Below are 57671 nucleotides of genomic sequence, written 5' to 3' on the forward strand. Positions count from 1 at the left end.
CCATTCCGAACTCAGAAGTGAAACGTAGCTGCGCCGATGATAGTGTGGGGCCTCCCCATGTGAAAGTAGGTCATCTCCAGGGCCTAACATGAATAGCCCTCTTCAAGCGAAGAGGGCTTTTTCATTTGTCTAAAAAAAATAACCATCATCCGATGGTCTAGTTTGAAGAGTGTGGGTTAAAGCATGCTGAATCTAAGATAAAAATTATTAATTTTCCAGCCTTAAAATTATCGTTATGATCATATCCATCAGAATGCTGGAGCACTATTGATGAATCGATCAATCTCTTTAAGTTTTTTATTGGGCATCTATATTTTACTGAGCAACATGACATTGGCAGGGCAGCCTTTGCAGCATGGGCAATATTATCAGTCAGACATGGACATTGATCTGAGCCATTATTATCTTAGCGAAAAACTCGATGGTTTTCGTGGATATTGGGATGGTAAAACCCTGAAAAGTAAAACTGGCTATGCCTATCAAGCGCCTGATTGGTTCACTGAAGCATTGGGCACAGAACCCTTAGATGGCGAATTATGGATGGGGCGTGGCCGTTTTGATGAACTGGCCAGTGTTTTAAATGGCACATCTAATCCTGAAGGCTGGCGTGACATTCAATATATGATTTTTGATCTGCCTGCAATGCAGGCGCCATTTCATGAGCGCGTGGCTAAAATGCGTGAATACATTCCTTCGCTCAATGCGCCACATGTCAAAATGATTCCTCAAGAGATCATTCCCACAAAAGATGCATTAATGCAGCGCTTAAACGAAGTGGTGGCTCATGGTGGGGAGGGTTTGATGCTGCATCATCAAGATGCTTTTTATGGTGCCGGGCGCGTTAATCATCTGTTGAAGGTCAAACCCTACGATGAAGGAAAAGGTGTGGTGGTGGGTTATAAGCCAGGCAAAGGTAAATATGCCGGGCTGGTTGGATCACTGCGCGTTCAATTGAGTGATGGATCAGAAATTTATGTGGGTTCAGGATTGACGGATGAACTTAGAGCGCATCCGCCAGCGATTGGCACAACGATCGCATTTGTTCACAATGGTTGGACAAAGCATGGCAAACCAAGATTTGCCCGTTTTAAGCGAGTTCGTAACAGTGCGATGGAGTAACTATTTTAAGAAAATGCCATCGATGTACACCAAACGTTCATGTTCATGGACAAAGCGGCTGAGTTCATGAATTTTATCGGCACGCCCATGATTCGCAGGGTCTTTATAACGTGCCACAAACTCCACAAACGCTTCATTCAAAGCATCATCGTGATAACTCTTGATCACTTTAAGTCCTAGCCATTGAATCACTTCAGAACCTTCAAAATCCGTTGGGCAAGTACTAGAATGCCAAGTCAATGTTAAATAATCCCATAAATTGAAGACATAAGCGCTATAGCGGCTGCGCATTAGGGTTTCGGCATCCGTAGGGTAATCACTGCCATCATGGAAAGGGAGGCAGCATTTGGCATAGGTCAGTTTAGATTGACAGGGGCAAGGTGTTGCATGCATGGTGTGTCCTAGAGTTATGAAAGGATTAGCCAATCGATGAGATGTGCATACACCTCTTTGGCGATGGGATTATTCTCATCACGGTCAAAATCATGATATTGATTTTCAACCGGATGAAAGGTGGCATCAAGAATGTGCGCCGCTAAATGTTCTGAGGCACTAAAGGGCACATCTTTATCTATGGTGCTTGCAGTGATGAAGGTGCGGGGCAAATGGGCGAGATCATCGGTTGATAGAGAATATTGCGCCCTTAATTGCGGTTGTTTTAAGAAGGCATTGAGCCATGTGCCAGTTTGACGATAATGAATATAGAGCGGATAACGGGATTGAACACAAGCGCTGACCAACACTGTTTCTGATAATTCTGGCAAAGAACGTTTTGGTACAGGAAAAGATTGATAATAGGCATTGGGCTCAGATAATTCGGGCAAGCGTAAATCGCTGAAACCATAAAAACTGATGATGCCTTTTTGGTGCATCGATGGGCATTTATGGGACAATAACAGCGCTAAATATGCACCGGCTGAGCGCCCAAAGAGATAATAATCGGGCGATGAAAGCTTCAAATCATCTTGATAATGCTCCAAAAACCAGTCAAGCGCTTGGGCAAGCGTTGCATGAATGAGGGTTAAATCTGCCTCTGGCGCTAAGGGATAATCCAGTAATAATAGATGATGGCCAGCATTATTCAGTTGCTCACGATAGGTTTGTGGCAAATCTTCTTTATCCCCTAAAATCAATCCGCCGCCATGAAGATAGATGATTGTACTGCCGCGCGTTAAATCTTTAGCCGGTAAAAATTGCGCGGTCAATGGCACACCATACAAGGTATCATAAACAAATCTCATGCAAGCGTCCTATACTCAAAGATTCACATTGTAGTAATGCTGCTGCAAGATGACAAATTATTTACCAGAAGTCAGTCAATGAATAAAAAAAGCACCGGAATTTTTGCCACTTCATGTTATAAGTATCGTTTATGATGTTGATAAATATATCTTATAAGGAGTGCATATGCCGAGTTATATTGCAGAATTTATTGGAACCGCGATTATGATTCTTTTTGGCGGTGGCGTTGTGGCCAATGTGGTGCTCAATCGTTCAAAAGCTGCCGGTGGCGGTTGGATTGTCATCACGATGGGCTGGGGCTTTGCGGTGATGCTTGCCATTTATGCTGTTGGACAATACAGCGGTGGGCATTTTAACCCTGCGGTGACCCTTGGACTTGCGATTGCCAATAAATTTCCATGGGTGCATGTGATCGGTTATGTCATTGCGCAAATTTTGGGTGCGATGCTGGGTGCATTCCTTGTGTGGTTACATTTTAAACCACATTTTGCTGTGACGGATAATGCCGCTGCTAAGCGAGACATTTTTTGTACGTCACCTGCGATTGAAAGCTATCGTGATAACGTCATGAGCGAGGTGATCGGTACTGCGATTTTGATGTTTGCGATTTTATTCATTGGCATCAATGAGTTTACCGGTGGCTTATTACCAGTAGTGGTGGGCTTTTTAATCATGGCCATTGGTTTAAGTTTAGGTGGAACAACAGGTTATGCCATCAATCCTGCCCGTGATTTTGGCCCACGTTTAATGCATGCAATTTTACCGATTGCCGGCAAAACAGATTCAAACTGGCGGTATGCCTTTATCCCCGTGCTCGGTCCTTTGGTGGGCACGGTGATTGGCGCTGCTTTATATGGTGTGTTGTACCGCGAAGGGGCGGACAATACCATGAGCTTTTTAGGCAGCCTTGTGTGGTTGGCATTAGGCGGCATTGCGCTTGTCTATTTATTGCGTTTTGCTCAGCGCAAGCAAGCCGAAAAAACTCAAAAATTTTAGGAACAACAGGAGTTAGTATGCAAAAATTTGTGATGGCAATTGATCAAGGCACCACCAGTACGCGTGCCATTGTCTTTGATAAATCGGGAAACATTAAGGGTGTGGCACAAAAAGAGTTCCACCAAATTTTCCCTCAGCCAGGTTGGGTTGAGCATGACCCGACAGAAATTTGGGCCTCTGTGTTGTCCGTTGTCACAGAAGTGATGGCAGAAAACAGCATCACCCCTGAACAGATCGCCACCATCGGGATCACCAATCAGCGTGAAACCACTGTGGTTTGGGACAAAGCCACAGGATTACCCATTTACAATGCATTGGTTTGGCAATCACGCCAAACGGATAAAATCTGTCAATCTTTAAAAGCAGCAGGGCATGAACCACTGTTTAAAGAGAAAACAGGCTTATTGTTAGATCCTTATTTCTCTGGCACAAAAGTGTCTTGGATTTTAGATCGAGTGGAAGGGGCAAGAAGCCGCGCTGAAAAAGGCGAATTATTATTTGGTACCATCGACACGTGGCTCATTTGGAAGTTAACGGGCGGTCAAGCCCATGTGACGGATTATTCTAATGCCAGTCGCACGCTCATGTACAACATTTATGATTTACAGTGGGATGATGAGTTATTAGAAATTTTAAACATCCCGCGCAACATGTTGCCAAAAGTGTGTTCATCCTCAGAGGTGTATGGCACAACTGCACCGCAACATTTCTTTGGGCATCAAGTGACGATTTCAGGTGCAGCAGGCGATCAACAAGCGGCACTGTTTGGTCAAGCGTGTTTTTCTGAAGGCATGGCAAAAAGCACTTATGGCACCGGTTGCTTTATGTTGATGAATACCGGTGAAAAACAGGTAAAATCCGACAGCGGCTTATTGACGACGTTGGCTTGGGGCATCGATGGTAAAGTGCAATATGCACTGGAAGGCTCCATCTTTGTGGCAGGTTCAGCCATTCAATGGCTGCGTGATGGATTGCGCATGTTTCAGCATGCTCATTTGTCAGAAGATTATGCCAGCCGCATTGCCTCCGCTGAAGGCGTTTATGTGGTGCCAGCATTTGTGGGGCTTGGCACGCCGTATTGGGATTCAGAGGCGCGCGGCGCGGTCTTTGGCTTAACGCGTGGCACACAAAAAGAGCATTTCATTCGCGCAACATTAGAAGCAATTGCTTATCAAGCGTGTGATGTTTTACATGCGATGGAAAAAGATTCAGGCTTATCATTGGCCAAATTGCGTGTCGATGGCGGTGCATCCATGAATAATTTCCTCATGCAATTTCAAAGTGACATTTTAGGCGTGGAAGTCGATCGCCCACAAATCAGCGAAACCACAGCATTGGGTGCCGCGTATTTGGCAGGATTGGCTGTGGGTTATTGGGAATCACAGGCAGAAATTGAGCAAAACTGGTCCCTTGATCAAAAATACACCCCAACAATGTCCGACAATGACCGCAAGAAGTTGTATCATGGTTGGCAGTGCGCAATTCATGCAACACAAGCATTTAAACCAGATTTATAAGGAGCAATTCATGTCATTTTCAGGTAAAAATCGCCCAGAAACCATTCAAAAACTGCGCAGCGATTCATTTGACGTTTTAGTCATCGGCGGCGGAATCACTGGTGCGGGAATTGCTTTAGATGCTACAAAACGCGGTATGAAAGTTGCGTTGGTGGAGATGCAAGATTTTGCCGCCGGCACAAGCAGCCGTTCAACTAAATTGATTCATGGCGGTTTGCGTTATTTAAAACAGCTCCAAATTGGTGTTGTGATGCATTCAGGCCGTGAACGTGCGGTGGTCTATGAAAATGGACCGCATGTGACAACGCCAGAATGGATGCTCTTGCCCATGCATAAAGGCGGCACTTTTGGTCCGTTGTCCACGTCAATTGGTTTACGTGTGTATGACTTATTGGCTGGCGTTAAAAAGGATGAGCAAAAGTCCATGTTAAATCGCGCACAAACCATCCAAAAAGCCCCGCTTGTGAAGCAAGAGGGTTTAGTGGGCGCAGGTTACTATGTGGAATATCGTACAGATGATGCGCGTTTGACCATCGAAGTGATGAAAAAAGCGGTGGAATTGGGGGCAACAGTCATTAACTATGCCAAAGGTGTGGAATTTACCTACAATCAAAAAGATCAAGTCAACGGCATGATGATCGAAGATTTGATGAGCGGTGAAACATTTCCCATCCGCGCAAAAAAAGTGGTCAATGCGACGGGTCCTTGGGTGGATGAAAACCGTAAAAAGGATAAATCAAAGCCCAACAATAAGCATTTACGCTTAACCAAAGGGATTCACTTGGTGGTGGATCAAGCCCATTTTCCATTAAAACAAGCGGTTTACTTTGACACAGAAAAAGATAAACGCATGATTTTTGCAGTGCCAAGAAATGGTAAAACCTACATTGGCACCACAGATACAGTCTATGAAGCCGATAAAGTGCATCCTGTGGCCACGGCAGAGGATCGTGATTACATCATCAATGCCGTCAATTATATGTTCCCGACGGTGCAACTGACGAAGGATAAAGTGGAATCGTCTTGGGCGGGCATTCGTCCGTTGATTTGGGAAGAGGGCAAGAATCCGTCTGAAATTTCACGTAAAGATGAAATTTGGGAATCAGACACAGGTTTGCTCACCATTGCTGGGGGTAAATTAACCGGTTATCGCCACATGGCTGAAGAGATTGTGGATAAAGTGGCTGAGTTATTGCAAAAAGATTATGGTTTAAACTTCAAGCCTTGCATGACCAAAAACCAACCCATTTCTGGGGGTGATGTGGGCGGCTCAAGCCATTTCCAAGCCTTTATTCAATCTCAGGCGAAAAAAGCAGAAGAGGCTGGCTTAACACAATCAGAAGGCGCGTTTTTAGCCCAATTTTATGGCACAAACTCCGATGTGATGCTCGATGAGTTCAAAGCTCATCCACTTGAAGATACAGATGCATTGAGCCGTTTGACGCAATTGCGTTTGTGGTATGCATTGAACCATGAAGGCGTGATGACGCCGTGCGATTTCATCATTCGTCGCACCGGTCATCTCTTCTTTAACATCAATGAAGCGATTAAAGAGCAAGAAGGGGTCATTGCGTACATGAAAGATTTCTTTGCCTGGGATGCCCAAACAGAGGCGCGCATGCGTGATGAACTTGCCATTGCCATGAACAATGCCACAGAGTTTCCCGCGCAAAAGGTGTAATAGGGCTTGAAAAATCCCTCAATTACAGTAAAATGTTGCGATCGTTTACCAGCGACCCCTAACGGTGGTTGTCTTTCAGAAAGGCTTTGGGGTGAACGGGATGAGAACTTCGGTTCTTTCATCCTAAAGATATTAGAAGATAACTTTTAGTTAGAGATTAATTTTTATTTGGAGTTTTCAATGAAAACATTTAGTGCAAAACCTGCTGACGTTGTTCGTGAATGGTATGTGATCGATGCAGAAGGTAAAACACTTGGTCGTTTAGCAGCTGAAATTGCTAAGCGTTTACGTGGCAAACATAAAGCAGAATATACACCTCACGTTGATACTGGTGATTATATTGTTGTTGTGAATGCTGAAAAAGTACGTGTGACTGGTAATAAAATGAAACAAAAAATTTATTACAAGCACACAGGTTATGTCGGACATTTAAAACAAACTTCTTTGGAAAAAATGTTAGAAAATAACCCTGAGCGCGTTTTAGAATTCGCTGTTAAAGGGATGTTGCCGAAAAACGTTTTAGGTAGAGATATGTTCCGTAAACTCAAGATCTTTGTTGGTCCTGAACATACTCATGCTGCACAGCAACCTAAAGTTTTAGACATTTAATTTAAGGAAGATAAATCATGGCAGTGAACCAAAATTATGGTACAGGTCGTAGAAAGACCTCAGCAGCTCGCGTTTTCTTACGTAAAGGCACAGGCAATATCGTTGTCAATGGCAAGCCATTAGACGAATATTTCGGCCGTAAAACAGCTTGCATGGTTGTACGTCAGCCACTTGAATTGTTAGATGCAACTGAACAGTTTGACGTTTACGTTACTGTTGTCGGTGGCGGTCAAACAGGTCAATCAGGCGCAATCCGTCACGGTTTAACTCGTGCATTGATTGAGTATGATGAAGTGAACCGTTCTCCATTGCGTAAAGCAGGTTATGTAACTCGTGACGCGCGTGAAGTTGAACGTAAAAAAGTTGGCTTACGCAAAGCACGTCGCGCAACTCAGTTCTCAAAACGTTAATCGTTTTATTACCAAAGTTGTACAATTTACAAGCCTTTCTATTGCAGAAAGGCTTTCTTATTATTAGTCTTCAGTGTGAATAAAAAAATATATACAGCGCAAGAACATGGATTGACGAAGCGTTTTATTTCAAAGCAAGCTTTGTCCGTGGTCCAAACATTAGTGGATGCAGGCTACGAAGCCTACATCGTTGGCGGTGCTGTGCGCGATATTTTGTTGAAAAAATCCCCCAAAGATTTTGATATTGCCACCAATGCACACCCAGAACAAATCAAAAGATTATTTAGAAATTGTCGCCTTGTGGGCAGACGATTTCGTTTAGCGCACATTTTATTTGGGCGCGAGATCATTGAAGTGGCCACTTTTCGTGCCAATTCAGATGATGACGAAGAACACAAAGATCGCAAAGTGGGCGATGATGGTTTTTTAATTCGAGACAATGTGTATGGCACTATCGAGGATGATGCTGTGCGCCGCGATTTCACCATCAATGCGCTCTATTATGATCCCATTCGTAATGAAGTGATTGATTTCACTAATGGTTATGAGGATCTATTAAAGGGGCAGTTAAATTTAATTGGTGATCCTGCCAAGCGTTTTCGCGAAGATCCTGTGCGAATGTTGCGTGCGGTGCGCTTTGAGGTCAAGCTTGGCTTTCTGATGCCAGAAACCCTTATTGATGCCATCAATGACATGGGCTATTTATTACAAACGGTGTCCGCCGCGCGCATGTTTGATGAAGTGGTCAAACTCATGCTCAACGGTTATGGCCATCGTGTGTATTTACGTTTGCGTCATTATCATTTATTCAGCCAGATTTTCCCGCAAACTGAGCGTGCATTGATCGAGCTTGGCAACCCTGAGGATCATTTATTGATCGCGGCGTTACACAACTCGGACAATCGCATCAATGATGGCTTTGGCGCTTCCACATATTTTCTCTATTCTGCATTATTGTGGGAACCATTTTTAGATGAATATCATGTGTTGCTCGCCGATGACATTGCGCCGAATGAAGCGAGTACGATTGCTGCTGATAAGATCATTCGTAAGCAGCAAGAGTTCACAATGATTCCTAAGCGTATCAGCGCGCAGATGACAGATTTATGGAAATTCCAATTTCGCTTAACTCATGTCAAAGCCCGTAAAAATCGTGGCGGTGTCAATAAAATTTTGCACCATCCGCGCTTTAAAGCGGCCTTTGATTTTCTATTGCTGCGTAAAGATGCCTTTGAATCTGCAGACATTGTAGAACATGCCAACTTTTGGCAAAAAGCTTGGGACAGCCATCAACCAGAATGACCGCGCTGTAAAATATGCAATTGATGATGGGTTGGGGCAAAGGCATGCAGCAGTGCCTCAATGGCATCATTGAGCTGAATGCGCCCGCACATAAAAATATCAATGGCGCAATAGCCGGCTTCTGGCCATGTGTGAATGCTCATGTGGGATTCAGCGAGGAGTAAAACGCCTGTAACGCCCATCCCTTCACCAAACGTATGCATGTGGCACTGTAAAACGGTGGCATTGAGGATTTGCGCTGCATTAAGGAGCGCGGCCTCAATCATCACCGCATCCATCAAATCATCGGCCATCACGCCGTATAGATCTAAAATGGCATGTTGTCCATGGGGAGAATGTGTTGTCATTATTTGTGCCAACTGCCGGTGGAATAGGTACTAAATCCGCCCGATGAATAGCTGCGGCTACTGCTGACGGTGCCATAGTTAATCAAGGTGGCCACAATGATGATGATCACGCCATACCAAAAATATAAAGTTTTCATAATGAATTAATCCTCATCTCGGTCAATGGCATTGAGTAAAATCATCACAATGAAGATCGAGATGAAAAATTGAAAAGGGCTGCTGAAAAATATGGGGATGTTGAGCACCCCAAAGATGGCCAATAACGTGTTGCGAATATTCTCTCGATTGCTGTGAGTGCCCGTGTTTTTCGGTAATTTTAGCTTTTGTACACCGCCGGAGGCTTTAAACCAACTCTCTAATGTGGCATTCGATAGTTTGCGTGCGCTGCTAAAACTCATTTCATCGGGCGTCATCTCTAGTGAAATTTTATTGTGCTCTGTGCCATAATCGGCATAAAAAGTGGTGTCTTGTGGGCTCACTTGATAATAAAACGCGCCCACCGCATATTGTACCGCGCCGCCATAAGTGTAGAGTTTATCTAGCGTGCGACCTGATGGTGTTAAGGGTTGCAGGCGTGTATTGAGTTTTGGCCATGTATTTTCTGTTTTGGCCATCGCCCAATCATCATCCGAGCTTTGCACCAACCACATGAATTGATCCGGGAAGGAGAAGAGTAGGTATTCATGCCATTCATCATGTGTAAAGGGAATGAACTCCTTTTTCATTTTATTTTGCACATAGAGCTCTGTGGCATCGCCATCGAGTTCTGTTTGGCTCATCATGCCGATCACGGTCCATGTTTGCCCATTGATGTTCGCGGTTTGCCCAATTTGTAGTGCCATCCGTTTGGCTTGTAGATTGCGGATGTTGTGGGCTTTGATGATTTTGGCGATGTTGTCATCAATCGTCAGCTCAGAGCCACAATAACGACAGTTGATGTGTTCGGCCACGCCATTGAGCCATTGTACAGTGCCACCACAATTTGGGCATTTACTCTCTTCTGTGGAACCTTTGATTTTGCCGCTGCTCTCTTGCATCTCTCGCTCAGTGCGAAGATTTTGCCAATTGAGTTTGGTGAAATCCACCGCATGCCCCATAAAAAGCTCAATGTGATCAGCTTTGTAATCAAGGGTTAAAAATTGATGTGTGGTGCGGGCATCAACCACGCGAATCACTTCATTTTGCTTCGGTATGAAAGGCAATTCGCCTTGCACAGCACTTTTGAGGATGTGAGCGGTGCGAATGTCACAGGCATAAAAAATGTCAGAAGCTTGCGTGACGCGGATCACGGAGCCCACAGAGACATCCTCAAAATCTGGCAAACGATGATTGCTCGGAATCTCAACAGATTCTAAGTAAACATAATGGCCATTGCTGTCCGAGAGCCAGCCGGTTCTGCCATCGCTTAATTGAATGTACCATTCATTCCATGTGCCGCCTTGATATTGCACTTGTAAGCGCCCAATGACGGCAAAGGATTGATTTTTGATGGTGCCGCGCGCGCCAATCTGAATGGCGCTGAAGTCTTCTAAAATCGCCGAATGCACGCCCGATAACGTTAAGCCTTGATCGCCTAGGATCAAATTTGATTGGCAATAAGGGCAGGCTGCCATCACTGCGGTTTTTGAGTGAATGGAAACTTGCCCGCCACAACTTGGGCATGCAGCAGAGAAGACAATGGCCATGAATGATTATCCGATCAGTTGTTTTAACACTTCCGCTTTGGCTTTTTCATAATCTTCAGCAGTGATTAAGCCTTGCTGCAACAATTCATTGAGCTGGCTGAGCTTAGCGGTATGAGGATTGCTAGGTGCGGCGTTTGTTTGTGGTGCACTTTTCGGTGCGCTCATGGCTTCTGCCATCATTTGCCCCATGGAAAGCCCTGCACCCATGCTCATACCAACGCCAGCGGCGCCGCCTTCATTTTGCGCGGCCAATGGAATACTTGAAGCCATTTGATATTGCATATATTTAGAAAGATCGCCAATGATGCCCATGGAAATGCGTTCATCCAATGTTTTTTGTAGAGCAGGTGGCAATGTGATGCTTTCAATCAAAAAGCCCTCCAATTGTAGGCCAAGGGCGGTAAAGTTTGCTTGTAGCGCCTCTTCAATGAGTTTTGAAAGAGCAGAGAGATTCGCCGCCATGTCAATGAAGGGGATATTTTTATTGCCGAGGATTGAGGAGAGCGTAGTGACACACACATTGCGCAATTGATCATCGAGTTGATGGGCATAAAAAGCATCGGTGATGCCTGTAATCTCTGTGAAGAATTTTTTCACATCCACAATGCGATAACTATAAGTGCCAAAGCTTCGGATGGAGACTAAACCAAATTCATTGTCACGAATGGTGATCGGCTGTGCTGTACCCCAACCGCGCGCCATTTGTTGCTTGGTGTTGAAAAAGTAAACATCTGACTTAAAGGGCGATTCAAAAAAGCGACTCCAATTTTGTAGATTCGTCAAAATTGGCAAGTTATTGGTGGTGAGCTGATAAGAGCCTGCAGGAAATGCATCGGCTAATCTGCCTTTATTGACAAAGAGCGCCACTTGTGACTCACGCACAATGAGGGAAGCACCATTTTGAATCTCTTGATCATCCACTGGAAATTGCCACATCAATAGGGCAGGATCTGGTTCTGGCCACTGGATGACATCGATGAATTGCTTTCTAATAAAACGTCCTAAGCCCATGTAAACTCCTTAAATGATCGGTGAATTAACTCAATGCCGCCGCATTGATTAAGCCAATTGAGATGGAAAATGCGCCAAATAAAATCCCCACAGCAATGTTATTGTTCGCCAATTTGATGCTGGCATTTTTCACGATGCGCGTGGCCACAAAATAGACCAATAACTGAATGATGGTGGCGAGCAATGACCAAATCAAAAAGCCCACTAAGGTTAAAGTGGTGCTCATGCTTGAGGTGATGGTTAAACAAAAGCCAATGAGCGCACCACCAAAGGAGATGGCACACGCAATGTTGCCCTCTTTGATGAGCTTGATCTCTTTTAAGGGCGTGAGTTTGAGATAAATGAAGCCAAAAACGACGGTCATGACGATGGCAATGCCAATGTATTGTAAATATAAAACGTATTGAGTAACCAGTTCATTCATGCAAGAACCCTTCATAAGATTTGGTATAGTAATGGCAGAATGTTACACCATTTCATGCTAAGATCACAGGCTCTTTCACGATCATCTTAAAAATCATAATGTTTAATCGTACCTTGATCATTTCTGTCTTTGTGGTGGCCAGTTGTGGACTTGCCTATGAGCTGATTATTGCAGCACTGGCCAGTTACTTGCTCGGTGATTCTATTTTGCAGTTTTCCACCATCATCGGCGGCTATCTCTTTGCGATGGGCATCGGCGCCCATTTAACCCGCTACATTAAAGATGAGGATGCCTTGCATCGCTTCATTGAAATTGAATTGTTGGTGGGGCTCATTGGCGGCGTGTGTGCTTTATTGCTCTTTATTTTGTTTGGCTTGTCCTCATCGCCCTTTCGGGTGATCGTGTACTCATTTGTGTTGGTCATTGGCATCATTGTGGGGATGGAAATTCCATTGGTGATGCGTGTGATGAATCAATACAAAACAGATTTTAAAGAGCTTGTCAGTAAAGTGTTGACCTTTGATTATCTTGGGGCGCTTGCGGTGTCGCTCCTGTTTCCTTTGGTGCTCGCGCCAAAGCTTGGCATGGCAAGAAGTGCTTTGCTCTTTGGCATTTTAAATGTGTTGGTGGCCATTTTAACCAGCCGCGTGTTTAGGGCAGAACTGCCCAATTATCAAAGCCTCAAATGGCGCGGTCATGCGGTATTGCTGATTTTGCTCACTGCATTTTTCTTTGCCAATGATTGGACAGAAAAGGCAGAGCAGCACTATTTTGGGGATCCGATTGTGTATCAATACAATTCGCCATATCAGCGCCTTGTGCTCACTAAATATAAAGATGATGTGCGCCTTTTTATCAATGGCAATCTGCAATTTTCTTCACTTGATGAAGCCCGTTACCATGAAGCGCTGGTATTGCCGGTGATGGAAAATGTGCCCAATGCTCAAAACATTCTCATTTTAGGGGGCGGCGATGGGTTGGCCACGCGCGATGTTTTAAAATACCCAAAAGTTGAGCGCATCACCTTGGTGGATTTAGATCCGAAAATGACAGAGCTTTTTCGCACCTCAGCGGAATTAACGCGCTTAAATGACAATGCGCTCAATGATCCAAAAGTCACCATCATCAATCAAGATGCTGCAAAGTGGCTTGAGCAATCCACACAATTGTTCGATGTGATCATCATTGATCTGCCGGATCCTTCGAACTTTTCCCTCGGTAAGCTCTATTCAGTGCCCATGTATCGTTTAGTGGCGCAGCATTTGGCCCCAAAAGGCATGATGGTGGTGCAATCGACCTCGCCCTATTTTGCACCGAATGCTTATGGCAGCATCAATGCCACGTTGAAAGCGGCGAATTTATATACTTTGCCATATCATGCATATGTGCCATCGTTTGGGGAATGGGGTTATATTTTAGCGAGCCGTGAGGATGCATTTCATGTGCCCACGTCATTTCAAATCCCTACGCGCTATTTAGATGAGATCACCACCGCGCAAATGTTCAATTTCCCAAAGGACATGCCGCTACGCACGAATGTTGAGCCCAATCACCTCAATACACAAATCCTCGTGAAGTATTTTGAGGAAGATTGGCGTAAGGCGATCAGCCAATGAAGTGGAGTCGGCGAGAGTTGATGGTCAATGGTTTGGGTTTGGCAGCCACCATTGGCATTGGCGGTTATACCTATTTTAAAGTGATGCCAAAAACACCTACGATAAATGTGCGATATGCTGGCATGGCAGAAGGCCACGCCATTCGCGATGCCATCGATGGTGCCGTCATTGAGTTGCCACTCATGTTAGAGACATTGATTGTGGGCAGCGGCGTTGCGGCGATCTCTGCGGCATGGCAATTAAAAAAAGGGCAGCGTAATTTTGTGATCCTCAATGGTCCTGAAATGAGTGGCAACAGTGCAAGCGGACAATATGACGGGATGAGTTTTCCAACCGGCGCCCATTATTTGGCTGAGCCCACCACAGAATCCGTCCATGTCAAGGCCTTATTGAAGGATTTAGGCTTACTCAAAGATGGGCAATACGATGAAATGGCAACGGTGCATGCACCAGCTGAGCGCTTATGGCGAGATCATCAATGGCAGCCTGAATTATTGCCAACGTTAGATGAAGATGGCCGCCGATTCTTTCAGCACATTCAAATTCTTAAACAGAGCATTGGCAGCGATGGCAAGCGCGCATTTGTGATTCCTGTGGCGCAATCATCACAAGATGAAGCTTTTACAGTGTTGGATCAAATCACGTTTGCCACGTGGCTTGAGATGCAAAATTATCGTTCAGAAAGTTTATTGTGGTATCTCAATTATTGCTGCTTAGATGATTATGGACAAGGGATTGAGGCGGTCTCTGCATGGGCAGGTTTGCAATATTTTGCAGCGCGTACGCACCGTGATGATCACAATCAGCTGCTCACATGGGATGGTGGATTGGGCACATTGGTGGATAAAATGCGCGCGTGGATTGATATTGAGACTGTAACGCAATTGCCACAAAAATTGCCGGATGTGTATCGTTATGCCATGGCGGGCAGTGCCATTGCCATTGAAGAGCGGGATGATGATGTCATGGTCGATTATGTGCAAAATGGGCAGCGATATCGCATCAAAGCGCGCCATGTGATTTGTGCCGCGCCTTTGTATATGGCCTCTCGTATGGTTAAAAATATGGCAGCATATGGCTTTGATGCTGCAAAACATTTGCCCATTTATGCACCATGGATCATTGGCAATTTTGTGTTAAAGGGCTTTCCTAAAGAGCATACTTCTGAGCGCTTAGCGTGGGACAATGTGGTTTATCAAGGTCCAACACTCGGTTATGTGAACAGCACGCATCAGCACATTTATGTGGCGATGCCAGAAAAAACCGTGTTCACCAGTTATCGCGTTTTATCGGAAGCAACGCCGGATGTGATGCGTCAATGGCTGCTCAATGCGCCTGAAGATGAGTTGATTGCATTGGCAGCAGAGGATTTATCAGAATTGTATGGCAAAGAGTTCAGCCATCGCATTGAACACATTGATCTCACTGTGCACGGGCATGCCATGGCAAGCCCACGACCAGGATTTTTGCACAATCAAGGCTTATTAAATTTACGTGCCCATGATTCGCGTTTACTCTTTGCCCACAGTGATTTATCGAGTTACTCTATTTTTGAAGAAGCTTGCTGGTGGGGCGTTGTGGCGGCACAGAAAATTATGGCGCATCCTTCTTAAGAAGCGGCAGAAGCACCTTGTACATGGCTTTCATCAATAACGGCTGTGCTTTGGCATTCGGATGGATGCCATCATTTTGCATCAGTTCAGGATTGCCGCCAGCCTCTGCCACAATCGAAGGGAGCAGGGCAATATTTTCCGCCGCGGCAATGTCAGGATAAATGGCTAAAAAGCGCTTGAGATACGCTTGCCCATAATTGGGTGGCAACTGAATGCCCACAAGCACCACATCGCTGCCGGCGGTTTTGGCTATGCGCACCATTTGCGTGAGATTGTCTGCAATTTGCTTAGGCGGCGTTGCGCGTAAACCATCATTGCCGCCAAGTTCAATCACGGTGATGTCCGGTTGATGCGTGCTGAGTAAATGAGGCAGGCGCGAGAGACCATTGCTGGTGGTATCCCCTGAAATCGAAGCATTGATGACGGTGTAATCGTAACCTTTTTCGGTCAAACGATTGTGTAACTGCGCCACATAACCTTCTTCTGGCTGCATGCCAAACGCCGCACTGATGCTGTCGCCAACAATCAATAGGGTACGCGCCTGAACAGGGATGAACAATAAAAGAATGAAACAGAGTCTTAGGATAGATTGCATGATAATCTCCGTCTAAATGTTATGATGGGGCAATATAACATGATCATGGATACCATATGACGCATATCATTTTAGATGCAGTAAACGTGGGTAAAACCGTACAAACCACAGAGCCCCTCACCATTTTACAAGACATTACGTTTCATGTGCAGCAAGGCGAGAGCTTGGCGATTGTCGGGAGTTCAGGCTCTGGTAAATCCACATTGCTTGGATTATTGGCAGGTTTAGACACCGTCAGCACAGGATCAATTACGCTCGCCGGTTTTGAGCTGCAAACCCTTAATGAAGATGAGCGCGCCGCCCTTCGTGCACAGCATGTGGGCTTTGTGTTTCAATCTTTTCAGTTATTAGATTCGCTGACGGCGCTTGAAAATGTAATGTTGCCTTTAGAATTAAAGGGACAAAAAGATGCGCGTGCAAAGGCAACAGCGTTATTAGAGCGTGTGGGGCTTAAAGCGCGACTGAATCATTATCCTAAGCAGTTATCCGGCGGTGAGCAGCAGCGCGTAGCGATTGCCAGAGCCTTTGCCGCTGAGCCTGCCATATTATTTGCCGATGAGCCCACTGGCAATTTAGATTCTAACACCGGTGAATCCATCATAGAGCTCTTGTTTGAGCTCAATGATTCCCTTGGCACCACCTTGATTTTAGTGACCCATGAAGCGCGCTTAGCTGAGCGGTGCGGACACCGGATACAGATCGAAGCCGGGCGCTTAGTCCACGAGGAATTTGATCATGCATAAAATGGGTTTGAGCGAATTGAGCCGTTTGGCTTGGCGTCAATTATGGCGTGAATTCAAAGCAGGCGAACTTCGCATATTGTGGATTGCGTTAATGTTAACAGTCACCATCAGCACGGCGATTGGTTACTTTGGATCACGCTTACAAGGATCAATGAATGCGCGCGCCGGTGAGTTTTTAGCCGCTGATCTTGTGGTGCGCGGCTCAATGCCGTTAACGGATGTGCAACTTGCCTTAAACACAGAAGGGCTGAGCCATGCGCACACTGTGAATTTTTCAACCGTTGTGTTCAATGATGATCAGATGCAGCTTGTGAGCATTAAAGCGGCTGATCCCCATTATCCACTTCGGGGCGCGCTGACCATTGAATCTACAGCGTCGTTAGAACCCATTGCTGTTGCCAAAGGACCAGCGCGCGGTGAAATTTGGGTGGAAAATCGTTTACTCTATGCGCTCAATTTGACGCTTGGGCAAACGATCGAGATTGGTCAGTTGCCCCTACGGATCAGCAACATCTTAGTGGATGTGCCCGATCGTGCCGGCGGCTTTTATAGTTTAAATCCATTTGGTTTGATGAACATCGATGATTTGGCTGCAACCGGCGCAGTGCAGCCTGGTAGCCGCGTGACGCATCGCGATCTGTGGGCAGGTGATGCCGATGCCATCGATCGCCTTCATCAAGCGCTGTCACCTACGCTTGCACCGCATCAAAGCTTATTGACGCCTAAAGATGGCAATGAGCAGATCAATGGTGCATTGTCTCGCGCACAAACGTATCTGAATTTGGCAAGTTTGGTGGGCATTTTGTTGTCGAGCGTTGCCATTGCCTTAGCGGCCAATCAGTTTGCAGCCCGTCGCTATGATGACAGCGCCTTATTGCGCGCCCTTGGCATGCCAAAAAATGCCGTTCTTGCCCTATATGGCATGATGCTCATATATTTGGGCATCATGGGCGCAATCATCGGCGCTGTGTTCGGTTATGGCGTGCAATGGGGATTGTTGGCGCTATTGTCGAATGTGATTAAAGGGGATTTGCCTGCAGGCGGTCTTTTACCGGCAATTTCTGGCATGAGCACAGGATTGATTGTGCTGCTGGGCTTTGCATTACCGCCGCTGGCGGCACTTGGGCGCACGCCGCCCATTCGCGTATTGCGTGAAGATGCCGTCCCCGTCCCGTTTAAAAATTTTGTGGTCTATGGTTTGGCGATTGCTGTGCTGTTTCTCATCATGTGGCAATTAAGCTTGAACCTGATGTTGACATTGGCGCTATTGGGCGGCGCGTTGCTCATGGTGCTTGTATTGGGCTTTGTGTTGTATGGCGTGGTGCGTTTACTGAGAAAAAGCTTACAGTCGGCATCATTTATTTGGCGAATGGCGCTTGGCGAAATGTTGCGCCATCCCATGCGCTCAATGGGGCAAATGGTGGCCTTTGGCATCATTTTGATGACGATGGCTTTGGTGTTAATGCTCAGAAGTGAGTTGCTGCAAGATTGGCGCGAACAATTGCCAAAAGATGCGGCAAACCATTTTGCCTTGAACATTACGCCGCTGCAAAAAGATGATTTTGCCAAGGCATTGGGTGAACAAGCCAGTAATGTTTCGCCATTTTATCCTGTAGTGATGGGGCGTTTGACGGCTGTCAATGGGCACAATGTCAAAGCGACAGAGTTTGTCAGTGATCGCGCAAAAAATGCCATTGACCGCGATTTAAACCTCACATGGGGTGAAGATTTGCCAAAAGGCAATGAAGTGGTGGCCGGGCAATGGTGGCCATCGATAGACGTGGTCAATGGCGTCTCTTTAGATGCGGATTTAGCCCAAGGATTGGGGGTGATGCTCAATGATACGTTAACCTTTGTGATTGCAGGGCAAGCTCGAGATTATACGGTGACAAGTTTACGCTCGATTGATTGGCAAACCATTGAGCCCAACTTTTTTGTGATCTTCGCGCCAGATTCGATGAAGGATGCGCCGGTGACCTATTTAACGAGTTTTTATTGGCCAGAAGGGCAAACGCGTGCCTTAATTGAGGTGATGAAAGGCTTTCCCACCGTGACGCTATTGGATTTACAAGCATTGATCACGCAGCTCAATGACATTTTGCAACAAGTGACTTTGGCCATTGAATATATTTTGGTGCTTGTGCTTGCTGCCGGCATTGTGGTCCTCCTTGCGGGATTACAAACCACATTGGCCGAGCGCTTAAAACAAGGGGCGATTTTACGAGTGCTTGGCGCCAATCGGCGCGTCTTGTTAAAAAGCCAAGGGATTGAGTTTGCGTTAATGGGCGGCTTATCGGGTTTATTGGCTGTATTGGGCAGCGAGCTCATCAGTTATTTGCTCTATCATTATTTACTCGATTTATCCTGGCAGCCCCACATTCGATTGTGGCTATTGCCTTTGATGGGTGCTATGCTGATCACTGCAATGGGGATGCTGAGTGCCCGATCGGTGACACAAGTCTCCCCCTTAACCATTTTACGGGGTTAAATGCCTAAAACTTGACGAATATAGATAATGATTAAATGGATCAATTTTTTGACCATCATCAATGGCAAAATAAGTGATCCAAAGCGATGGATTGCGATCTTTTGCCATTCGTTGATGTTTTTGCCAAAGTTTGCTTAAGATCATTTTATGTGTACATTTACCGCACAAAAACATACCGATGAGGTATGAAGTCGGCTGCGGCTCTGTTTTCTTTGCCATATAGACTTGATATCCTTAACCACTTGAGTTTTATACAGTGGTAGTGAGGAGGGCATATGAGACATATTAAGAAGTTCGGGGCTTTGTCTCTTTTAGGGCTATTGCCTTTCATCGGTCATGCGGATGAAGGTGAAGCAGTTTACACAAAAGGCGGGGAAAAACCTCAAGCTTTGGCATGTACAACGTGTCATGGCGCGCAAGGTTTAGGCTTACCAGCAGCAGGTTATCCAAATGTGACCGGCATGTCTGCCGACTATTTGGCAAAACAACTGCACGATTTTAGAGATGGCACACGCAGCCATCCGATCATGGATCCCATTGCACGCGCATTGAGTGATGATGAAATCGATTCAGTGACAGAATACATGGAATCTTTTGACGTGAAAGAAGTGCCGATGATTACGCGCGCAGCAACGCCAACGGATGAAGGCAGCTGGTTGGCACTTCGTGGGGATTGGAGCCGCAATGTTCCTGAATGTGTGGCTTGTCATGGTCCAAGCGGCGTGGGCGTTGGTGAATCTTTCCCACGTTTGGCCGATCAAAGTTCTGTGTACATCGTCAACCAATTAAAAGCTTGGCAAAATGGCACGCGCCACAATGACCAAGATGATTTAATGGGACACATTGCACGTGCATTGACAGAAGATGAAATGAAGGCAGTGGCAGAATATTTCGCCACCATTTCCGATCAACAAGAGGAGAAATAATCATGAAAAAGCTATTAGTGGCATCTTTAGCGGCAGCGTTCATCTCTCCTGTGGCACTTGCGGATCATCCCATTAAAATGGAAGATCAATCCCAGTTAAAACAAGCGCCTGCGATTGCAGATGGTCAAGAGTATCACAAGCCGCCTTCAGAAAAAGATCTCCCAGACAATGCCTTTGGCGATATGGTGAGAAAAGGGCATGCAATTTTCGTGGATACGAAAAACCAATTGCCTGAATATGTGGGCAATGGCATGAACTGTGTGAACTGTCACATGGATCAAGGCCGCTTAGCCAATGCTGCACCAATGTGGGGCGCATATCCTATGTATCCTGCGTACCGCAGCAAAAATAACAAAGTGAATACATTTGCAGAACGCATTCAAGGTTGCTTCCAATTCAGTATGGATGGCACGCCACCTGCGGCAGACAGCGATGCCATGACAGCGCTCATCACGTATTCTTACTGGTTAGCGCAAGGTGCACCGACAGGTAAATCATTGCCAGGTCGTGCGTATCCGGATGTGCCAAAACCAGAAGGTGGTTACAGCATCGAAAATGGTGCCAAAGTGTATGCAGAAAATTGTTCCTTCTGTCATGGTGCCGATGGCATGGGCCAAAAAGTTGGCGATAACTATGTGTTTCCACCACTTTGGGGCAAAGATTCCTTCAACTGGGGCGCAGGGATGCACCGCATCAATACTGCCGCGACCTTCATTAAAGCGAACATGCCATTGGGTAAAGGCAATACATTGACAGACCAAGAAGCTTGGGATGTTGCTGCCTTCATGAATAGCCATGAGCGCCCACAAGATCCGCGTCTGGTGGATGGTTCTGTTGAGAAAACCAAAGAGAAATATCATGCCAATGATGGTGTGAACCTCTATGGTGTGGAAGTGAATGGTAAAATTTTAGGTCAAGGCATTGAATAAGTCATAGGCCAATGGATCAATGCCCTGATGATGCAAATCATCGGGGTATTTTTTTATCTTTGCGATGAGCACTGTATAATCATTGCTCATGATAGAGCGCGTTAAAAAGGTTGATGAGTGATTAAACAAATTTTGCAAAGTGTTGGAATGATCTTGTGTTTGTTCGCTGTGGCGTACGGTGATCACATTGAAAATTATCATGTGGCCGTGCATTTAACGAATAAGGGCAACATTGATGTCAAAGAGACCATCACGATTGAGACAGATCATGAAGAGGTGCGCCGCGGCATCGTGCGGGACATCCCTACAGGCTTTCAGCTGTTGCAAAAACCCGTTGAAACGCCGGTCAAAGTGCGCCATGTATTGCGTGATGGGCGCTCTGAACCTTATACCCTTGAGCCGTATGAAGGTGGCGTGCGGATTTTAACGGGTGCCGCCATTGATGATCCGAGCCACTATTTACCAAAAGGCAAACATACGTTTGTGATTGAGTGGCGCAGTGATCACCATGTGCGTAGCCTCAAAGATTATGATGAGCTTTACCTAAATGTTATCGGGCAACAGTGGACGCTGCCCATCACGCATGCGAGCGCAACCTTGTATTTGCCGCGTTCTGTGTCGGAGATTCAATCGGCCGGTTATTATGGCAGTCTTGGCAGCAAAAAAGCGGCGGATGTTAAGGTGATTTCACCGCATGAAATCAATTTTTCTGTGCCTGTGCCATTAAAGCCGCACGAAGGTTTGACGATTGCCACAGGCTTTACCGCAGGCATCATTCATGGTGTGGAGCCAGATTGGACAGATTTAATCATGGCGCGCGCATTGCATTATCTACCAAGCTTTATGCAACCTGTGAATGTGGTGTTTTTGATTTTACTGGTGCTTATGAGCGTTTGGTTTGTGGGTGGTCGTTTACTGTTAAAAATGTGGCGAGGACAGCAAGATGACAACATGCGCTACGCACCGCCCGATGGATTGACGTTAGAAGAGATGTTTTATTTGGGCAATGATCCTATTGATCCGCCGTTGGATCGTGCGGCATTGGCATTGCTTGTGGATCTTCATCAAAAAGGCGCCGTGACGTTGGATGAATATGGCAACATTGAACGTCAACCGGCAGCAAATATTCATGGGCATTTAGAGGCAGCAGAGCAACAATTGCTTCGCGATTGGCAGGATCAAGACATCAAGGGATTGCGCGGCGCGATTCAAAGTTTGCGCGGCCATTTGATTCATGGCTTTGACTATTTTTATGCGCCGAAAATGAAGCTCTATGTGGGTTTTGGCCTTGCCATCATTGCCGGTGTGATGGCATTGGCAACACTGTATTTGCAGCTAGAGATTTTCATGAGCTTGATCTTTATGGCAATTGCAGCGGTGAAATTGATTCGCCCTGTGATCATGGATTTTTTAATGCGTGACCAAAAGGATGACGATGAGCAAGCCTCATGGATTTTATGTGGCTTTGGGGCGATTTTTGGCGGCTTACCACTTTATGCAACGCAAGAAGATTGGCTGCCAAAGCCTTTAACGGATGCTGAGTTTATTTTGATGTATCTATGTGTGTTGATCCCGGTTGTGCTCATCATGATGATGCTGTTATCCATTTATGAGCGCCGTTATGTGCTGCGCCCACAATATGCGGAGGCAGCAAACGCTGTGAAAGGGTTTCAACGTTTTTTGATGGATCGTCATCCATCCAGTTTTAATTTAACGCCAGATCTATTTGAGCACTATTTGCCGCATGCCATTTTGCTCAGCGCCGATGAATATTGGTTGACGCGTTATCAAATGCTCTATCCGCACAATGATGCGGATGGTAACATGAGCAGTGCCACATTTTTTGCCGCTGCAAATCAAGCCAATTTATCCCATGCGCCGCTGCATCATCATGATAATGATCATGGCTTAGGTGGTTCAAACAACAGTGGCGGCGGTTCATCCGGTTCGGGCGGCGGTGGATCAGCTGGCGGCGGCTCTGGTGGCGGTGGCGGCAGTGGCCGTTAGTGATCGATGACAATGATAAGATAAGGGTCCTATGAAAAAGAAGAAAGATCAAAAGCATCAAGGGGCGATTGAAAATCGTTTAAACATTTTACGGGCAGGCGTACTCGGCGCGAATGATGGCATCATCTCAACGGCGGGGCTCGTGATTGGAGTGGCGAGTGCAACGAATAACATCATGACCATTTTGGTGGCAGGCATTGCAGGATTATTGGCAGGGGCTTTATCCATGGCGGGCGGTGAATATGCCTCTGTGAGTACGCAAAAAGATGTGGAGCAAGCAGAAGAGGTGAAAGAGCGTCAACGTTTGGCCGATGACTTTCAAGGAGAATCAGCGGAGCTTGTGCAATATTATGAAGACAAAGGTTTGAGTCATGCGTTGGCTACTGAGGTGGCTCATGAGTTGATGAAGGTCAATCCATTGGGTGTCAAATTAAAAACCAGCGCAAACATTACGCTCGGTGATTATGTAAGCCCATGGAATGCCGCGATCTCATCGATGTTTTCTTTTACGCTTGGTGCGGTGATTCCGTTAATCTTTATTTTTTTATTGCCGTCACACATTAAAATTGTGGGCACATTTGCGGTGGTTTCTGTGGCGCTTGCATTAACCGGTTATGTCAGTGCCGCATTAGGTGGCGCACCGCGTTTAAAAGCCTTGGTGCGTAATGTGATTGTGGGTATGCTGACGATGTTGGTCACATATGGATTGGGGCAGTTTGCACACATTTAAATGATCGGTGCAAAAAAAATCCCTCAGATGAGGGATTTTTGATGTCTGGATTAATTGACGCCATGCTCACGCGTAGCTGTAAATTTAATGTCCGGATGGCGCTCTTGCGCGAGTGTTAAATTCACGCGTGTGGGCGCAATGTAAACATATTCACCAGAATGGTCAATGGCTAAGTTGTCATAGCATTTATTGATGAAGTTTTCGAATGTTTTGCCATCTTTACAAGAGACCCAGCGCGCAGTCGATACATTCACTGCTTCAAAGATACAGTCTACATTGTAGTCAGTTTTAAGGCGATGCATGACAACGTCAAATTGCAAAATGCCCACAGCACCAATGATGAGATCATTGCTGTTGAGTGGTTTAAAGAGCTGGGTTGCCCCTTCTTCACAGAGCTCTTCTAAACCTTTTTGAAGCTGCTTCATTTTCAGTGGATCACGAAGACGCGCACGGCGGAACAATTCAGGTGCAAAGTCAGGAATGCCGGTGAATACCAAATCCTCGCCTTCTGTAAAGGTATCACCGATGCGGATGGTGCCATGGTTGTGAATGCCGATGATGTCGCCTGCATAAGCTTCTGTTAAGTGCTCACGCTCTGAGGCCATAAACGTCAAAGCATCTGGAATTTTGATGTTTTTATTGATGCGTGCATGGCGTGCAGACATGCCCGGTGAATATTTACCAGAGCAAATACGCATAAAGGCGATGCGGTCACGGTGTTTTGGATCCATGTTTGCTTGGATTTTGAACACAAAGCCTGTGAATTTCTCTTCTGAGGGATCCACAACACGCGTTGTGGTGGCGTGGCCTTTGGGTGGCGGGGCGATTTTTACAAAGCCATCGAGCATCTCTTGCACACCAAAGTTCGTCACGGCAGAACCAAAGTACACGGGTGTTAATTGACCGGCCAAATAATCCTCTAAATTAAACTCATTACTTGCACCGCGCACCAATTCTAACTCCTCACGGAATTCATCGGCTTTAGCGCCGAGCACTTCATCTAACTCAGGATTGTCTAATCCTTGAATGATGCGGCTGTCATGTTTTTTACCATCTTTATGCACTTCATAAAGCGCCACGTAATCATCAATTAAGTGGTACACGCCTTTGAGTTCTTTACCCATGCCAATTGGCCACGTGATGGGCGCGCATTGGATTTTTAAAACATTTTCCACTTCATCCAATAGATCAATCGGATCTTTACCTTCGCGATCTAATTTGTTGATGAAAGTCATGATGGGCGTATCGCGCAGACGGCAAACTTCCATGAGTTTAATGGTTCGCTCTTCAACACCTTTTGCACAGTCGATCACCATTAAGGCAGAATCCACCGCTGTGAGTGTGCGATACGTATCTTCAGAGAAGTCTTCATGCCCCGGTGTATCGAGCAAGTTGATCATTTTGTCTTTATACGGAAACTGCATCACAGATGATGTGATGGAAATCCCGCGTTGTTTTTCAAGCTCCATCCAGTCAGATGTTGCATGACGCGCTGCCTTACGACCTTTAACCGTGCCTGCTAAGCTGATTGCACCCCCAAATAGAAGGAGCTTTTCGGTCATTGTCGTTTTACCTGCGTCAGGGTGAGCAATAATCGCAAACGTGCGTCTGCGCTGCATCTCTTGAATCATTCCTGCCATAAATGTCTGTTGCCTAATTAAAAATTCGATAAACTAACCATTTTACATGATTTGTCGCCATTGATGGCAAATAAAAATATGGATTTATAGTAAACTGAGCGCACCGATCCATTAAACTAAAAAGGATGTGCCATGTCAGACTTTGATCGTAACTGGGCGATTTATTTAAATCATTATCGCCCGGATGTCCTCTTTCCCGAAATGCCTCAGCCTGTGAAAGCTGCGCGTCCGATTGCCTCACTTTTAGAGATTGCAGATGAATTTGATGTCATGCTGCTTGATGGCTTTGGCGTATTGAATGTGGGGCCTAATCCCATCGATGGCATGCCAGAGGTGATCAATGCCTTAATGGCAAGCGGCAAACAGGCGTTTGTGTTAACGAATGGCGCAACATTTCCTGTGGCCATTAATGCGGCGCGTTATCCTAAATGGGGTTATCCGATTCCATTGGCGCAAGTGATTTCATCACGCATGGCGGCAGAGCATGCGATTGCTGCGCACCCATTAACAGCCCTTGATCAATTGTGGGGCGTGGTGGGTTCGCCTCATTATGATGCTTCGACCATTGACGCAAGAACGGTGTATTTAACAGAAGAGAACATTGATAAAGTCGATGGCATTCTCTTTTTAGGTACGATGGAATGGAGCCCTGAGAAACAAGCGTGGCTTGTTGAGCATTTAAAGAAACATCCGCGCCCCATTTTGATTGGTAATCCCGATGTGTGCGCGCCTTTAGCCACAGGCTTTACAGTGGAACCCGGACAATATGCTTTAGACTTTAAAGCAATTGATGGTGTGGATGTGCAATTTTTTGGCAAGCCCTTTCAATTGTGTTATTCATTGAGCTATGAGCGCATTTGCTCAATTGTGGGTGATGTTCCTCTTGATCGTGTTTTGATGGTGGGCGATACATTGCATACGGATATTTTAGGCGGCAACACTTGCGGCATGAAAACGGCATTGATGGCCGATTATGGCTTTTTAAGGGGGCAGGATCCTTATCCATATATTGAAGCTTCCGGTATTACACCAGACTTTGTGGTGAGTCGCGCGCATCACAGATAAATGACCCACAAAAAAAGCTGGTTTTCACCAGCTTTTGTTTTATTCATCATCGTCTAACGTTGAGATTTCACAGTTGTTATTGGTATTGCCATGCAATACGCATTGCTCTAAACGCTCAGCTTCGCTATAAGGAGAAGTGCACGCGGTCAAGCAAGCAAGGGCAGCGATGAGAATCATGAATTTTTTATACATTGATGGATTCCAAATAGATCGATTAAACACAGTGAGAGTGTAGCAATCTTCAGATGGTAAATACAATGGGATTTGGAAATTTAGATATTGACTGAGTGAGCCAAAAAATGGCGGAGCGGACGGGACTCGAACCCGCGACCCCCTGCGTGACAGGCAGGTATTCTAACCAGCTGAACTACCGCTCCGTGAGATCGGAAGTGTGAAGATAATGGCGGAGCGGACGGGACTCGAACCCGCGACCCCCTGCGTGACAGGCAGGTATTCTAACCAGCTGAACTACCGCTCCGGAATCTCTTCAACTTCAGAGGAGTTGCATTATACACAAGAAAAACGCTTTGTCACATCTTTTTTATGATTAGATCAATAATCAGTCAATTTAATGTTTCAGTATTGCCAATAAATCTCTGAATTAGGATAAAAAATAGTTTAAAAACAATATTTTCTATAAAAAAGGCGTAAACTATATTTTTTGTATGAAAAAGGTGAAATGGATGAATGAAACCATTTTATTGACGGGGGCTTCTGGTTTTTTAGGGCGTCGCATTGCACGCTTTTTACAAAGAACCGATGCTTATTTGATCACCACGAGCCGACAACAAGAGAGTTATCCGAATCATTTGGTGCGTGATCTTGCCAATGTCACCGCGGAAATTGCCCAGAATGTGGATACGGTGATTCATTTGGCAGGTTTAAATGAAACGGCGAATGCAACAGATGCTGATTATCACACTGCAAATGTGGAGCACAGCGTGAAATTATTAGAATCTGCCATGGCAGCAGGTGTGCGGCGCTTTATTTTCATCAGCACCACAAAGGTGCATGGTGAATCAGGCATGGACATTATAGAGAACAGTCCATTTGCGCCAGCAACAGCTTATGCGCGCTCAAAACTTGCCGCTGAAATGGCATTGCAACAAGCGGCAAAAGATCGCATTGATTTGGTGATTTTGCGTTTGCCATTGATTTATCACATCGATGCAGTCAATGAATTTGGGCATTACATTGCCATGGTGAAAGAAGGGCGTTCGTTGCCGTTTGATAAAATGGACAATCAGCGCACAATGCTGGCGCTGTGTAATTTTGAATCTGCACTGAACGCGGTATTAATGCAACCAGAAAAGGGCAGTGACACTTTTATCATTGCCGATGGCTTTGCGTTAAGCACCACGGAGATCTTTAAAGGCATTGCGGTTTCTGCTGAAGTGCCGTTGCAGCTCTTTTATCTGCCTAAAATTATGGCCAAAGCCAGTATGAAATTGACAGGGCGCGCGCGTAGCTTTGATGAATTGTGGGGAAGTTATGTAGTGAATAGTCAATATGCACAAACCATGCTCAATTGGCAGCCTGCACGTGATTATGTGGCCAATCTCTCCAACTAATTTTGGTTATCTGCTACTATTAATGGTCATGATCGAATCGATAAGGAAATCATTATGAAAACGAAAACCTTAGCTGTATCAGCATTGATGGCATCACTTTTGATGGCGCCAAGCTTTGCCGGACTCACATTAGATAACATTTCAACTGATCATTCAGTCACCGCAACTGTGGATATGGACAACAAAAGCTTTGCCATCACAGGCGGCTGCAACACGGTCATGGGCGGCATGGACATCAATCAATACGATACGTTCATTGCAGAGCGCAATTTAGCATCAACTTTAATGGCATGCAGTGAGCCCTTAGAATTGATGAGCTTGCGCATTCAAAGCTTTTTAAACAATCAGCCTAAAGTGGTGCGTGAAGGCAACCAACTTTTTTTAGTCGGCACCATTGAAGGCGAAGTTCGAAGCGTATACATGCCTTTAACGCTCGATCAAGGCAGCTTTAAGGATGTGAAAGCAGAAGCGTATGAGCGCATTTTTATTTATGTTTCGAATGAAAAAGTGCCTTGCCCAAATGATCCAAATGCCAAGTGTTTGCAAATCCGTGAGAATAAAGAATCTGCGTGGCAGCCTTATGAAGGGACGATTGAAGGATTTTCCGCAGAGCCTGGCATTGCGTATCGCCTTCGTTTAAAAGCGTACAACAAAGGTACGAAAGAAGAACGCTGGGTGTACGATATGGCCGTGGAACAAGAAGTTGTTGAATAAATGAAAACACAAGACATTGAGGATTATCATTCTCTGATCCTCAATCGTGTGCCGATGATGGATGTGCGTGCACCGATTGAGTATGTCACAGGACATCTGCCCACCGCCATCAATTTGCCCATCATGAATGATGATGAACGGGCACAAGTGGGTACATGTTATAAAGAAAAAGGCAGCGCCGCAGCCGTTGCGCTTGGGCATCAATTGGTCAGTGGTGCGAATAAAGCCTATAAAATGGCCGCGTGGCAAGATTTTTATCATGCGCATCCTAATGCTGTGATCTATTGTGCCCGTGGCGGCATGCGCTCTAAAATCACGCAGCATTGGCTCTCAGAGATGGGCATGGACATTCCCCGCGTGTATTTAGGTTATAAAGGGCTGCGCCGCTATTTATTATCAGTTTTAGACAATGCCCCTAATCATGCAATGCTCATGATCAGCGGCAATACAGGCACTGGCAAAACAGATTTACTCCATGAATTTTCAGCATCGATTGATTTAGAAGGACTGGCGAATCATCATGGCTCTGCCTTTGGGAAAACCTTAACGGCGCAACCCCCTCAAGCTCTATTTGAAAATGAGTTGGCAGCATGTTGTGTGCTTAAAGAAAAAGAGCCACTGTGGCTGATTGAAGATGAAAGCCGCAATATTGGTAAATTGTATCTGCCAGAATGCTTCCATCAATCCATGAAGCAAGCGCCACTTGTGATCATTGATGAACCGCTTGATCATCGTTTAGCGCGCATCAGTCAGCTCTATTTTTCAGAGATGTCCGCACAATATCAGCAGCAATATGGTGAGGCAAAGGGTTGGCAGCAGTATGCGGCTTATTTACATCATGGTTTATTTGCCGTGCAAAAGCGCCTAGGGCTTGAGCGATATCGTGATTTAGATGCTGCCCTCACGCATGCTTTACAGGTGCAATGCAATACGGGCGACATCAGCGCGCATTTGAATTGGCTTGAACCCTTATTGACCACATACTATGATCCGATGTATGAATATCAATTATCACAAAAGCAAGATCGCGTTCTATTTCGTGGCAATTATGGGGCGATTCGTGACTTTGTCAGCCACCATTTATTGACACAAAATGAATTGCTTAACTAGAAAATGGGCGCAAAATTGGAAAGTCAGGTGGTGAGCGATATTTTTTGATAATATAGCACCATTTTATGTTCCCCTATTTGGATTGAAGGTTATTGGCATGTCAGAAAAGAAAGGCTCTTGGTTTTCCCGTCTTTTTAGATCAAAAAAAGAAGAACAAGTTGAAAAAGTTGACGAGGTGATTGAAGCACCGGTTGAGACGGTCGAACCTGTTGTTGCCGAGGAAAAAGCAACCTCTGAGGCATCTTTAGCGGCGGTTGAATCTGCCATTTCCGTCAATACCGCGGCATTGAGTGAATCAGAAACGTTAGACATTGCACCAAATCAACCGCATCATCACGAAACCATTGCAGAGATCGAAGCCGAAGAGATCTTCGAAGCTGTGGCAGAAAATGTGGTGGCGCAATCGGTTGAAACCGGTGAAACTGTTTTAACATCAGCGCCAGAAGCCGCGCAAACCATTGCAGATACTGAAGAGAAAATTGCTGAAACGATCGAAGCGGCACATGTAGAAGAGATCGCGCATACCGTTGAAGAAACGATTAAAGCGCCTGAAGCTGTGTTGCAAGAAAAGCCCAAAACAGGTTTCTTTAAACGTTTAAAAGAGCGCTTAGGTAAAACCCGTGATGGCATCACCGCAGGTTTAGCGGATCTTTTCATTGGTAAAAAATTCATCGATAATGACATTTTAGAAGAGTTAGAAACGCGCCTTTTGATGGCGGATGTCGGCGTTGAAGTGACGCAAAAATTGATTGCCAACATCACGGCCGAAGTGTCCCGTAAGAATTTATCAAATGTTGATGAGTTACTTGCAGCCTTGAATAAAGAGATGGTGGAAATCCTCAAGCCTGTGGAAAAACCGCTGGTGGTGGACAATACAGAACATTCGCCTTATGTGATTTTGATGGTGGGCGTCAATGGTGTGGGTAAAACCACCACCATTGGTAAATTGGCAAAAAAATTCCAATCTGAAGGTAAAAGCGTGATGCTTGCCGCTGGCGATACCTTCCGTGCCGCGGCCGTTGAACAATTGAAAGTGTGGGGCGAGCGCAATAACATTCCTGTGGTGGCACAAAAAGAAGGGGCAGATCCTGCATCTGTGATGTTTGATGCGATGGAATCGGCCAAAGCCCGTAAAGTGGACATTTTAATTGCAGATACTGCAGGGCGTTTACACACGCAAGCAGGCTTAATGCAAGAGTTGGCGAAAATTCATCGTGTGATGGGGCGCGTTGATGAATCTGCACCACATGAAGTGATGCTTGTGGTGGACGCATCCACGGGGCAAAATGCCTTAAATCAAGCCACGCAATTTAATGAGATTGTCAAACTCTCCGGCATCACTTTTACCAAATTAGATGGCACGGCCAAAGGCGGGATCATCTTTGCCATTGCCGATAAGCTCAATGTGCCTGTGCGCTTTATTGGCGTCGGTGAAGCCATTGATGACTTGCGTCCCTTTGAAGCAGAAAGTTTTGTGTCTGCCATTGTGGGTCAAGCCTCAGATCACGCATAATTTTTAACGCACGAGAACTCTATGAAAACATTGATCACACGCATGACGCTTTTTGGCGTCATGGTGCTTGCCGGCTGTTCGACCAATCATTTCCCTGAACCTAAATCGATGGAACCGATGGTGGAATTTTGGGAGCGCGTTTATAGTGAATGGAATGAAAATCAAGCGGTTTATCATGACAATCGCTATTTAAGTGTGATCTATGATGTGGTGCCAGTGCCGAATCAAGATCGCCGCGACTTTTTGCGCGCGAATGAAAACATTCTGCGTGAAGAACTTGTGGACATGGTGGCGCGTTATCAAAATAAAGAAAAGCTCACGCGTAATCAGCGCCATTGGGTGAAATTGCTTAAAAAAGCCGGCGGCGAAGCGGCCATTTATGGTGCGCCAGAGCGCTTGCGTTATCAAACAGGTTTAAAAAATAATTTCCGTAAAGGTTTAGAGATCAGCGGGCGTTATTTACCTGAATTCAAAGCCATCATGAAGCGTCACAATGTGCCTGAAGAGATTGCGTATTTGCCGCATGTGGAATCTTCATTTCAAGGGCGGGCATATTCACACGTTGGGGCAGCAGGTATGTGGCAATTCATGCCAAGCACGGCGCGTGATTATATGCCCATGCAGCGCAATGTGATTGATGGTCGTTTAGACCCTTTCATGGCGGCAGAAGGTGCAGCGCGTTATTTAGGTGCTGCAAATCAACGCACGCAAGCTTGGCCATTGGCATTGACGGGATACAATCATGGCGTGGGCGGCATGGTGCGCGCGAAAAATCAATTGGGCACCGATGACATTGGCAAAATCGTTTGGCAGTATCAAGGCGATCGTTTTGGTTTTGCCTCACGCAACTTTTATGCTGAATTCTTAGCCGCTAAACGCATTGCGGATAATAGTGACAGCTATTTCCCCGGGCTTCATCCCCAAAAGCCGCGTAAAGTGGATGCCATCACTTTAAATGCACCGATTAAAGTGCGCGATTTGGCCAATGCATTGATGATTTCAGAGATCGATTTAATTGAGCTCAATCCTGCATGGCTAAAAAATATTCAAATCAACCAAGCGGCGATTCCTTCGAATATTCCGGTTTGGTTACCTAAAGGCACTGCGAAAAGAATGCCCCAAGATATTGGCAGAGTCTACGATAAGCGCTAGGATAACACAGCATTGACTTTTTTGAGGTGGCCATGAATCCATTAGAGCAGTTGAATCAGTTAGGGCAAAGTGTATGGTATGACAATATTTCCTGCGAGATGTTAGCCGCAGGCGGTTTATTGTCCACTTTGATTAAAGAGGATGATTTAAGGGGTGTGACCTCTAATCCTGTGATCTATGATCAAGCGATTCGCTCTGGGCATTATGATCAAAGCATTCGTGATTTGCAAAAAGCCTCAAAGTCCGCTGAGACGATCTTTTATGATTTAGCAATTGCCGACATTCAAAAAGCCTGTGACCTCATGCTGCCTGTTTATCAGAAAACCGAAGGATTAGATGGATATGTGAGCTTAGAAGTGTCACCGAATTTGGCTTTTGATGTGATTGGCACCATCACAGAAGCCAAAGCCCTTTGGCGCCGCATTAATCGAAAAAATGCCATGATTAAGATTCCTGCAACGATTGCAGGGATTGAGGCGATGAGCCATTTGATCTCTGAGGGGATCAACATCAACATGACGTTGATTTTCTCCGTCAAACGCTATGTGCGCGTGATCGAAGGCTACGTGTCCGGTTTAGAGGCGCGCGTTGCAGCAGGACGCTCAATTGCCAATGTTGCTTCTGTGGCCAGCTTTTTCATCTCCCGCATTGATGCGGCGATTGACCCACAATTGGCAGAGGTTGCCCCTGAATTACAAGGCACCATCGCCATCAGTAACGCTAAAATGGCACATCAAGCATTGCGTCAACATTTTAGCAATGCACGCTTTGATGCATTGTCCCGTAAAGGTGGGCGCATTCAGCGTTTGCTGTGGGCATCAACGGGCACCAAAAATGCTACTTATTCTGACACATTATATGTGGATGCATTGATTGGCGCGCACACCATTAATACAATGCCGCCCGCGACGTATGCTGCGTATAAAGATCATGGCACGCCAAACGTGCGTTTAGAGGATGATTTAGCCGCAGCAGAGGCAAATTTACGCGCATTGAGCGCACACAATATTGATCTAGAATCAGTCACACAAACCTTAGAAAAAAATGGCATCGAGCAATTTACAGCAGCGTTTAATGCTATGATGATGACCATTAACGAAAAGTTATCAACTGTTTAGAAAGAGAAAAGTTATGATTATTAAACCTAAAATTCGCGGATTCATTTGTACAACAGCACACCCGACAGGTTGTGATGCACATGTGAAAGCACAAATTGACTACATTCGCGCAAAAGGTCCACTCAAAGATGGTCCAAAACGCGTATTGGTGATTGGTGCATCCACAGGTTATGGTTTAGCCTCACGCATTGAAGCGGCTTTTGGCAGTGATGCGGCAACAATTGGCGTATTTTTTGAGAAAACCGGTACAGAAAAGAAAACAGGCACCGCCGGCTGGTACAACTCAGCGGCGTTTGATAAATATGCCAAAGCAGCGGGTTTATACGCAAAAAGCATCAATGGTGATGCCTTCTCAAACGAAGTGCGCGCAAAAGTGATTGAGCTCATTAAAGAAGATTTAGGCACAGTCGATTGCGTTGTGTATTCATTGGCATCACCTGTGCGTAAATTGCCAGAAACGGGCGAAGTGGTGCGTTCTGCCTTAAAAACCATCGGTGAAACATACACAGCGCCATCTTTAGACACCAATAAAAATGAAGTGATTGAAGCCTCTGTTGAGCCTGCAACCGCTGAAGAAATCAGTGATACAGTGACAGTAATGGGCGGCCAAGATTGGGAGCTTTGGATGAAAGCCCTGGATGAAGCTGGCGTCTTGGCTGAAAATGTGCAAACTGTGGCATATTCATACATTGGGACTGCGATCACATGGCCAATGTATTGGCATGGCACCTTAGGGAAAGCGAAAGAAGATGTTGAGCGTGCAGCACGTGAAATCAACGCAATGCTTGAAGAGAAATATCAAGGTCATGCTGCCGTTGCGGTTTTAAAATCTGTGGTGACACAAGCCTCTTCTGCCATTCCTGTGATGCCACTTTACATTTCTGCGGCGTTTCGCGTGATGAAAGAGTTGGATTTACACGAAGATTGTATTGAGCAAATTCAACGCTTATTTGCCACATGCATGTACGGCGAAGGCGGCGAAGTGGATGAATCTGGCCGTTTTCGTTTAGATGATTGGGAATTGAAACCAGAAGTGCAAAGCGCTTGTGAGTTGATCCTCAAAGAAGTGAAAACAGAGAGCATCGACAGCTTAACCGACTATAAAGGCTACAAAGAGAACTTTGAGCGTTTATTTGGCTTTGGTTTGGCGGGCGTCGATTATGAAGCAGAAGTTTCCCCGATCGTTGAATTTGATGTGATTGAAATGGTGTAACCCATGAAAATTGAATTGAGTAAGCCGTTTTATGTGGATCGCGTCACCATTGTGGGCATTGGTCTCATTGGTGGATCTTTAGCGCGCGCCTTGAAGAAAAACAACGCTGTGGGCACAGTGGTGGCTTATGATGTCAATGTCGATGCGCTCGAAAAAGCAAAAGCATTGGGCGTTGCTGATGAAGTCACCACGGATTTAGCAGAAGCGGTGAAAGATTCAGACATCATCATCATGGCAACCCCCATCACGGTGATGGGGCGTTTGGTCAAAGAGATGTTGCCGCATTTAAAAGAGGATGCCATTGTCAGTGATGTGGGCTCGACGAAAGGCTCTGTGATTCGTACGATTACAGAAGCGGTGGGTTATTTGCCTAAACGCTTTGTGCCTGCGCATCCGATTGCAGGGACGGAAAAGCATGGCGTTGAGAACTCATTTGCCGAGCTCTTTGAAAAGCGCCGTACTTTGATCATTCCCCACATCAACAACAATCATAGCGCGGTGACCACATTGACAAAAATGTGGGAATCGGTGGGCTCGATTGTCGAAGAGATGGGCGTGGTGCATCATGATCAAGTGCTTGCGGCGACGTCACACATTCCCCATTTATTGGCGTACAGCACTGTGGATACGTTGGCAAATTTGGATGATCGCGCGGAGATTTTCCGCTTTGCGGCAGGTGGCTTTCGTGACTTTACGCGCATTTCCACCTCAAATCCTGAAATGTGGACGGACATTTGTTTAGAGAACCGCGAAGCCGTGTTGCAAGTGTTGCGCGCATATTTGAAGAAAATTGCTTTGGTGGAAGAGGCGTTAGACAAAGAAGACCGCGAAACCATTTTAGAGATCTTCAGCCGTGCGAAACACGCAAGGGATAACTTTTATCACGAACCTTAACTACAAAAGAAGGAACGGATGTCTAGAGTCGTTGATGAAACAACATTAAGAGATTGGTTTACCGAATGCCAAGAGAGCTGGCCTCAGATGGAGTATCAGCTGTTGCTGTCCCATCAGCAGGATCCAGGTTTTAAGCGCGCCCTTGAAACGGCCTATTTATTGGGTCAAGTCTCGGGGATTCAGCTTCGCATTATTGCGATGCTCTTTGTGCTTGAAATTCCCCTTGAGCAAGTGCCAGAAACCTACCACAGTTTTTTACGTCAATTGAATCTTTTAAAAGAGACGAGCAATCTATCCGGTGCGCAGGAGAAAACGAAGGAGATCCTTCGTAAAATGCTGCTCGCCATTGTGGAAGATGTGCAAACTCTGGTCATCATTCTAGCGAATCAAGTGGTGCGCATGCGCCACCTCAAACATGAGCCCGATGAGATTAAAATTCTGGTGGCAGAGCAAACGCGTGATGTGTTTGCGCCATTGGCCAATCGATTAGGGCTCAGCCGTTTTAAATGGGAATTAGAAGATGAAGTGCTGCACTATTTAAAGCCGCAGGATTATAAACTCATCTCTAAAAATCTCAATGAAAAGCGCATTGACCGAGAAGTCTACATTCAATCCATCATTAAAGAAGTGGAGGATTTAATCGCCGCTGAAGGGATTGAAGGGGAAGTGTCGGGGCGTGTGAAACACATCTACAGCATTTGGAAGAAAATGACCACCAAAGGTAAATCCTTTGAAGAGCTGCTTGATGTGCGAGCGGTGCGCGTCATTGTGAAAAATTTATCTGACTGTTATCGCGTGCTTGGAATGGTGCATGAAAAATGGCCGCCATTGCCAAGAGAGTTTGATGATTACATCGCCAACCCTAAACCCAATGGTTATCAATCCCTGCACACTGCCGTGCTTGGGCCGCAAAATAAAGCCATTGAAGTGCAAATTCGCACCCGAAAAATGCATGAACATGCAGAGCTTGGCGTTGCGGCTCATTGGCATTATAAAGAGTCGGATGCATCCCTCAGCCAGCAAGCGAAACTCAATCGCGTGCGTCAATTGCTCGATCAAGAGGCGAACAGTGAATCTTCTAAAGAGTTGCTAGATAAAGATCTCTTTGGTGAAAATGTCTATGTTTTAACGCCCAATCGTGAAGCCATTGAGCTTGTGGCCGGGGCAACGCCGCTCGATTTTGCGTATCAAATTCACACCAACTTAGGGCATCGCTGCCGCGGGGCAAAGGTGAATGGGCGCATTGTGCCATTGACGTATGTGCTCAACAATGGCGATGAAGTGGAGATTTTAACGGGTAAAAATGCAGCGCCCAGTCGCGATTGGCTCTCGCCCCATTTGGCATATGTCAAATCGAACCGCACGCGCGCCAAAATCCGTTCATGGTTTAAGCAGCAAGCACAAGAGAAGAACATTGCCGCAGGGAAGCAGCTGCTAGATCGTGAATTTTCACGCTTGAATCTAAATTTATCACCCGATGCGCTCCTTAAAATTGCCAAGCGTTTAAACTGTAATTCCATCAATGAATTGCATGCACAATTAGGCGCCGGTGAAGTCACCATTAACCAGTTTTTAACGCGTTTGCCAAATGCGCAACCAGCGGAAGAACCTGCCATTACGCCAGATTCCCTCATTCGTCCACAAACGCAAACCAAAGTTGGCGATACAGGTGTGCGTGTTCAAGGCGTGGGCAATCTATTGGTGCAGATGGCCGCATGTTGTAAACCTGCGCCGCCTGAATTGATTGGCGGTTTTGTAACCATCAATCGTGGCGTTGTGATCCATCGTAAAACCTGTTCAAATTTCATGAATATGATTGAGCAGTCACCCGCACGTGAAATTGACGTGGATTGGGGTTATGATGCAGAGCAACGCGTCACTTCTGATTTAATGATCAAAGCCCATGCGCATCAAGATTTATTGAAAGAGGTCAATAACCTCATCACCAATGAGCAGCTGCGCATCATTGACATTAATATGAAAAATGAAGGCAACGGCATTGCCCAGATTTTTGTAACGTTGGAATTGAACCATTTGAATCAATTGAGTCGTTTGATTGATCGCTTGAGTCAATTGCCATTTGTGATTGAAGCCCATAGAAAATAGAGGTCCGTATGAAAAAATTATTTCTTTCAGCAGCAGTTCTTCTTTTAACCGCAGGATGTTCACACACAATGACAGATCATGATGGCAAAATTGCCACCGCACAAGATTTAGAGCACCACAATTATGTCTTAGTGGCCATCGATGGCAAAGCGTATCAAACCGCAGCCAATGAGATGGCGCCAAACATTGAGTTTGGTGAAAAAATGCACTTATCGGGCACAATGTGCAATAACTTTTTTGGGCAAGGAAGTATTAAAGCGGGTGTTTTGACGGCCAAAGGCGTTGGCATGACGCGTAAATTCTGTGCAGATGCCACCTTAAATCAGTTAGACCAAACCATCGGGCAATTGCTTGAAAAAGGTGCAACAGCCACATTGCACAATGATGGTCAGCGTTTAGTGTTGAGCGAAGGCAAAACACAATTGACCTTTGAATTGAAAGATCATAAATAACGTATCAGCATTAAAAAAGCGGTCCACGGACCGCTTTTTTGATGGGTGAATCATAGCTTTTTACGATTGAGCAGCAATGAGTTGGTCAGCACACACACAGAGCTCATCGCCATGGCCGCACCTGCAATGATGGGCGTCAATAAACCAAAGGCCGCAAAGGGAATGCCGATGGTGTTGTATAAAAATGCCCAAAAGAGGTTCTGACGAATCTTGTGTAAAGTTGCTTGTGAGAGCTGCAGTGTGCGATCAATGTTCGTTAAGTCACCATTCATGATGGTGATGTCCGCGCTTTCCATCGCAATGTCTGTGCCTGTGCCCATAGCAATGCCAATGTCTGCTTGGGCAAGGGCCGGTGCATCGTTCATGCCATCGCCAATCATGGCAACCGTGAGCCCTTGATTCTGCAGTTTTTTCACATAATTTGCTTTGTCTTCTGGTAAAACTTCGGCAAAAATGTGTGTGTCATCCAATTGAATTTTGGCACCAATGTAACGCGCAGTGCGGGCATTATCCCCAGTCATCATATAGACGGCGATGCCGCGGGATTGTAAGCGGGCAATGGCATCGGGCGTTGTGGCTTTTAATGCATCGGCCACTGCAATGATGGCTATGAGCGTTGTTTCTGAGCTCAGCATCATTACTGTTTTGCCTTGATGCTCTAAGGCGGTAATGGCGTCAATGTGCTCGGAAACATCGATGCGCTGCTGCGTCATCAGGCGCTTTGCACCCACATAATAGCGCGTGCCATCAATGATGCCAGTCAAACCAAAGCCTGTTAAAGATTCAAATGCACTCACATTGACAGGATCAATGCCTTGCGCTTTGGCATAATTGACCATCGCGGTGGCTAAAGGATGCTCAGAAAGCGCCTCTAAAGCCGCTAGAATTTGTAAGGCAGAACCATCGCTTGTGAAATCTTTAAAACTGGTCACCACAGGTTTGCCTTCTGTGAGCGTGCCTGTTTTATCGAGCACAACGGCATTGACGTGAGCAGCCGTTTCGAGGGCTTCACCATTTTTGATCAAAATGCCATGACGTGCGCCGACGCCTGTGCCCACCATAATCGCGGTGGGTGTTGCTAAACCTAGCGCACATGGGCAAGCAATCACCAAAACAGAAACCGCATGAATAACAGCGGTTGAGATGTCTTGTGTGATCAGCCAAGTGATCAATAGGGCAATTAGTGCAATTGTGACCACTGCGGGCACAAAGATGGCAGAGATGCGATCTGCCAATTGTTGAATGGGTGCACGGCTGCCTTGGGCGGCTTCTACTAAAGCAACGATGCGTGCTAATGTACTGTCTCCGCTTGGTTTGGTGACTTTTGCCGTCAACGTGCCGGTGCGGTTTAAGGTGCCACTGTAAAGTGTGCTGCCAACAACTTTATCCACCGGCAAACTTTCACCGGTGAGCATGCTTTCATCGATGGCGGAACTGCCATCGATGACAATGCCATCGACCGGTATATTGCGCCCCGGTTGAATGAGGATGTGATCATCAACTTTAATGAGCTCAATGGGCACCTCTTTGGTTTGTCCATCGATGATCAATAGCGCTGTTTTAGGTTGCAAATCCAGTAATTTTTTTAAAGCTGAATTGGTTTTGGATTTGGCAATGTTTTCTAGATATTTCCCCATTAAAATGAGGGTGATGACAACGGCGCTGGCCTCAAAATAGAGATGATTGGCATTGCCAAAAAATCCGTTATATACGCTCAATAAATAGGCGCTTGTGGTGCCGGTGGCCACTAAAACATCCATTGTGGCTGAGCCATTGACCAAAGATTCATAAGCACCTTTATAAAAACGGGCGCCAATGAAAAATTGAATGGGCGTGGTTAATAGCAGTTGTACCCATGGATTGTGTAAAAAATTGACCCACGGCGCATGATGATTGAACATCATCGCGATCATGCCGATCACCATTGGGGCAGACAATAGGGCACTGATGATGAGTTCACGCTTGAGCTTATTTAGGGATGCTTGATGCATGGCCTCAACTTCAGCATGATTCTCTTTTAGATCCACAATGGCCCCAAAGCCAGCATTTTCTATAAATGCGCGAATCTCTTTGGGGGAAATGAGGGTGGGATCAAAGGCAACGATCGCTTTTTCACTGGCAAAATTGACATATGCATGGTGGATGCCTGCTTTTTTATTGAGAATCTTTTCGATGCGTCCTGAGCAGTTGGTGCAGGTCATTCCGGTGATGGCAAATGTCACTTGGTGGATGGATTCATTTGCCGTCATGATTAGATCACCTTTGCTTCAAAACCAAGATCATCAAGCGCCGCAAGGATCGCATCGATGGAAAGGGTCGCTTCATCAAAGGAGATGTGCGCGGTTTTTGTGGCCACATCCGCGCTGACGCTATCAACGCCTGCCAGTTTAGATAAACCATTTTCAATGGATGAAGTGCAGTGGCCACAGCTAATTTCTGGCACTGACAATGTGATGTTTTGCATATCAACTCCTTAAAAAATTCTTAAGGCTACTTATTCGGGCAACAAGCATCAGAGCATTGGCATTGTCCTTTGACACAGTTACAAGGCACTTTGCATAAAGCAAATTTGCGTTTTTGTTGCACCGCCGCAGCGATTAATTCCACATCTTGGTGAGACAGAGGATTTTCCTCAATCAGCGCCGCAATGTATTTGCCCATTTTGGTTGAGCAAATGTGATGCGCAAGTTCTGCTCGGGTTCTCTGAAGGGACTCTTTTTCAGAGATGGTGGGGTAATAGCGGTAACGGTTGCCATCGGCATGTTTCCCGACATACCCTTTTTTTGCCAAACGGGAGATCAAAGTCTTAACCGTTGACGGTTTCCAGTCATGTTTTTCTGATAAGACTGAGATCACCTCATTGCTTAAACACTCACCTTGAGTCCAAAGCACGCGCATCACTTCCCATTCAGTTTTGGTAATTTTAATATGAGACATTGTCCACCATACAAAAACTATCGACTACAATTGTAGTCGATATTTGTCTAAAAGCGTAATTTATTTTTACAAATAATTCCTTGAACCACCCACATGATTCTGCTCACTAGTATAATGTATGCGGCATTATTATTAAATTCTATTGCGTTGATTTGCCGATAATTCTCAGGATTCCTCAGCCTTTGTGCTCAAAAGAAAGCTAACTTAATGATTTAATCATTAACTCAGTTTTTGCTGCTTAATCATTGTGCAGGGCGCGATATAAAAAAACCTCGCATTTGCGAGGCTTTGCGGCTTAACCTTGTAAGGTTTTTAAAACCGTTTGTACATGTTCTGGCACTTTGACTTTGCGCCATTCATGGAGAATGTTGCCTGTTTGATCAAGCACAAAAGTGCTGCGTTCTACGCCAAAGCCGATTTTTCCATAGAGATTTTTCTCTTTGATCACATCAAACGCATTGCAAATGATGCTCTCTTTATCAGAAATAAGGGTGAATGTGAGGTTTAATTTATCCACAAATTTTTGATGTGAGCCGACAGAATCGCGTGATACGCCAACAACTGCAACATTGAGTGCCGTAAAAGCTGCTAAATTGGCCTCAAAGTCGCCCGCTTCAGTGGTGCAGCCTGGCGTATTATCTTTGGGATAAAAATAGAGCACGATTTTGTCATGGGTTGCTGCAATGTCAGACAGTGACACCTCGCCATGTTGTGTGGGAAATTTTTGTGACCAAAGGGTTTGAATATTTTCTTCAATGGACATACATTACCTCCTAAAGATGATGGATGTAAAATCATAACACGTCCAAAGCGTAATGAAAGAGGTCACCATGACAATTCACCCGTTAGCCATCACCATTGGCTTACTAACATTGAGTAATGTTTTTATGACGTTTGCTTGGTATGGGCATTTAAAATTTATGCACTCGCGCGCATGGGTATTTGCGGCGTTTGTCAGTTGGGGGATTGCGCTTTTTGAGTATCTTCTACAAGTGCCTGCAAACCGCATTGGCTATGAAGTGGCGAGCGCCGGGCAACTTAAAATCATTCAAGAAGTGTTGAGTTTATCGGTCTTCATTCCGTTTTCGCTCTTTGTGCTCAAAGAACCGTTTCGCTTAGATTACATTTGGGCGGGCTTATGTTTATTGGGCGCGGTCTTTTTTATGTTCCGCCAAGAGATTATGGGGTGATGTGGCAGTTGCCACATCATTTAAATGACAGGATTAAATTTTCGCACCTGCACGTTTGAAAATATTCATAAGTTTAATTTTTTGTACGATGTCGATGGCAGCATTATCTAAAACCCCTTTAGTATCACCACCAAAAACACCCATGGATAATGTCGCTTCTGAATGAAGTGTGGCAAGTTCTTTATGATCTTTGCGATTAATGATTTTAACTTCTATCAAAGCACGTGCTTTGCCTGCGCCAAAACCCACAAAATATCGAAGGGCGCGGCTGCCTTCATCCATATTGATATCATATTTAATGATGGTGTCATAGGTGACGTTTTGTTCATCGATGTGCGCATTTTTTAAGGCTGTTTTTAATGCTTCTTCAAAATATAAGTCATATTCTGTGCCACCGCTCGGCTCAACCATATAGCTGGTTTGTGTTGCATCTGTTTGTGTTGAATGTTTAACATGATTAGTATTCATGGTTGAACAGGCACAAAGAATGCCTGTGAGGCTTAAAGCAAGGATGAGTTTTGTCATAATAATCTCTATTCTATTGTTTCGTTTAATCATTGTTGTTTATGGGCATCAACTGCCGGTCGCGATTATATAATGCTTTGCATTTTTTGTGTGAAGGGAAGTGTCAAGCTGTGTCATTAAGTGTTAATCGCCAGCGGTGTCATGAATTTGATGCGATTAAAATTTTGCTTTTTACCATTCTTTGTTTAGAGTAAATCCCTCTATCTTTTCTGAGTTGTTTTTCATGTCTGCCTTCATTACTGCCTTTTTTCAGCAAGTGTATGCATTGCTACCGTTTTTCATTTTGATGGGAACGGGCTATTTTTTAGTACGCGTACGCAAATGGCCAAAAGAGTTCACGCGCGGTTTGACGCGCTTTTTATTCAATCTTGCCATTCCAATTATGCTCTTTGGCGTGATGAGTCGCTTTCATACGCAGCAAGAAGTCGATCCTAAGCTGATTTTGGCGTATTTTGGTGGCTCATTCATCTTGTATTTTATTGCCATTATTGCATCGCGACAATTTCTCAAACTCAATGCGAAAGAAGCATCGGTTTTTGGGATTGGCGGCATCTTTTCTAACAATGTGATGGTGGGCATTCCCATCATTATGCTGTTTATGGGAGACGATGCCATTGCCGTGTCTGCCCTCATCATCACCTTTAATGCTTTGCTCCTTTGGAGCCTTGTCTCTTTTTCCATTGAATGGGTGGAACATGGCTCATTTTCCTTAGGTGGTATCATTGCCACCACCAAAGGTGTGCTGCGTAATCCCGTGGTGATTGGCATCATGCTTGGCTTATTGGTGAGCTATTTTAGAGTGCCCATGCCGGACTTTATGGGGCGCACCATCACGATGTTTTCAAACATGGTGGCGCCATTGTCTTTGCTATCAATTGGCATGGGGCTTGCGGAATATCGTTTGGGCGCAAAGCTTAAGATTGGTGTTGGCATCACGATTTTTAAACTGATTTTGCATCCGCTCATCATTTGGCTATGCGCATTAGCCCTTGGTTTACCTGCCTTTGAAACCAAAGCCATTGTGCTGTTAGGTTCAATCGCCGTTGGCATGAATGTTTATTTGATGGCGATTAAATTTGAAGTGATTGAAGATGCCGTGGCTTCTAGCATCGTGTTAACAACGATTTTCTCCGCAATTACCACACCAATAATTTTGCTTTTAATGGCGTGATTGTTTAGGATACCGAGTGATTTTTCCCGTGGTTCGCAATCCTCCCACACAAAAAAACTAAGGAGTTTTTATGTCTAATACAGAAGGTTTAACGTTACTTGGCAATCAAAAAACTGAGTATGCTGATCAATACAATCCAAAGGTGCTTGAGGCTTTTCCAAACTCGCATCCGGATCGCAATACATTTGTGAAGTTCAATTGCCCAGAGTTCACAGCCCTTTGCCCAATGACGGGGCAGCCTGATTTTGCTACGATCTACATCAGTTACATTCCGGATACAAAAATGGTGGAAAGTAAATCTTTAAAATTGTATCTCTTTAGCTTTCGCAATACCGGCAGTTTTCATGAAGATTGCGTCAATAAAATGCTCAATGATTTGGTGGATTTATTAGATCCACGTTATATGGAAATCTGGGGTAAATTTACGCCACGCGGCGGCATCTCCATTGATCCTTATGTCAATTATGGCAAGCCTAATACCTCTTGGGCTGAGTTTGCCCAAACGCGTCTTGTGAATCATGATCTCTATCCAGAAAAAGTGGACAACCGTTAAAATATTGAGAATTTTTTCATGGGATTGTTGTCATTTTGTCGCAGTTGTTTGCTACAATAAAAACTGCCCTGTGGCATTTATATAAGGATAAAACCGTGAAAAAACTATTATTATCAGTATGTTTAGGTTCATCATTAATGTTCTCTCCTGTTGTTTTCGCTCAAGACGCCTCTGTACAAAGCGTTAAACAATTGATCACAGATACAGGTGCTGCGGATATGGGCACAATGGTTTTAGAACAATTGATTGGCCAATTGAAACAAATGGGCGCAACGGATGCACAAATCGCTGAAGTGAAAAAAGAGTTCAATGTGGATCAATTGATTGATTTATTGGTACCTGTGTATCAAAAAGAGTTCACAGAAGCGGACGTTAAAGCTTTCTTAGAGTTCTATCAATCGCCAGCAGGTAAGAAAATGATTGAAAAGCAACCTGTGATCATGCAAGAGTCAATGATGATCGGCCAACAATGGGGCATGGGTGTTGCACAAAAGATCCAAACCATTTTAGAAAAATAATCCTTTGGGATAATTTGAGAAAAGCCCACGTCAGTGGGTTTTTTTATGCGTGTAAAATGCTAGAATGAATGATTTTTAGGGTTTTAATTAACGATTTTATCGGGATATTATGGAAAAGACATATCAGCCAAGTGCAATTGAATCGAAGTGGTACGATTTTTGGGAATCCAATGGATTATTTAAAGCGTCAGGAGATACGACAAAACCTGCTTACTGTATCGTGATTCCACCGCCGAATGTCACGGGTACTTTGCACATGGGGCATGCTTTCCAAGATACGATCATGGATTTTTTGATCCGTTATCATCGCATGAAAGGCGATAATACCTTATGGCAACCGGGTACGGATCACGCAGGGATCGCCACACAAATGGTGGTTGAGCGTCAATTGAACCAACAAGGTTTGACACGTCATGATTTAGGCCGCAACAAGTTTGTGGAAAAAATCTGGGAATGGAAAGAACAATCCGGTGGCATGATCACCAAACAATTGCGTCGCATGGGCGCGAGTGCAGATTGGTCACGCGAGCGCTTTACCATGGATGAAGGTTTATCAGAAGCGGTGAAAAAAACCTTCGTGGATTTATATGATCAAGGTTTGATTTATCGTGGTCAGCGCTTAGTGAACTGGGATCCTGTCTTAAAAACAGCGGTGTCTGACATTGAGGTGGAATCTGTTGAAGAGCAAGGTTCATTGTGGCATTTGCGTTATCCAATCGATGGCACAGATGAGGTGATGATTGTGGCCACAACGCGCCCTGAAACGATGCTCGGTGACAGTGCCGTTGCAGTCAATCCAAACGATGAACGCTACACGCATTTAGTGGGCAAAATGATCAACTTACCATTGTGTGATCGTCAAATTCCCATCATTGCAGATGATTATGTGGATCAAGAGTTTGGGACAGGTTGCGTGAAAATCACGCCTGCGCACGACTTTAATGACTATGAAATGGGTAAACGCCATGATTTGCCGCTCATCAACATTTTAACGCCGGATGCAAAAATCAACGATGAAGCGCCAGAAGCTTATCGTGGTTTAGATCGCTTTGAGGCGCGTAAAAAAGTGGTGGCTGATTTTGAAGCGGCGGGTTTACTGGAAAAAATTGAACCACACACATTGAAAATTCCACGTGGGGATCGTACCGGTCAAGTGATCGAACCGTACTTAACAGATCAATGGTATGTGGATGCGAAAACATTGGCAAAACCTGCCATTGAAGTGGTTAAATCCGGGAAAATTAAGTTTGTGCCAGAAAACTGGGACAAAACTTATTATGAATGGATGAACAACATTCAAGATTGGTGCATTTCTCGTCAATTGTGGTGGGGTCATCAGATTCCAGCTTGGTATGATGAAGAAGGTAATGTCTATGTTGGGCACGATGAAGCGGAAGTGCGCGCTAAATACAATTTAGGTGACATCAGTCTTCGTCAAGATGAAGATGTGTTAGACACATGGTTCTCCTCTGCTTTGTGGCCATTTACCACATTGGGCTGGCCTGAAAATACTGAAGAGCTCAAAACCTTCTACCCAACATCTGTATTGGTGACGGGTTTTGACATCATTTTCTTCTGGGTTGCACGCATGATCATGATGGGAATGCACTTTATGGAAGAGATTCCATTTAAAGAGATTTACATCCACGGTTTAGTGCGTGACCAAGATGGTCAAAAAATGAGTAAATCTAAAGGCAATGTGCTCGATCCAATTGATTTGATCGATGGCATTGATTTAGAAACATTGGTGAAAAAGCGCACCACCGGTTTAATGCAGCCTCAAATGGCAGAGCGCATTGAAAAATCCACACGCAAAAACTTCCCAGATGGCATCAAAGCTTACGGGACAGATGCCCTTCGTTTTACATTCACAGCGCTTGCAACCAATGGCCGCGATGTGATTTTTGATGTCGGTCGCGTTGAAGGTTATTCCAACTTCTGTAATAAAATCTGGAATGCGGCGCGCTTTGTGTTCATGAACACTGAAGGTCAAGCGATTGCGGATCAACCAGAAGCACGTTCACACATTGATGATTGGATTTTATCGCGCATCACTCATGTGAATGAAGAAGTTGAGCGCCATGTGGCTCAGTACCGTTTTGACTTAGCGACACAAGCATTGTACGACTTCATCTGGAATGAGTTCTGTGATTGGTATTTAGAACTCACAAAACCTGTGTTAAACGGCGATTTCAGTGATGAGCAAAAAGCTGCAACCCGTTATACGTTGTTGTCCGTGTTAGATGGCATCCTCAAAATGTTGCACCCATTCATGCCATACATCACGGAAGAGATTTGGCAAAAATTGGTGACCATCGCGCCAGTCTTTAAAGATTCTGACAGCATCATGACGGCAAGCTTCCCAAGCTTTAATGCCCGCAATGAAGCGCTTGAGGCGGACATTGAGTGGTTGCAAAATGTGTTGCTTGAAGTGCGCCGCATTCGTGCAGAAATGAACATTGCACCGGGTAAACCATTGCCAGTCTTGTACGAAAATGCTACAGAAGAAGATGTGCGCCGTTTGGCACAAAATGAGTTGTTTGCCCTTAAAATTGGTCGCTTAGAATCATTGACAGCCTGTGAAGGCAATGCGCCGGAATCAGCTGTGGCAGTTGTGGGTAAAATGCGTTTATTGATTCCTTTGGCCGGTTTAATTGACAAAGAACAAGAATTGGCACGTTTAGCCCGTGAAATTGGCAAGCTTGAACCTGGCATTAAACAATTGACGGGTAAATTGTCCAATGAAGGCTTCACAGCGAAGGCACCGGCGGCAGTTGTGGCCAAAGAGCGTGAAAAATTGGCGGATATGGAAAATACATTGGCCGAGCTGAATCAGCAATTGGCAAAAATCAAAGCACTATAATGAATTGATTTTTAATCAAAAGCGATCGAAAGATCGCTTTTTTTATGCCTTTTTTTTGTTAATCACCAATTAAATAATTCTATTGTTAATTTTTTAATAAATTATGTTTAATTATATATAAGTTTTATTTTTGAATTTATCTAAATCAGCATCAATGATGGTGCGAGGGAGCTTGGATATGAAAGAGAAAATCGAAAACTATACCGGTGCTGCAGGTGGTTGGGGTGCACTCAAAGCTGTGGTTAAAGCATTAGAAGGGCAAATGGATATCCGTGAGGATGCCAAAGCCATGTTTGAGATGAATAAACCGCAGGGTTTTGATTGCCCAGGTTGCGCCTGGCCAGATCCTAAAAAATCCCCCATCTTTAATATTTGTGAAAATGGCGCCAAAGCCGTTTCTTGGGAAGCCACATCGAAGCGCGCGACCCTCGACTTTTTTAAAGCGCACACCATCAAAGAATTATTGTCATGGTCTGATTATCAATTAGAAGATGCTGGCCGTTTGGTGCATCCGATGAAATATGATGCCCGAACCGATACTTATCAAGCCATTGAATGGCAAACGGCCTTTGAAGAGATTGGCGCCATTTTGCGTGGTTATGATGATCCAAATGTCGTGGAGTTTTACACATCAGGGCGCACCTCTAATGAAGCAGCATTCTTATTTCAGCTTTATGCCCGCGAATATGGCACCAATAATTTTCCCGATTGCTCTAACATGTGCCATGAGCCCACAAGCGTTGGTGTTGCCGCATCCATTGGCGTTGGTAAAGGGACGGTATTATTAGAAGATTTTGAACAGGCAGATTTGGTGATGTGCATCGGGCACAATCCTGGCACGAATCATCCAAGAATGCTCAATACATTGCGCAAAGTGTCTGAACGTGGCGCAACGATTGTGGCGATCAATCCGATGCGAGAACGTGGGCTTGAAAAATTCATTTATCCACAAAATCCTGTGGAAATGCTCACAGATCATGCCGTGCCTTTGGCGACGCCGCCCCATTATTATCAAGTGCGTGTTGGCGGTGACACAGCATTGATGAAAGGCATCATGCGCCTTGTGATTGAGCGCCATGATGCAGCTGTTGCAAAGGGTGAGCCGGCCATTTTAGACCTTGATTTTATCGCAGAACATACCTTAGGTTATGAGGCCGTTAAAGACGATGTGTTAAGCAGTGATTGGGCGGATTTAGAGCGCATTTCAGGTTTATCTAAATCCGTGATCAGTGAAATTGCTGATCTTTACATACAATCTGAGCGTACCATCATCTGTTATGGCATGGGCATTACGCAGCATCAGCATGGTACCCATAACATTCAGCAGCTTATTAATCTATTGTTATTGAAAGGTAATATCGGGAAACCCGGTGCAGGATTGTGTCCACTTCGTGGGCATTCAAATGTGCAAGGTGATCGCACGGTGGGCATTACTGAAAAACCGAGCGCGGAGTTTTTAGCAAACATTGAAAAACGTTTTGGTTTTACGCCACCTAAAGAATGGGGCCATGCTGTTGTGGCCAGCATGCAAGCCATTTATGAAGGTCGATCTAAGGCGTTGATCAGCATGGGCGGCAATTTAGCCGTGGCGATGGCGGATCATGACAAAACCTATGCTGGCATGAAAGGGTTAGATTTGGCTGTACATGTGGCCACTAAACTCAATCGTTCACATTTATTGACGGCAAAACATACGTATCTTTTCCCTGTGCTCGGTCGTACGGAAGTGGATCTACAGCAAACCGGCCCACAAGCGGTGACGGTAGAAGATTCAATGTCCATGGTGCATGCATCGCGTGGTGTGTTAAAACCAGTCAGTGACGATGTGATGAGTGAATGCGCTGTGGTGGCAGGCATGGCGAAGGCAACCTTGCTAAACACAAAAGTCGAATGGGATGAATTTGTGGCAGATTACAGCAAAATTCGCGATGCAATGGGCGCAGTATTCCCCAATCTATTCACGGATTATAATGAAAAGATCAAAGTGCCTGGCGGTTTTCATTTAGACAATGCAGCATCGCGTCGTGTGTGGCACACCAAAAGTGGTAAAGCAAACTTTATACCCACAGATGGCATCATTGAAGATCCAAAATCTGCCTTTAATAGTGAATTGGTGCTCGCAACAGTGCGCAGCCATGATCAATACAATACGACCATCTACAGTTACAATGATCGTTATCGCGGCGTTTTTGGTACGCGTGATGTGTTGTTCTTAAGTGAGCATGAGGCCGAAGTTCAAGGGTTAAAGGCGGGTGATCGCGTCAATGTGATTGCGTTGGATGATCAAGGCAATCCCACAGATCGCCGCTTAGAGCATTTAGAGGTGGTGATTCACGCCATCGCCGATCGTTGTGCGGCAACATATTTCCCTGAGGCCAATAATCTATTGCCGATTGACAGCATTGATGAGCAATCTGGGATTCCGGCGTATAAAAACATTCCGATACGCTTAGAAAAAGTCGCTTAAGCTAGAAGCCCCAATCATCGATTGGGGTTTTTTATGCCCACTCAATTTTAATGCCAGCTTCTTTTAGCCAATCACGCTCAAGCTGTAAATCTTGCTGAATGAGCGGGTGCTCATCGAGCCAATGGGGCGGAAAAGTTAGGGTGATCTTCTTTTTAGTGTATTGAAAATCAAACTCTGGCATTGGCTGTGGTTCGCGGCTGCGATGTAAAAGCACAGAGATGCGTAAAATCAGCGTCAATGCCATAGTGAAATCGGGCAAATATTCAAAATCATCTGGGTTAAAGCGGCGTTTATGATTGTATAAAATGGCGGCCAAAATCTTTTGATCAGTACGGCTAAAGCCATCTAAATCAGCGTGTTCCACCAAATATGCGCTGTGTTTATAGTGACGATGGTAAGAGATGGCCAATCCAATTTCATGCAGCAAAGAAGCCCAACCTAAATAACGGCGTGGACTGGTTAAATAGGGCGCGCTCAGTTCGATTTTATCCACCATATAAAGGGAAGTGGCTTCAACACGCTTTGCTTGTTCGATGTTCGCGCCAAAACGGTGCACCAAGCTTTCGATGGTTAAATCCCGCATGTCCTCTTTATGAATGCGCCCTAGGAGATCAAGTACCATGCCTTCGCGCAGTGCGGTGTCCACCGGTTGCACCATTTCTAGGTGGAACTTTTCCATCACCGCTTTTAGGATCAATAAGCCAGAACAGATGACACGGGCGCGCTCAGTGGTCAGATCAAAGCGGCGCTCGATGGCGCGTACGGTGCCAAGGGATAAGAGAATTTTCAGCAGTTTTTTAAGTGCCGTTGCTGTGATTTCCTCTTCCCCTAGATTTTCTTGCTCGATCATCTCGCGCAGTGTGCGAATGGTGCCGGATGCACCAAAATATTGGCAAGGATCAGACGTTAAGTGAGGATGGATCGGTTGCAGCTCTGTTTCAAGGTACAATGCAGCAGCATGCACCTGCTTTTTTGAGATTTTATCATCAAAAAAGAACTGCTTAGCCAAACGTACACAACCCACTTCTAAGCTTGAGGAGCGCAGTAATTTATCCTTATCCCCAAGCACGAGTTCTGTACTGCCGCCGCCAATGTCGATGACAAGGGCGAGCTGATCGTGTAGATCCACATATTGAATCACGCCAAGATAGATGAGGCGCGCCTCTTCTTTACCGGATATGATTTCAATGGGCACGCCAAGGGCGGCTTCTGCCTCGCGCATAAACGAAGGATCTTTGAGTTGACGCAAAGTGTTTGTGCCAACCACGCGAATATTTTTGCGATCAATTTCCGCTAATCGCTCACCAAATTGGGCAAGGCAAGTCAGCGCTTTTTCACGCGTATTGGGATGAATTAATTTCTCAGGTGTTAAGCCATAGGCCAGTTGCACCATGCTTTTCATGCGGTCGATCACCACTAAGCGGCCATTATCTTCCTGCACGATGGCTAAATGAAAACTGTTTGAGCCTAAATCCACAACCCCCAAGATTTTTTCATCCATATTCGATCCTTTAATAGATTATGACTGCGATTGTTTATGAAAGAGAAGGTTAGAGAGTGTTGCAAAATCTGCCACAGAGAGTTTCTCAGCGCGTAAAGAGGCATCAATGCCACACGCTTCGATCTCTTCTTGGGTAAAGAGCGGTTTTAAAGTATTGCGAAGGGTTTTGCGCTTCATGGTGAAGGCGCATTTGACCACATCATAAAAACATTCATCCGACTCAATGCCATAAGGGTCTTTTTCATACGGCACTAAGCGTACAAATTGACTCATCACTTTTGGGGCAGGGTTAAAGGCCGTTGGTGGAATGGTCAAAAGTGGAATCACTTGACAATAACGCTGCACCATCACAGAAAGACGGCCATATTCACTGTCATCTGGCGTGGCGGCCATGCGATCGATCACCTCTTTTTGTAGCATAAAATGCATGTCTTGAATGACATCAGCAACCGCTAAGAGATGGAAAATGATGGGCGTTGAGATATTGTAAGGCAAGTTGCCCACAATTCTGAGTTTACGCTCATCGGTTTTGAGGGTGCGAAAATCCACCGTCAATACATCTTGATGGATGATGTTGAGTTTGTCGAGCTCAGATAAAATGGGAATCAAATTGCGGTCAAGTTCGATGACGGTGAGTTCATTGAGCACCGTCAATAAAGGGCGCGTCAAGGCGCCTAAACCTGGGCCAATCTCGATGAGATGGTCATTAGGTTCTGCGCGGATGCTTTGAAACAATTGGATGATTAAAGGATAGTCAATTAAAAAGTTTTGACCAAAACGTTTGCGCGCCTGATGATGGCGCACAAGTTGTAGATATTCATTTGTCACGGTTAGAAGCGTCTCTCTATGTATACGTCGGATAGCATTTTGTCTTGCCATAAGCTGTATTGCTGACCGGCTTTTTTGCGGTAGTAATAATCTCTGGCAATGTTTTTGATTTGCGATTCATCCGGTAAACCCACTTTTTTATCCTCAACGCGAATGATGTGATAACCAAACGGCGTGCGCACAGGTTTACTGGTTTCGCCCACTTTCAGGGCAAGCATCGTTTTTTCAAATTCTGGGACCAATTGACCGGGTGCAACCCAACCAATTTCGCCACCTTTAGCCGCAGAGACAGGATCTTGGGATTGCGCTTTGGCAATCTCTTCAAAACCTTCGCCTGCCGCTAAACGTTCATGTAAGCGATCAATGCGCAATTTGGCCTCTTTTTCAGTGGTGTCGTTATCGACACGCACTAAAATGTGGCGCACTTTCACGTTGGGCGTTTTGCTGTTTGCGAGCTGCTTTTGTAATTGTTTAAATTCATCAGAGCGCATGTAAATGTCCACTTCATCATCTGTCACGCGAATGGAGCGCATCATTTGATTGCGAAGCTCAGCAGACATGATTTGTTTGCGGATGTTTTCTCTAAATTGATTAAAAGGAATGCCTTGATATTGTAAATATGCTTTAAGGTCTGAAACAGATGCACCATTTCGAGAAGCAATGTCGCGGATGGCATCATCCACCATCATGTCAGAGATTTCAATGCCGGCATTGTTTGCGATGCTTTCCATGATCTTATTGATGGCAAGCGTTTTGACCACTTCATCTTTAATGGCTTGTTCGCTCAATCCCATGCCGCGGAACTCTGCGCGTGCTTGTGCCAATGCTGAATTGAACTCTTTGCGGGTGATGGCTTGGTTATCGACCACTAATGCAATTTGATCTGTGTATTGTGTATTTGACTTTTGTGCATGTGAAATCGTTGCAAAGGAAGAGAAGCATAATAGCGACAAGGGCAATAAGACCGACAGCTTTTTACGTGCCATACAAAATCCTTCTAATTATGGTTTGAAATAAGATAAATACGAATAATTATACTAAGGAATTATGGAATAGTAATGCAATTATTTCATAGATACTATAAAATGGCGGGGCATGGGCGTGACGACGCCTTTTTTAATCTACTTTTTACTATATTTAACAATCGTTTAATGTCATGACAGAAGAAAAACAAAACTTAATGGATACAACTGAAGCTGTAGAATTGCCAACAGAGGCAGTTGATAATCAGGCGCAATTAAAGCGTGAAAAACTCAAACAAAAGCAACAAGCTGTTAATGAGTTGTTAGCGCGTTTGTCCGCGGAATATCCAGCCATTTTCCCGAAAGCTGGGCAAGGTCGAGCAGTGCCTTTAGCCATTGGTATGCATAAAGTATTGCAACCGATTGTGGCTGAATGGGGCTTTAACTCCATGACCTTGCGCGCAGCGATGTTCAACTACACGCGTCAATTGCGTTATCAAAACGCCTTGGTGTTTGCGTCTCATCGTTTGAACTTAGATGGCACACAAGCCGAAGAGATCACCGAAGAGCAAAAAGAAGCGGCGCGTGCAGAAATTGCAAAAATCGAAGCTTGGTTAGCGAAAAATAAGCCTGAGAAGGCTAAACGCTTGTCTGAAAAGAAAGCGCAAATCGCTGAGAAAAAGCAAGCGAATACGCAAAAACCAAGACACAGAGCAAAACCTCAAGGTGCTGCTAAACCTTTTGTAAAAAAAGAGTTTAAAGCCCCTAAAGCTCAAGAAGAGAGTAAGGCTGCACCGCAAAATCTCGATGAGAAGATGCAAAGCCTTTTATCTAAATTCAATCAGCATTAATTAAGAACCAATGAAAACTATCATAGAATCCGCGTTACACAGTGCTGTAGAGACATTAAACAGCACTGAAAATTTCAACATTCCTTCTGAAAAGATTGCTTTAAGCATCGAGCGCACACGTGATGTGGCGCATGGTGACTTTGCCAGTAACTTAGCCATGATGCTCGCTCGTGACCTTAAAAAGTCACCACGACAAATCGCGGATATGTTAATTGCCGCATTGCCAAGCAATCCAATGATTGAAAGCGTAACGGTCGCTGGCGCAGGCTTTATGAACTTTACATTGGCAAAACAAGCTTACTTCAATGAATTGAACGAGGTCCATGCCAAAGCTGATCGCTATGGCCACAACACCATTGGGCAAGGGGATAAAGTACAGGTGGAATTTGTGTCTGCCAATCCCACAGGTCCTTTACATGTTGGGCACGGTCGTGGTGCCGCTGTGGGTGACTCCTTAGCGCGCATTATGGCGGCCAATGGTTATGAGGTGACCAAAGAGTTTTACTACAATGATGCCGGTGCACAAATTGATAATTTAACATTGTCTGTAAAAGCACGCATCGATGGTCAAACGCCTGAAGATGAATCATGGCCAGCCGATGGTTATCGCGGTGATTACATCATGGACATTGCCAACGATTTTCTTGCGAAAAAAACTGTGCAAGCAGATGATCGCAGCATCGTAGCAACTGGTGATAAAGAAGATTTAGCAAACATCCGTGAATTTGCAGTGGCGTATTTGCGTCATGAGCAAGATTTGGATTTAAAAGCCTTTGATGTGAATTTTGATGTCTTTTTCTTAGAATCCTCTTTGTATAAAGATGGTTCTGTTGAAAAAACAGTGACAGAATTGACAAACAACGGCTTTACCTATGAGCAAGATGGCGCATTGTGGTTAAGAACCACAGACTTTGGGGATGATAAAGACCGAGTCATGCGTAAAAAAGAGGGTGGATACACCTATTTTGTGCCAGACGTGGCATACCATCGCAATAAATGGGAACGCGGCTTTAAACGTGTGGTCAATGAACAAGGCGCGGACCATCACGGTACGATTGCTCGCGTTCGCGCAGGTTTACAAGCCTTAGAAATCGGTGTGCCAAAAGGTTGGCCAGATTACGTATTGCACCAAATGGTGCTTGTGATGCGTGATGGTCAAGAGGTGAAAATCTCTAAGCGTGCTGGCAGTTATGTGACACTTCGTGATTTGATCGATGAAGTGGGCAAAGATGCCACACGTTACTTCTTAGTGGCGCGTAAACCCGATTCACAATTGCAGTTTGACATTGATTTAGCCCGCAGCCAATCTTCGGAAAACCCTGTGTACTACATTCAATATGCTCACGCTCGCATCTGTTCATTGTTAGATGAGCGCTCTAAACAACAAGCTTTTGATGCCAACAGTGCCAAAGCCCATGTGGATCGTTTAGACACTGAATTAGATTATGAATTGATGCGCGTGATTTCTCGTTTCCCTGAAATGGTGATCTCTGCAAACAATAACAACGCACCGCATTTAATTGCCGCTTATTTACAAGAATTGGCAGGTGCTGTGCACAGTTATTACAATGCAAAAGATGAAGAGGGCAAAGCGATCCGTATTTTAACGGATGATCAAGCATTGCAAGATGCAAAGCTTTACCTTTTATCCTCGGCAAAACAAGTGATTGCCAATGGTTTACACCTATTAGGATTAACAGCGCCTCATAAAATGTAGTTTTGCGATGTTCAACGTGAAAAAACAAGCTGAAAAACTGAGTCACAATCCGCTTTCGTCCGGGGAGAAAAGTCCACGGGCGGTGGCGAATCGACGCCTGATTATTGTGACGCTCATCCTTGCCGCGATGACGTTAGGTCCGGGGGGATTTTCAGCTTGGCAGGCACATCGTGCTGAGAAAAAACAGGCCAAAGAAGCGGCGGCTCAATTGCTTAAAGAACAGAAAGCTGCGAAGAAAAAGGTGATCAAGCCTTTATCGGATGAAGATTTTGAGGGGGCAAAAGAGTACAACTTTTACACGCAGTTAGAAGAACGTTCGCTCAATTTGCGCACAGAAGATCGCTTTGGTGGCATGATGATTGATAATGTCAATAAGCCACCACAACTGCAGTTAGAGAGCGTGGTTCAGCCCACAAAAACAGATACGAAAGTGGCGCTCAAGCCAGAGTCACCTAAAAATAATCAGCCTGTTAAAATGGCGCCTTTGGTGCTAGAGAGCACACAAAAAGTGAGTGTGCGTCAAGAAAAACCCACCCCACAGCAAACGGCAAATAAAACGCGCATTTTGCAAATTGGTAGTTTTATCTCTCAAAAAGAGGCGGAAAAACAGCAAGCAAAATTGTCGCAGTATGGCTTTGCCCCTCGCATCATTCAAGGCAAAAACAATGCCCAAAAAACCGTTTATCGTGTGCATTTAGGTCCCTTTTCAGATAAGGAATTGAATGCGATTAAAGAGCGTTTAGGGTCATTAAAGATCAGTTACTTTGAAGTAAAATAAATCAAAGCAACGTGAGATTTAGCACAAAATCAAGTATAGTAGTCAATTAGTTTTCAGAGTGAAGGAAAGATTATGGCGCGCGGAATTAATAAGGTCATTTTGTTAGGTCATTTAGGGCGTGATCCTGAAGTAAAGTACATGCCAAATGGCAATGCAGTTGCAAACATTACCATTGCAACATCTGAAAAATGGAAAGATCGTAACACAGGGCAAGATCAAGAGCGTACCGAATGGCATCGCGTGGTGATCTTTGGTAAGTTGGCTGACATCGC

Annotated in this window: 55 protein-coding genes, 2 tRNA genes and 1 riboswitch (1 of these 58 running past the window's edge); of the genes, 36 read left to right on the plus strand and 21 right to left on the minus strand. The window is 45.1% G+C overall.

The window, feature by feature from the left end; translation table 11 throughout:
* Positions 1–270 precede the first annotated feature (270 nt).
* The gene (locus tag B9T20_RS04855; protein WP_094490061.1) at positions 271–1119 is read left to right on the plus strand and encodes a DNA ligase; all 849 of its coding nucleotides are present in this window, start codon (positions 271–273) and stop codon (positions 1117–1119) included.
* On the opposite strand, the gene B9T20_RS04860 is transcribed toward B9T20_RS04855, so the two are convergent.
* Both B9T20_RS04860 and B9T20_RS04865 read right to left on the minus strand, forming a co-directional pair.
* Positions 1120–1512: a YchJ family protein gene (locus tag B9T20_RS04860; protein WP_081600431.1), complete on the minus strand. Its 393-nt coding sequence runs from the start codon at positions 1510–1512 to the stop codon at positions 1120–1122. It abuts the gene before it with no gap.
* Between the two features lie 14 nt (positions 1513–1526).
* On the minus strand, positions 1527–2360 hold the full coding sequence (locus B9T20_RS04865; protein ID WP_094490062.1) for an alpha/beta hydrolase: 834 nt from the start codon (positions 2358–2360) through the stop codon (positions 1527–1529).
* Positions 2361–2526: 166 nt separating this feature from the next.
* On the opposite strand from B9T20_RS04865, the gene B9T20_RS04870 reads away from it, so the two are divergent.
* From B9T20_RS04870 to pcnB, 6 genes are all read left to right on the plus strand, one after another.
* On the plus strand, positions 2527–3357 hold the full coding sequence (locus tag B9T20_RS04870) for an MIP/aquaporin family protein (RefSeq protein ID WP_094490063.1): 831 nt from the start codon (positions 2527–2529) through the stop codon (positions 3355–3357).
* A 17-nt stretch (positions 3358–3374) separates the two neighbouring features.
* Positions 3375–4874, plus strand: coding sequence for a glycerol kinase GlpK (glpK, locus tag B9T20_RS04875; RefSeq protein ID WP_094490064.1), 1500 nt, complete (start codon positions 3375–3377; stop codon positions 4872–4874).
* Positions 4875–4884: 10 nt separating this feature from the next.
* Positions 4885–6555: a glycerol-3-phosphate dehydrogenase/oxidase gene (locus B9T20_RS04880; protein ID WP_094490065.1), complete on the plus strand. Its 1671-nt coding sequence runs from the start codon at positions 4885–4887 to the stop codon at positions 6553–6555.
* 180 nt (positions 6556–6735) lie between these two features.
* Positions 6736–7164, plus strand: coding sequence for a 50S ribosomal protein L13 (gene rplM, locus B9T20_RS04885; protein WP_008316395.1), 429 nt, complete (start codon positions 6736–6738; stop codon positions 7162–7164).
* A 17-nt stretch (positions 7165–7181) separates the two neighbouring features.
* Complete coding sequence (gene rpsI, locus B9T20_RS04890; RefSeq protein ID WP_094490066.1) at positions 7182–7574, plus strand: 30S ribosomal protein S9; 393 nt, start codon at positions 7182–7184, stop codon at positions 7572–7574.
* A 75-nt stretch (positions 7575–7649) separates the two neighbouring features.
* Positions 7650–8876 carry a polynucleotide adenylyltransferase PcnB gene (gene pcnB, locus B9T20_RS04895; protein WP_094490067.1) on the plus strand — a complete coding sequence of 409 codons (1227 nt, stop codon included), beginning with the start codon at positions 7650–7652 and terminating at the stop codon, positions 8874–8876.
* Here the strand turns inward: pcnB and speD are convergent.
* The 5 genes from speD to B9T20_RS04915 are packed head-to-tail and all read right to left on the minus strand — an operon-like array spanning position 8864 to position 12343.
* A complete protein-coding gene (speD, locus tag B9T20_RS04900; RefSeq protein ID WP_094490068.1) occupies positions 8864–9223 on the minus strand; it encodes an adenosylmethionine decarboxylase in 360 nt (119 codons plus the stop codon). The genes pcnB and speD overlap by 13 nt on opposite strands.
* Positions 9223–9360 (minus strand): hypothetical protein, encoded by a 138-nt coding sequence (locus B9T20_RS10180; protein WP_018121677.1) that lies wholly within the window; start codon positions 9358–9360, stop codon positions 9223–9225. Before B9T20_RS10180 ends, speD begins: the two co-directional genes overlap by 1 nt.
* A 6-nt stretch (positions 9361–9366) precedes the next feature.
* The gene (locus tag B9T20_RS04905) at positions 9367–10908 is read right to left on the minus strand and encodes a DUF4178 domain-containing protein (RefSeq protein ID WP_094490069.1); all 1542 of its coding nucleotides are present in this window, start codon (positions 10906–10908) and stop codon (positions 9367–9369) included.
* Between the two features lie 6 nt (positions 10909–10914).
* On the minus strand, positions 10915–11919 hold the full coding sequence (locus B9T20_RS04910; protein WP_094490070.1) for an SPFH domain-containing protein: 1005 nt from the start codon (positions 11917–11919) through the stop codon (positions 10915–10917).
* A 25-nt stretch (positions 11920–11944) separates the two neighbouring features.
* Positions 11945–12343: a DUF350 domain-containing protein gene (locus B9T20_RS04915; protein ID WP_063455217.1), complete on the minus strand. Its 399-nt coding sequence runs from the start codon at positions 12341–12343 to the stop codon at positions 11945–11947.
* Between the two features lie 98 nt (positions 12344–12441).
* Here B9T20_RS04915 and B9T20_RS04920 point away from each other — a divergent pair, with 98 nt between their 5' ends.
* Together B9T20_RS04920 and B9T20_RS04925 are read left to right on the plus strand one after the other, a co-directional pair.
* Positions 12442–13959 carry a polyamine aminopropyltransferase gene (locus B9T20_RS04920; RefSeq protein WP_094490071.1) on the plus strand — a complete coding sequence of 506 codons (1518 nt, stop codon included), beginning with the start codon at positions 12442–12444 and terminating at the stop codon, positions 13957–13959.
* The gene (locus B9T20_RS04925) at positions 13956–15572 is read left to right on the plus strand and encodes an FAD/NAD(P)-binding protein (protein WP_233491596.1); all 1617 of its coding nucleotides are present in this window, start codon (positions 13956–13958) and stop codon (positions 15570–15572) included. Before B9T20_RS04920 ends, B9T20_RS04925 begins: the two co-directional genes overlap by 4 nt.
* Here the strand turns inward: B9T20_RS04925 and B9T20_RS04930 are convergent.
* Complete coding sequence (locus B9T20_RS04930) at positions 15553–16167, minus strand: arylesterase (protein WP_094490073.1); 615 nt, start codon at positions 16165–16167, stop codon at positions 15553–15555. The two genes, B9T20_RS04925 and B9T20_RS04930, sit on opposite strands and share 20 nt — an antisense overlap.
* 56 nt (positions 16168–16223) lie before the next feature.
* Here B9T20_RS04930 and B9T20_RS04935 point away from each other — a divergent pair, with 56 nt between their 5' ends.
* Together B9T20_RS04935 and B9T20_RS04940 are read left to right on the plus strand one after the other, a co-directional pair.
* Entirely contained in the window at positions 16224–16910 is a 687-nt protein-coding gene (locus B9T20_RS04935) for an ABC transporter ATP-binding protein (RefSeq protein ID WP_094490074.1), read from the plus strand.
* The gene (locus B9T20_RS04940) at positions 16903–19398 is read left to right on the plus strand and encodes an ABC transporter permease (RefSeq protein WP_094490075.1); all 2496 of its coding nucleotides are present in this window, start codon (positions 16903–16905) and stop codon (positions 19396–19398) included. The genes B9T20_RS04935 and B9T20_RS04940 overlap by 8 nt, the downstream gene beginning before the upstream one ends.
* On the opposite strand, the gene B9T20_RS04945 is transcribed toward B9T20_RS04940, so the two are convergent.
* Positions 19387–19617 (minus strand): hypothetical protein, encoded by a 231-nt coding sequence (locus B9T20_RS04945; protein ID WP_094490076.1) that lies wholly within the window; start codon positions 19615–19617, stop codon positions 19387–19389. The two genes, B9T20_RS04940 and B9T20_RS04945, sit on opposite strands and share 12 nt — an antisense overlap.
* Before the next feature lie 56 nt (positions 19618–19673).
* Between B9T20_RS04945 and B9T20_RS04950 the strand changes: the two genes are divergently transcribed.
* The 4 genes from B9T20_RS04950 (at position 19674) to B9T20_RS04970 (ending at position 23990) form a co-directional block, all read left to right on the plus strand.
* A complete protein-coding gene (locus B9T20_RS04950) occupies positions 19674–20324 on the plus strand; it encodes a cytochrome c (protein ID WP_094490077.1) in 651 nt (216 codons plus the stop codon).
* A gap of 2 nt (positions 20325–20326) precedes the next feature.
* Positions 20327–21253: a c-type cytochrome gene (locus tag B9T20_RS04955; protein ID WP_094490078.1), complete on the plus strand. Its 927-nt coding sequence runs from the start codon at positions 20327–20329 to the stop codon at positions 21251–21253.
* Between the two features lie 117 nt (positions 21254–21370).
* Positions 21371–23260: a DUF2207 domain-containing protein gene (locus B9T20_RS04965; RefSeq protein ID WP_233491598.1), complete on the plus strand. Its 1890-nt coding sequence runs from the start codon at positions 21371–21373 to the stop codon at positions 23258–23260.
* 31 nt (positions 23261–23291) lie between these two features.
* On the plus strand, positions 23292–23990 hold the full coding sequence (locus tag B9T20_RS04970; RefSeq protein ID WP_094490081.1) for a VIT family protein: 699 nt from the start codon (positions 23292–23294) through the stop codon (positions 23988–23990).
* A 50-nt stretch (positions 23991–24040) separates the two neighbouring features.
* Here the strand turns inward: B9T20_RS04970 and B9T20_RS04975 are convergent, their stop codons facing one another.
* Positions 24041–25630: a peptide chain release factor 3 gene (locus tag B9T20_RS04975; protein WP_094490082.1), complete on the minus strand. Its 1590-nt coding sequence runs from the start codon at positions 25628–25630 to the stop codon at positions 24041–24043.
* A 132-nt stretch (positions 25631–25762) separates the two neighbouring features.
* Between B9T20_RS04975 and B9T20_RS04980 the strand changes: the two genes are divergently transcribed.
* Positions 25763–26695, plus strand: coding sequence for an HAD-IIA family hydrolase (locus B9T20_RS04980; protein WP_094490083.1), 933 nt, complete (start codon positions 25763–25765; stop codon positions 26693–26695).
* Positions 26696–26734: 39 nt separating this feature from the next.
* On the opposite strand, the gene B9T20_RS10185 is transcribed toward B9T20_RS04980, so the two are convergent.
* The 3 genes from B9T20_RS10185 to B9T20_RS04990 form a co-directional block, all read right to left on the minus strand.
* On the minus strand, positions 26735–26887 hold the full coding sequence (locus tag B9T20_RS10185; protein WP_008316420.1) for a hypothetical protein: 153 nt from the start codon (positions 26885–26887) through the stop codon (positions 26735–26737).
* Positions 26888–26995: 108 nt separating this feature from the next.
* Positions 26996–27072: transfer RNA gene (locus B9T20_RS04985), tRNA-Asp, on the minus strand.
* A 24-nt stretch (positions 27073–27096) separates the two neighbouring features.
* A tRNA-Asp gene (locus B9T20_RS04990) sits at positions 27097–27173 on the minus strand.
* A 205-nt stretch (positions 27174–27378) separates the two neighbouring features.
* Here B9T20_RS04990 and B9T20_RS04995 point away from each other — a divergent pair.
* The 10 genes from B9T20_RS04995 to B9T20_RS05040 all read left to right on the plus strand — a co-directional run bounded on the left by B9T20_RS04995 (position 27379) and on the right by B9T20_RS05040 (position 38538).
* Positions 27379–28266, plus strand: coding sequence for an NAD-dependent epimerase/dehydratase family protein (locus tag B9T20_RS04995; RefSeq protein WP_094490084.1), 888 nt, complete (start codon positions 27379–27381; stop codon positions 28264–28266).
* Between the two features lie 54 nt (positions 28267–28320).
* The gene (locus tag B9T20_RS05000) at positions 28321–28980 is read left to right on the plus strand and encodes a DUF4377 domain-containing protein (protein ID WP_094490085.1); all 660 of its coding nucleotides are present in this window, start codon (positions 28321–28323) and stop codon (positions 28978–28980) included.
* Positions 28981–30090, plus strand: a complete 1110-nt coding sequence (gene mnmH / locus B9T20_RS05005) for a tRNA 2-selenouridine(34) synthase MnmH (RefSeq protein WP_094490086.1) — start codon at positions 28981–28983, stop codon at positions 30088–30090.
* 97 nt (positions 30091–30187) lie between these two features.
* Complete coding sequence (ftsY, locus tag B9T20_RS05010) at positions 30188–31603, plus strand: signal recognition particle-docking protein FtsY (protein ID WP_094490087.1); 1416 nt, start codon at positions 30188–30190, stop codon at positions 31601–31603.
* Positions 31604–31624: 21 nt separating this feature from the next.
* Complete coding sequence (locus B9T20_RS05015; protein WP_094490088.1) at positions 31625–32755, plus strand: lytic transglycosylase domain-containing protein; 1131 nt, start codon at positions 31625–31627, stop codon at positions 32753–32755.
* Between the two features lie 32 nt (positions 32756–32787).
* The gene (tal, locus tag B9T20_RS05020) at positions 32788–33873 is read left to right on the plus strand and encodes a transaldolase (RefSeq protein ID WP_094490089.1); all 1086 of its coding nucleotides are present in this window, start codon (positions 32788–32790) and stop codon (positions 33871–33873) included.
* A gap of 13 nt (positions 33874–33886) precedes the next feature.
* The gene (fabV, locus tag B9T20_RS05025) at positions 33887–35086 is read left to right on the plus strand and encodes an enoyl-ACP reductase FabV (RefSeq protein WP_094490090.1); all 1200 of its coding nucleotides are present in this window, start codon (positions 33887–33889) and stop codon (positions 35084–35086) included.
* Positions 35087–35089: 3 nt separating this feature from the next.
* Positions 35090–35980: a prephenate dehydrogenase/arogenate dehydrogenase family protein gene (locus B9T20_RS05030; protein ID WP_008316433.1), complete on the plus strand. Its 891-nt coding sequence runs from the start codon at positions 35090–35092 to the stop codon at positions 35978–35980.
* Between the two features lie 18 nt (positions 35981–35998).
* Positions 35999–38086 (plus strand): bifunctional (p)ppGpp synthetase/guanosine-3',5'-bis(diphosphate) 3'-pyrophosphohydrolase, encoded by a 2088-nt coding sequence (locus B9T20_RS05035; RefSeq protein ID WP_094490091.1) that lies wholly within the window; start codon positions 35999–36001, stop codon positions 38084–38086.
* An 8-nt stretch (positions 38087–38094) separates the two neighbouring features.
* A complete protein-coding gene (locus B9T20_RS05040; protein ID WP_094490092.1) occupies positions 38095–38538 on the plus strand; it encodes an META domain-containing protein in 444 nt (147 codons plus the stop codon).
* Between the two features lie 50 nt (positions 38539–38588).
* Here B9T20_RS05040 and B9T20_RS05045 read toward each other — a convergent pair whose 3' ends face one another.
* The 4 genes from B9T20_RS05045 to B9T20_RS05060 all read right to left on the minus strand — a co-directional run bounded on the left by B9T20_RS05045 (position 38589) and on the right by B9T20_RS05060 (position 42238).
* The gene (locus tag B9T20_RS05045; RefSeq protein WP_094490093.1) at positions 38589–40787 is read right to left on the minus strand and encodes a cation-translocating P-type ATPase; all 2199 of its coding nucleotides are present in this window, start codon (positions 40785–40787) and stop codon (positions 38589–38591) included.
* Positions 40788–40789: 2 nt separating this feature from the next.
* Positions 40790–41002, minus strand: coding sequence for a heavy-metal-associated domain-containing protein (locus B9T20_RS05050; protein WP_094490094.1), 213 nt, complete (start codon positions 41000–41002; stop codon positions 40790–40792).
* Positions 41003–41028: 26 nt separating this feature from the next.
* Entirely contained in the window at positions 41029–41475 is a 447-nt protein-coding gene (locus B9T20_RS05055) for a CopY/TcrY family copper transport repressor (protein ID WP_008316438.1), read from the minus strand.
* A 295-nt stretch (positions 41476–41770) separates the two neighbouring features.
* Positions 41771–42238: a peroxiredoxin gene (locus tag B9T20_RS05060; protein WP_094490095.1), complete on the minus strand. Its 468-nt coding sequence runs from the start codon at positions 42236–42238 to the stop codon at positions 41771–41773.
* Between the two features lie 73 nt (positions 42239–42311).
* Here B9T20_RS05060 and B9T20_RS05065 point away from each other — a divergent pair, with 73 nt between their 5' ends.
* Positions 42312–42665, plus strand: a complete 354-nt coding sequence (locus tag B9T20_RS05065; protein WP_026165636.1) for a DMT family protein — start codon at positions 42312–42314, stop codon at positions 42663–42665.
* A gap of 33 nt (positions 42666–42698) precedes the next feature.
* Here B9T20_RS05065 and B9T20_RS05070 read toward each other — a convergent pair whose 3' ends face one another.
* Positions 42699–43190, minus strand: a complete 492-nt coding sequence (locus B9T20_RS05070) for a DUF4410 domain-containing protein (protein ID WP_094490096.1) — start codon at positions 43188–43190, stop codon at positions 42699–42701.
* A 223-nt stretch (positions 43191–43413) separates the two neighbouring features.
* Here B9T20_RS05070 and B9T20_RS05075 point away from each other — a divergent pair, with 223 nt between their 5' ends.
* From B9T20_RS05075 to B9T20_RS05095, 5 genes are all read left to right on the plus strand, one after another.
* Positions 43414–44361, plus strand: coding sequence for an AEC family transporter (locus B9T20_RS05075; RefSeq protein WP_094490097.1), 948 nt, complete (start codon positions 43414–43416; stop codon positions 44359–44361).
* A gap of 22 nt (positions 44362–44383) precedes the next feature.
* Positions 44384–44428: riboswitch (PreQ1 riboswitch) on the plus strand.
* Between the two features lie 3 nt (positions 44429–44431).
* Positions 44432–44914 carry a preQ(1) synthase gene (gene queF / locus B9T20_RS05080; RefSeq protein ID WP_008316446.1) on the plus strand — a complete coding sequence of 161 codons (483 nt, stop codon included), beginning with the start codon at positions 44432–44434 and terminating at the stop codon, positions 44912–44914.
* A gap of 95 nt (positions 44915–45009) precedes the next feature.
* Positions 45010–45432 (plus strand): DUF2059 domain-containing protein, encoded by a 423-nt coding sequence (locus B9T20_RS05085; protein WP_008316447.1) that lies wholly within the window; start codon positions 45010–45012, stop codon positions 45430–45432.
* Positions 45433–45541: 109 nt separating this feature from the next.
* On the plus strand, positions 45542–48295 hold the full coding sequence (locus B9T20_RS05090; RefSeq protein WP_094490098.1) for a valine--tRNA ligase: 2754 nt from the start codon (positions 45542–45544) through the stop codon (positions 48293–48295).
* Between the two features lie 178 nt (positions 48296–48473).
* Entirely contained in the window at positions 48474–50762 is a 2289-nt protein-coding gene (locus B9T20_RS05095) for an FdhF/YdeP family oxidoreductase (RefSeq protein ID WP_094490099.1), read from the plus strand.
* 31 nt (positions 50763–50793) lie between these two features.
* Here the strand turns inward: B9T20_RS05095 and B9T20_RS05100 are convergent, their stop codons facing one another.
* The 3 genes from B9T20_RS05100 to B9T20_RS05110 are packed head-to-tail and all read right to left on the minus strand — an operon-like array spanning position 50794 to position 54077.
* Positions 50794–52263 (minus strand): Ppx/GppA phosphatase family protein, encoded by a 1470-nt coding sequence (locus tag B9T20_RS05100; RefSeq protein WP_094490100.1) that lies wholly within the window; start codon positions 52261–52263, stop codon positions 50794–50796.
* A gap of 18 nt (positions 52264–52281) precedes the next feature.
* Entirely contained in the window at positions 52282–53091 is an 810-nt protein-coding gene (gene rsmA, locus B9T20_RS05105) for a 16S rRNA (adenine(1518)-N(6)/adenine(1519)-N(6))-dimethyltransferase RsmA (RefSeq protein ID WP_094490101.1), read from the minus strand.
* A 2-nt stretch (positions 53092–53093) separates the two neighbouring features.
* The gene (locus tag B9T20_RS05110; protein WP_094490102.1) at positions 53094–54077 is read right to left on the minus strand and encodes a peptidylprolyl isomerase; all 984 of its coding nucleotides are present in this window, start codon (positions 54075–54077) and stop codon (positions 53094–53096) included.
* Positions 54078–54247: 170 nt separating this feature from the next.
* On the opposite strand from B9T20_RS05110, the gene B9T20_RS05115 reads away from it, so the two are divergent.
* From B9T20_RS05115 to ssb, 4 genes are all read left to right on the plus strand, one after another.
* Positions 54248–54904 (plus strand): ProQ/FinO family protein, encoded by a 657-nt coding sequence (locus tag B9T20_RS05115; RefSeq protein ID WP_008316455.1) that lies wholly within the window; start codon positions 54248–54250, stop codon positions 54902–54904.
* Positions 54905–54914: 10 nt separating this feature from the next.
* The gene (gene argS, locus B9T20_RS05120; protein WP_094490103.1) at positions 54915–56621 is read left to right on the plus strand and encodes an arginine--tRNA ligase; all 1707 of its coding nucleotides are present in this window, start codon (positions 54915–54917) and stop codon (positions 56619–56621) included.
* Positions 56622–56628: 7 nt separating this feature from the next.
* Positions 56629–57399, plus strand: coding sequence for an SPOR domain-containing protein (locus B9T20_RS05125; RefSeq protein ID WP_094490104.1), 771 nt, complete (start codon positions 56629–56631; stop codon positions 57397–57399).
* 69 nt (positions 57400–57468) lie between these two features.
* On the plus strand, positions 57469–57671 hold the 5' portion of the coding sequence (gene ssb / locus B9T20_RS05130; RefSeq protein WP_199415231.1) for a single-stranded DNA-binding protein. Its footprint extends 376 nt past the window's final position; 203 of the gene's 579 nt are visible here — the first part of the coding sequence; it begins with the start codon at positions 57469–57471; the stop codon falls past the right edge of the window.

This window comes from Wohlfahrtiimonas sp. G9077, assembly GCF_002252155.1.
Classification (GTDB): Bacteria; Pseudomonadota; Gammaproteobacteria; order Cardiobacteriales; family Wohlfahrtiimonadaceae; genus Wohlfahrtiimonas.

Coding starts and splice junctions, on each gene's coding strand:
- B9T20_RS04925 (WP_233491596.1), top strand. CDS start 13,956: ATGAAGTGGAGTCGGCGAGAGTTGATGGTCAATGGTTTGGGTTTGGCA.
- B9T20_RS05095 (WP_094490099.1), top strand. CDS start 48,474: ATGAAAGAGAAAATCGAAAACTATACCGGTGCTGCAGGTGGTTGGGGT.
- B9T20_RS05100 (WP_094490100.1), bottom strand. CDS start 52,263: ATGGATGAAAAAATCTTGGGGGTTGTGGATTTAGGCTCAAACAGTTTT.
- B9T20_RS04935 (WP_094490074.1), top strand. CDS start 16,224: ATGACGCATATCATTTTAGATGCAGTAAACGTGGGTAAAACCGTACAA.
- B9T20_RS04955 (WP_094490078.1), top strand. CDS start 20,327: ATGAAAAAGCTATTAGTGGCATCTTTAGCGGCAGCGTTCATCTCTCCT.
- B9T20_RS05125 (WP_094490104.1), top strand. CDS start 56,629: ATGTTCAACGTGAAAAAACAAGCTGAAAAACTGAGTCACAATCCGCTT.
- B9T20_RS04975 (WP_094490082.1), bottom strand. CDS start 25,630: ATGGCAGGAATGATTCAAGAGATGCAGCGCAGACGCACGTTTGCGATT.
- B9T20_RS04940 (WP_094490075.1), top strand. CDS start 16,903: ATGCATAAAATGGGTTTGAGCGAATTGAGCCGTTTGGCTTGGCGTCAA.
- B9T20_RS04870 (WP_094490063.1), top strand. CDS start 2,527: ATGCCGAGTTATATTGCAGAATTTATTGGAACCGCGATTATGATTCTT.
- B9T20_RS04855 (WP_094490061.1), top strand. CDS start 271: ATGAATCGATCAATCTCTTTAAGTTTTTTATTGGGCATCTATATTTTA.
- rpsI (WP_094490066.1), top strand. CDS start 7,182: ATGGCAGTGAACCAAAATTATGGTACAGGTCGTAGAAAGACCTCAGCA.
- B9T20_RS05050 (WP_094490094.1), bottom strand. CDS start 41,002: ATGCAAAACATCACATTGTCAGTGCCAGAAATTAGCTGTGGCCACTGC.
- B9T20_RS04860 (WP_081600431.1), bottom strand. CDS start 1,512: ATGCATGCAACACCTTGCCCCTGTCAATCTAAACTGACCTATGCCAAA.
- B9T20_RS05030 (WP_008316433.1), top strand. CDS start 35,090: ATGAAAATTGAATTGAGTAAGCCGTTTTATGTGGATCGCGTCACCATT.
- rplM (WP_008316395.1), top strand. CDS start 6,736: ATGAAAACATTTAGTGCAAAACCTGCTGACGTTGTTCGTGAATGGTAT.
- B9T20_RS04995 (WP_094490084.1), top strand. CDS start 27,379: ATGAATGAAACCATTTTATTGACGGGGGCTTCTGGTTTTTTAGGGCGT.
- argS (WP_094490103.1), top strand. CDS start 54,915: ATGAAAACTATCATAGAATCCGCGTTACACAGTGCTGTAGAGACATTA.
- B9T20_RS05035 (WP_094490091.1), top strand. CDS start 35,999: ATGTCTAGAGTCGTTGATGAAACAACATTAAGAGATTGGTTTACCGAA.
- B9T20_RS05075 (WP_094490097.1), top strand. CDS start 43,414: ATGTCTGCCTTCATTACTGCCTTTTTTCAGCAAGTGTATGCATTGCTA.
- B9T20_RS05115 (WP_008316455.1), top strand. CDS start 54,248: ATGACAGAAGAAAAACAAAACTTAATGGATACAACTGAAGCTGTAGAA.
- queF (WP_008316446.1), top strand. CDS start 44,432: ATGTCTAATACAGAAGGTTTAACGTTACTTGGCAATCAAAAAACTGAG.
- speD (WP_094490068.1), bottom strand. CDS start 9,223: ATGACAACACATTCTCCCCATGGACAACATGCCATTTTAGATCTATAC.
- tal (WP_094490089.1), top strand. CDS start 32,788: ATGAATCCATTAGAGCAGTTGAATCAGTTAGGGCAAAGTGTATGGTAT.
- B9T20_RS05045 (WP_094490093.1), bottom strand. CDS start 40,787: ATGACGGCAAATGAATCCATCCACCAAGTGACATTTGCCATCACCGGA.
- B9T20_RS05040 (WP_094490092.1), top strand. CDS start 38,095: ATGAAAAAATTATTTCTTTCAGCAGCAGTTCTTCTTTTAACCGCAGGA.
- ftsY (WP_094490087.1), top strand. CDS start 30,188: ATGTCAGAAAAGAAAGGCTCTTGGTTTTCCCGTCTTTTTAGATCAAAA.
- B9T20_RS10185 (WP_008316420.1), bottom strand. CDS start 26,887: ATGTATAAAAAATTCATGATTCTCATCGCTGCCCTTGCTTGCTTGACC.
- B9T20_RS04915 (WP_063455217.1), bottom strand. CDS start 12,343: ATGAATGAACTGGTTACTCAATACGTTTTATATTTACAATACATTGGC.
- B9T20_RS05110 (WP_094490102.1), bottom strand. CDS start 54,077: ATGGCACGTAAAAAGCTGTCGGTCTTATTGCCCTTGTCGCTATTATGC.
- B9T20_RS04930 (WP_094490073.1), bottom strand. CDS start 16,167: ATGCAATCTATCCTAAGACTCTGTTTCATTCTTTTATTGTTCATCCCT.
- B9T20_RS04970 (WP_094490081.1), top strand. CDS start 23,292: ATGAAAAAGAAGAAAGATCAAAAGCATCAAGGGGCGATTGAAAATCGT.
- B9T20_RS04945 (WP_094490076.1), bottom strand. CDS start 19,617: ATGGCAAAGAAAACAGAGCCGCAGCCGACTTCATACCTCATCGGTATG.
- fabV (WP_094490090.1), top strand. CDS start 33,887: ATGATTATTAAACCTAAAATTCGCGGATTCATTTGTACAACAGCACAC.
- B9T20_RS05070 (WP_094490096.1), bottom strand. CDS start 43,190: ATGACAAAACTCATCCTTGCTTTAAGCCTCACAGGCATTCTTTGTGCC.
- mnmH (WP_094490086.1), top strand. CDS start 28,981: ATGAAAACACAAGACATTGAGGATTATCATTCTCTGATCCTCAATCGT.
- B9T20_RS04920 (WP_094490071.1), top strand. CDS start 12,442: ATGTTTAATCGTACCTTGATCATTTCTGTCTTTGTGGTGGCCAGTTGT.
- B9T20_RS04910 (WP_094490070.1), bottom strand. CDS start 11,919: ATGGGCTTAGGACGTTTTATTAGAAAGCAATTCATCGATGTCATCCAG.
- B9T20_RS04865 (WP_094490062.1), bottom strand. CDS start 2,360: ATGAGATTTGTTTATGATACCTTGTATGGTGTGCCATTGACCGCGCAA.
- B9T20_RS04980 (WP_094490083.1), top strand. CDS start 25,763: ATGTCAGACTTTGATCGTAACTGGGCGATTTATTTAAATCATTATCGC.
- B9T20_RS04880 (WP_094490065.1), top strand. CDS start 4,885: ATGTCATTTTCAGGTAAAAATCGCCCAGAAACCATTCAAAAACTGCGC.
- B9T20_RS05015 (WP_094490088.1), top strand. CDS start 31,625: ATGAAAACATTGATCACACGCATGACGCTTTTTGGCGTCATGGTGCTT.
- glpK (WP_094490064.1), top strand. CDS start 3,375: ATGCAAAAATTTGTGATGGCAATTGATCAAGGCACCACCAGTACGCGT.
- B9T20_RS05090 (WP_094490098.1), top strand. CDS start 45,542: ATGGAAAAGACATATCAGCCAAGTGCAATTGAATCGAAGTGGTACGAT.
- B9T20_RS05055 (WP_008316438.1), bottom strand. CDS start 41,475: ATGTCTCATATTAAAATTACCAAAACTGAATGGGAAGTGATGCGCGTG.
- B9T20_RS04950 (WP_094490077.1), top strand. CDS start 19,674: ATGAGACATATTAAGAAGTTCGGGGCTTTGTCTCTTTTAGGGCTATTG.
- B9T20_RS10180 (WP_018121677.1), bottom strand. CDS start 9,360: ATGAAAACTTTATATTTTTGGTATGGCGTGATCATCATCATTGTGGCC.
- B9T20_RS05000 (WP_094490085.1), top strand. CDS start 28,321: ATGAAAACGAAAACCTTAGCTGTATCAGCATTGATGGCATCACTTTTG.
- B9T20_RS04905 (WP_094490069.1), bottom strand. CDS start 10,908: ATGGCCATTGTCTTCTCTGCTGCATGCCCAAGTTGTGGCGGGCAAGTT.
- B9T20_RS05060 (WP_094490095.1), bottom strand. CDS start 42,238: ATGTCCATTGAAGAAAATATTCAAACCCTTTGGTCACAAAAATTTCCC.